Annotated in this window: 47 protein-coding genes and 1 pseudogene; 34 read left to right on the plus strand and 14 right to left on the minus strand. The window is 68.0% G+C overall.

All coding sequences use genetic code 11. From position 1 onward, the window contains the following. A pseudogene (locus ACFE87_RS01195) lies at nt 1-1,042 on the minus strand (hypothetical protein); the annotation flags it as partial. A 328-nt stretch (nt 1,043-1,370) separates the two neighbouring features. On the opposite strand from ACFE87_RS01195, the gene ACFE87_RS01200 reads away from it, so the two are divergent. The 8 genes from ACFE87_RS01200 to ACFE87_RS01235 all read left to right on the plus strand — a co-directional run bounded on the left by ACFE87_RS01200 (nt 1,371) and on the right by ACFE87_RS01235 (nt 8,717). Then, a complete protein-coding gene (locus tag ACFE87_RS01200) occupies nt 1,371-2,375 on the plus strand; it encodes a TRAP transporter substrate-binding protein (RefSeq protein WP_375457759.1) in 1,005 nt (334 codons plus the stop codon). A 77-nt stretch (nt 2,376-2,452) separates the two neighbouring features. Beyond that, nucleotides 2,453-3,061, plus strand: a complete 609-nt coding sequence (locus ACFE87_RS01205; protein WP_375457760.1) for a TRAP transporter small permease — start codon at nt 2,453-2,455, stop codon at nt 3,059-3,061. Between the two features lie 14 nt (nt 3,062-3,075). Then, a complete protein-coding gene (locus ACFE87_RS01210; protein ID WP_375457761.1) occupies nt 3,076-4,350 on the plus strand; it encodes a TRAP transporter large permease in 1,275 nt (424 codons plus the stop codon). Continuing rightward, on the plus strand, nt 4,347-5,087 hold the full coding sequence (locus ACFE87_RS01215; RefSeq protein WP_375457762.1) for a GntR family transcriptional regulator: 741 nt from the start codon (nt 4,347-4,349) through the stop codon (nt 5,085-5,087). Before ACFE87_RS01210 ends, ACFE87_RS01215 begins: the two co-directional genes overlap by 4 nt. Then, the gene (locus ACFE87_RS01220) at nt 5,084-6,100 is read left to right on the plus strand and encodes a TRAP transporter substrate-binding protein (RefSeq protein ID WP_375457763.1); all 1,017 of its coding nucleotides are present in this window, start codon (nt 5,084-5,086) and stop codon (nt 6,098-6,100) included. Before ACFE87_RS01215 ends, ACFE87_RS01220 begins: the two co-directional genes overlap by 4 nt. An 18-nt stretch (nt 6,101-6,118) precedes the next feature. Then, nucleotides 6,119-7,417 carry a TRAP transporter large permease gene (locus tag ACFE87_RS01225; protein WP_375457764.1) on the plus strand — a complete coding sequence of 433 codons (1,299 nt, stop codon included), beginning with the start codon at nt 6,119-6,121 and terminating at the stop codon, nt 7,415-7,417. Beyond that, on the plus strand, nt 7,417-7,923 hold the full coding sequence (locus ACFE87_RS01230; RefSeq protein WP_375457765.1) for a TRAP transporter small permease: 507 nt from the start codon (nt 7,417-7,419) through the stop codon (nt 7,921-7,923). Before ACFE87_RS01225 ends, ACFE87_RS01230 begins: the two co-directional genes overlap by 1 nt. 20 nt (nt 7,924-7,943) lie before the next feature. Then, entirely contained in the window at nt 7,944-8,717 is a 774-nt protein-coding gene (locus ACFE87_RS01235; RefSeq protein ID WP_375457766.1) for an SDR family NAD(P)-dependent oxidoreductase, read from the plus strand. 3 nt (nt 8,718-8,720) lie between these two features. On the opposite strand, the gene ACFE87_RS01240 is transcribed toward ACFE87_RS01235, so the two are convergent. Then, complete coding sequence (locus tag ACFE87_RS01240) at nt 8,721-10,103, minus strand: SAF domain-containing protein (RefSeq protein WP_375457767.1); 1,383 nt, start codon at nt 10,101-10,103, stop codon at nt 8,721-8,723. A gap of 175 nt (nt 10,104-10,278) precedes the next feature. Here ACFE87_RS01240 and ACFE87_RS01245 point away from each other — a divergent pair, with 175 nt between their 5' ends. From ACFE87_RS01245 to ACFE87_RS01260, 4 genes are read left to right on the plus strand one after another with little or no spacing between them, the layout of a single operon-like run. Beyond that, on the plus strand, nt 10,279-11,265 hold the full coding sequence (locus ACFE87_RS01245; RefSeq protein ID WP_375457768.1) for a TRAP transporter substrate-binding protein: 987 nt from the start codon (nt 10,279-10,281) through the stop codon (nt 11,263-11,265). A 5-nt stretch (nt 11,266-11,270) separates the two neighbouring features. Then, nucleotides 11,271-11,942, plus strand: a complete 672-nt coding sequence (locus tag ACFE87_RS01250; protein ID WP_375457824.1) for a cyclase family protein — start codon at nt 11,271-11,273, stop codon at nt 11,940-11,942. Beyond that, entirely contained in the window at nt 11,939-12,454 is a 516-nt protein-coding gene (locus ACFE87_RS01255; RefSeq protein WP_375457769.1) for a TRAP transporter small permease, read from the plus strand. Before ACFE87_RS01250 ends, ACFE87_RS01255 begins: the two co-directional genes overlap by 4 nt. Continuing rightward, nucleotides 12,451-13,728 (plus strand): TRAP transporter large permease, encoded by a 1,278-nt coding sequence (locus ACFE87_RS01260; protein WP_375457770.1) that lies wholly within the window; start codon nt 12,451-12,453, stop codon nt 13,726-13,728. The genes ACFE87_RS01255 and ACFE87_RS01260 overlap by 4 nt, the downstream gene beginning before the upstream one ends. 183 nt (nt 13,729-13,911) lie before the next feature. Here ACFE87_RS01260 and ACFE87_RS01265 read toward each other — a convergent pair whose 3' ends face one another. Genes ACFE87_RS01265 through ACFE87_RS01290 form a run of 6 tightly spaced genes read right to left on the minus strand, consistent with a single transcriptional unit; the run spans nt 13,912 to nt 20,011 of the window. Next, complete coding sequence (locus tag ACFE87_RS01265) at nt 13,912-14,802, minus strand: metallophosphoesterase family protein (protein ID WP_375457771.1); 891 nt, start codon at nt 14,800-14,802, stop codon at nt 13,912-13,914. A gap of 4 nt (nt 14,803-14,806) precedes the next feature. Next, nucleotides 14,807-15,733 (minus strand): metallophosphoesterase family protein, encoded by a 927-nt coding sequence (locus tag ACFE87_RS01270; RefSeq protein WP_375457772.1) that lies wholly within the window; start codon nt 15,731-15,733, stop codon nt 14,807-14,809. Nucleotides 15,734-15,738: 5 nt separating this feature from the next. After that, on the minus strand, nt 15,739-17,031 hold the full coding sequence (locus ACFE87_RS01275) for an extracellular solute-binding protein (protein WP_375457773.1): 1,293 nt from the start codon (nt 17,029-17,031) through the stop codon (nt 15,739-15,741). A gap of 16 nt (nt 17,032-17,047) precedes the next feature. After that, complete coding sequence (locus ACFE87_RS01280) at nt 17,048-17,893, minus strand: carbohydrate ABC transporter permease (protein WP_375457774.1); 846 nt, start codon at nt 17,891-17,893, stop codon at nt 17,048-17,050. Between the two features lie 2 nt (nt 17,894-17,895). Then, nucleotides 17,896-18,834, minus strand: a complete 939-nt coding sequence (locus ACFE87_RS01285) for a carbohydrate ABC transporter permease (RefSeq protein ID WP_375457775.1) — start codon at nt 18,832-18,834, stop codon at nt 17,896-17,898. Further along, the gene (locus ACFE87_RS01290) at nt 18,827-20,011 is read right to left on the minus strand and encodes an ABC transporter ATP-binding protein (protein ID WP_375457776.1); all 1,185 of its coding nucleotides are present in this window, start codon (nt 20,009-20,011) and stop codon (nt 18,827-18,829) included. The genes ACFE87_RS01285 and ACFE87_RS01290 overlap by 8 nt, the downstream gene beginning before the upstream one ends. A gap of 489 nt (nt 20,012-20,500) precedes the next feature. Here ACFE87_RS01290 and ACFE87_RS01295 point away from each other — a divergent pair, with 489 nt between their 5' ends. Continuing rightward, nucleotides 20,501-21,823, plus strand: a complete 1,323-nt coding sequence (locus tag ACFE87_RS01295) for a c-type cytochrome (RefSeq protein WP_375457777.1) — start codon at nt 20,501-20,503, stop codon at nt 21,821-21,823. A gap of 23 nt (nt 21,824-21,846) precedes the next feature. On the opposite strand, the gene ACFE87_RS01300 is transcribed toward ACFE87_RS01295, so the two are convergent. Beyond that, a complete protein-coding gene (locus tag ACFE87_RS01300) occupies nt 21,847-23,832 on the minus strand; it encodes a 4Fe-4S binding protein (RefSeq protein WP_375457778.1) in 1,986 nt (661 codons plus the stop codon). A gap of 160 nt (nt 23,833-23,992) precedes the next feature. Here ACFE87_RS01300 and ACFE87_RS01305 point away from each other — a divergent pair, with 160 nt between their 5' ends. The 12 genes from ACFE87_RS01305 (at nt 23,993) to ACFE87_RS01360 (ending at nt 34,353) form a co-directional block, all read left to right on the plus strand. Beyond that, nucleotides 23,993-24,727 carry a biotin/lipoate--protein ligase family protein gene (locus ACFE87_RS01305; protein ID WP_375457779.1) on the plus strand — a complete coding sequence of 245 codons (735 nt, stop codon included), beginning with the start codon at nt 23,993-23,995 and terminating at the stop codon, nt 24,725-24,727. After that, nucleotides 24,724-25,287 (plus strand): DUF6505 family protein, encoded by a 564-nt coding sequence (locus ACFE87_RS01310; protein WP_375457780.1) that lies wholly within the window; start codon nt 24,724-24,726, stop codon nt 25,285-25,287. The genes ACFE87_RS01305 and ACFE87_RS01310 overlap by 4 nt, the downstream gene beginning before the upstream one ends. Beyond that, nucleotides 25,284-26,297, plus strand: a complete 1,014-nt coding sequence (locus ACFE87_RS01315; protein WP_375457781.1) for a DUF6352 family protein — start codon at nt 25,284-25,286, stop codon at nt 26,295-26,297. The genes ACFE87_RS01310 and ACFE87_RS01315 overlap by 4 nt, the downstream gene beginning before the upstream one ends. Beyond that, on the plus strand, nt 26,294-26,836 hold the full coding sequence (locus ACFE87_RS01320) for a DUF3305 domain-containing protein (RefSeq protein ID WP_375457782.1): 543 nt from the start codon (nt 26,294-26,296) through the stop codon (nt 26,834-26,836). Before ACFE87_RS01315 ends, ACFE87_RS01320 begins: the two co-directional genes overlap by 4 nt. Continuing rightward, the gene (locus ACFE87_RS01325; RefSeq protein ID WP_375457783.1) at nt 26,823-27,572 is read left to right on the plus strand and encodes a DUF3306 domain-containing protein; all 750 of its coding nucleotides are present in this window, start codon (nt 26,823-26,825) and stop codon (nt 27,570-27,572) included. The genes ACFE87_RS01320 and ACFE87_RS01325 overlap by 14 nt, the downstream gene beginning before the upstream one ends. Nucleotides 27,573-27,653: 81 nt before the next feature. Then, on the plus strand, nt 27,654-28,460 hold the full coding sequence (locus tag ACFE87_RS01330; RefSeq protein ID WP_375457784.1) for a molecular chaperone TorD family protein: 807 nt from the start codon (nt 27,654-27,656) through the stop codon (nt 28,458-28,460). 37 nt (nt 28,461-28,497) lie between these two features. After that, nucleotides 28,498-28,716 (plus strand): formate dehydrogenase, encoded by a 219-nt coding sequence (locus tag ACFE87_RS01335; RefSeq protein ID WP_375457825.1) that lies wholly within the window; start codon nt 28,498-28,500, stop codon nt 28,714-28,716. Nucleotides 28,717-28,723: 7 nt separating this feature from the next. Further along, nucleotides 28,724-31,666 (plus strand): formate dehydrogenase subunit alpha, encoded by a 2,943-nt coding sequence (locus tag ACFE87_RS01340; protein ID WP_375457785.1) that lies wholly within the window; start codon nt 28,724-28,726, stop codon nt 31,664-31,666. A gap of 10 nt (nt 31,667-31,676) precedes the next feature. Beyond that, nucleotides 31,677-32,273, plus strand: coding sequence for a formate dehydrogenase FDH3 subunit beta (fdh3B, locus tag ACFE87_RS01345; protein ID WP_375457786.1), 597 nt, complete (start codon nt 31,677-31,679; stop codon nt 32,271-32,273). 40 nt (nt 32,274-32,313) lie between these two features. Further along, nucleotides 32,314-33,318, plus strand: a complete 1,005-nt coding sequence (locus ACFE87_RS01350) for a formate dehydrogenase subunit gamma (protein ID WP_375457787.1) — start codon at nt 32,314-32,316, stop codon at nt 33,316-33,318. 20 nt (nt 33,319-33,338) lie between these two features. Next, the gene (locus ACFE87_RS01355; RefSeq protein ID WP_375457788.1) at nt 33,339-33,509 is read left to right on the plus strand and encodes a hypothetical protein; all 171 of its coding nucleotides are present in this window, start codon (nt 33,339-33,341) and stop codon (nt 33,507-33,509) included. 25 nt (nt 33,510-33,534) lie between these two features. Then, nucleotides 33,535-34,353, plus strand: a complete 819-nt coding sequence (locus ACFE87_RS01360) for a hypothetical protein (protein ID WP_375457789.1) — start codon at nt 33,535-33,537, stop codon at nt 34,351-34,353. Nucleotides 34,354-34,529: 176 nt separating this feature from the next. On the opposite strand, the gene ACFE87_RS01365 is transcribed toward ACFE87_RS01360, so the two are convergent. From ACFE87_RS01365 to ACFE87_RS01375, 3 genes are all read right to left on the minus strand, one after another. Then, the gene (locus ACFE87_RS01365) at nt 34,530-34,814 is read right to left on the minus strand and encodes a GCG_CRPN prefix-to-repeats domain-containing protein (RefSeq protein ID WP_375457790.1); all 285 of its coding nucleotides are present in this window, start codon (nt 34,812-34,814) and stop codon (nt 34,530-34,532) included. Between the two features lie 177 nt (nt 34,815-34,991). Continuing rightward, nucleotides 34,992-35,741, minus strand: coding sequence for a sulfite exporter TauE/SafE family protein (locus ACFE87_RS01370; RefSeq protein ID WP_375457791.1), 750 nt, complete (start codon nt 35,739-35,741; stop codon nt 34,992-34,994). A gap of 260 nt (nt 35,742-36,001) precedes the next feature. Continuing rightward, entirely contained in the window at nt 36,002-37,969 is a 1,968-nt protein-coding gene (locus ACFE87_RS01375) for a PhoX family phosphatase (protein WP_375457792.1), read from the minus strand. 353 nt (nt 37,970-38,322) lie between these two features. Between ACFE87_RS01375 and ACFE87_RS01380 the strand changes: the two genes are divergently transcribed. The 9 genes from ACFE87_RS01380 to ACFE87_RS01420 all read left to right on the plus strand — a co-directional run bounded on the left by ACFE87_RS01380 (nt 38,323) and on the right by ACFE87_RS01420 (nt 50,575). Then, the gene (locus ACFE87_RS01380; protein WP_375457793.1) at nt 38,323-39,072 is read left to right on the plus strand and encodes a metal ABC transporter ATP-binding protein; all 750 of its coding nucleotides are present in this window, start codon (nt 38,323-38,325) and stop codon (nt 39,070-39,072) included. Between the two features lie 12 nt (nt 39,073-39,084). After that, complete coding sequence (locus ACFE87_RS01385) at nt 39,085-39,933, plus strand: metal ABC transporter permease (RefSeq protein WP_375457826.1); 849 nt, start codon at nt 39,085-39,087, stop codon at nt 39,931-39,933. A gap of 164 nt (nt 39,934-40,097) precedes the next feature. Then, the gene (locus tag ACFE87_RS01390) at nt 40,098-40,982 is read left to right on the plus strand and encodes a metal ABC transporter substrate-binding protein (protein WP_375457794.1); all 885 of its coding nucleotides are present in this window, start codon (nt 40,098-40,100) and stop codon (nt 40,980-40,982) included. Between the two features lie 244 nt (nt 40,983-41,226). Beyond that, nucleotides 41,227-43,521: a TonB-dependent receptor domain-containing protein gene (locus ACFE87_RS01395; protein ID WP_375457795.1), complete on the plus strand. Its 2,295-nt coding sequence runs from the start codon at nt 41,227-41,229 to the stop codon at nt 43,519-43,521. Between the two features lie 315 nt (nt 43,522-43,836). Then, nucleotides 43,837-45,954, plus strand: coding sequence for a hydantoinase/oxoprolinase family protein (locus tag ACFE87_RS01400; protein WP_375457796.1), 2,118 nt, complete (start codon nt 43,837-43,839; stop codon nt 45,952-45,954). Beyond that, nucleotides 45,951-47,606 (plus strand): hydantoinase B/oxoprolinase family protein, encoded by a 1,656-nt coding sequence (locus ACFE87_RS01405; RefSeq protein WP_375457797.1) that lies wholly within the window; start codon nt 45,951-45,953, stop codon nt 47,604-47,606. The genes ACFE87_RS01400 and ACFE87_RS01405 overlap by 4 nt, the downstream gene beginning before the upstream one ends. A gap of 102 nt (nt 47,607-47,708) precedes the next feature. Beyond that, entirely contained in the window at nt 47,709-48,254 is a 546-nt protein-coding gene (locus ACFE87_RS01410) for a TRAP transporter small permease (protein WP_375457798.1), read from the plus strand. Nucleotides 48,255-48,257: 3 nt separating this feature from the next. Beyond that, on the plus strand, nt 48,258-49,565 hold the full coding sequence (locus tag ACFE87_RS01415) for a TRAP transporter large permease (RefSeq protein ID WP_375457799.1): 1,308 nt from the start codon (nt 48,258-48,260) through the stop codon (nt 49,563-49,565). Between the two features lie 32 nt (nt 49,566-49,597). Next, nucleotides 49,598-50,575, plus strand: coding sequence for a TRAP transporter substrate-binding protein (locus ACFE87_RS01420; protein ID WP_375457800.1), 978 nt, complete (start codon nt 49,598-49,600; stop codon nt 50,573-50,575). A 36-nt stretch (nt 50,576-50,611) separates the two neighbouring features. On the opposite strand, the gene ACFE87_RS01425 is transcribed toward ACFE87_RS01420, so the two are convergent. Beyond that, nucleotides 50,612-51,820, minus strand: a complete 1,209-nt coding sequence (locus tag ACFE87_RS01425; protein ID WP_375457801.1) for a D-alanyl-D-alanine carboxypeptidase/D-alanyl-D-alanine-endopeptidase — start codon at nt 51,818-51,820, stop codon at nt 50,612-50,614. A gap of 285 nt (nt 51,821-52,105) precedes the next feature. Further along, nucleotides 52,106-52,833 (minus strand): TRAP transporter large permease (locus ACFE87_RS01430; protein ID WP_375457802.1); only part of this gene is annotated, 728 nt, incomplete at its 5' end.

The following is a 52,833-nucleotide window of genomic DNA, read 5'->3' on the forward strand; positions in this document are numbered from 1 at the left end:
GGGCCAGGCGGGCCTGCTCGATCCGAGCAGCCTCAGCCCTCGCCTGCTCGATGCGCCCTTGCTCGGCCTTGGCCTGCTCAACTTTGGCCTGGGCCAGCCGGGCCTGCTCAATCCGAGCGGCTTCAGCCTTCGCCTGTTCGATTCGCCCCTGCTCAGCCTTCACTTGCTCGGCTTCGGCCTGGGCCAGGCGAACTTGCTCGATCCGAGCGGCTTCAGCCTTCGCCTGTTCGATGCGCCCTTGCTCCGCCCTGGCCTGCTCGGCAAGGCGGGCCTGCTCGACCCGAGCGGCCTCAGCCTTCCCCTGCTCGATGCGGCCCTGCTCGATGCGGCCCTGCTCGGCCTTCGCTTGCTCGGCTTTGGCCTGGGCCAAGCGGGCCTGCTCGACCCGAGCAGCCTCGGCTTTCGCCTGCTCGACGCGGCCCTGCTCGGCCCTAGCCTGCTCGGCTTCGGCCTGGGCCAAGCGGGCCTGCTCGACCCGAGCAGCCTCCGCTTTCGCCTGCTCGATGCGCCCCTTCTCGGCCCTGGCCTGCTCGGCTTTAGCCTGGGTCAGGCGGACTTGCTCGACCCGAGCGGCTTCGGCTTTCGCTTGTTCGACACGCCTCTGCTGGGATCTGGCTTGCTCGGCTTTGGCTTGGTCGGGGCGGGCCTGCTCGGCCGGAACGACCTCCGCTTGAGCCGAAACAGACGAGTTCTGGCTGTCGACGGGAAGCCGGTCGATGGGCACGATTCTCACATTGGGCCGCGCACCTTCGACGTTAGTCGTTCCGACAGCACATCCGGGGCGCCGGTACGGGTATGCGTCCCAGCAGGTTGCAGCTGCCTCGCCGCGCAAAGCCTGCTCCGATCCAGGTGTCTCGCTCGCCTCCCGGTTCTGGGCATCGGCGACTTCGATCTGATCGCGCGGCGGTCGCGCTTCCGCCGTAACGGCCTGAGATGACGTCGCGCCGTTCTCCCCGGCGGGAATGATGAGCGCGATACCAACGCCGATGCCGCAGGCGAACGTGACACCCGCAGCGAAAAGGGTTGCAGATGCGGAGGCCATGTTAACGTTCTCTCCAGAATATCGAAAACTTGATTGTGCCAGCTTGGTTCCCCTTGTCGGTCGCTGCCGGGGTCGGAGTCCAGCGTCAAGCTTCGCCGCATGTCGCGTCCGCGCCCTCGATATCTGTTCGGGCGGGAGTTCGCCGGGTTGACGGCGCTTCGTCGCCCGTCTGGGCTTGCTACGCCGGCTCCGAGTGACCGCGCCTCCAACAAGCATGCTCCTGGAGACGGTCCGCCCACTTCACAACCATCGTCTTGCATGCAAGCTTAGTCGCATCTCGCTCGCCGGCCGCATGCCGCGCGGAAAAGACGAGCTCCGGAGGACGTCCATGTCTCGTGCTTTCGTCGGCGCCGCTCTGGCGCTCGCCCTCGGCGTCGGCCTGCTGGCCTCGCCCGCAGAGGCCCAGACCCGCATCCGCTACGCCCATGTCGGCTCGGAAGGCGACATCCAGCACTGGTTCGCGGAGGAACTCGCGAAGCGCATCAATGCCGAGACGCAGGGCCGCGTCGTGGTTCAGGTCTTCCCCAACTCCCAGCTCGGGGGCGTTCAGGAGACGATCGACGGGGTCCGTTCGGGTGCCATCCCGATGGCCCACCATGAATTCGCCTCGCTGGCCCGGCTGGTGCCCGAGACCGCGATCTTCGCCGCTCCCTTCAACTACCGCGACGGCCGCCACGCCATGGCGGCGACCGATCCGCAAGGATCGGAGGTGATGAAGGAGGTGTCGGGCAAGCTCGTCGCGTCCGCGAACATCCGCATCATCGGCCGGCTCTATCGCGGCGCGCGGCAGATGACGGCCAAGATGGCCGTCTATTCGCCGGCCGACCTCAAGGACAAGCGCTTCCGTGGCGTGCCCCTCGCTCTCTGGACGTCCATGATCAGGGGCATGGGCGCGATCCCGACTCCGGTCGAGGTCGGCGAATTGCCGACGGCCCTGATGACCGGCCTCGTCATCGGCCAGGAAAACCCGCTGACCATGATCAACGCGAACAAGCTGTACGAGGTGCAGTCGCACGCGATGCTGACGAGCCACATGCAAAACGTGCTGCCGCTCTTCATCAACGAGCGTACCTGGCAATCCATCCCGGCGCAGGACCGGGCCATCATCGAGAAGGTCGCGGCCGAGGTCGGAGCCGAGACGCTCAAGCTCGGAGAGGAAGCCGAGACGAGGCTGATCGAGGAGCTGAAGAAGAAGGGCATGACCTTCATCACGGAGAAGGAGGGGCTGAAGGTCGACGAGTTCCGCAAGGCGGTCGGCGCGCAGATCAAGACCGACTTCCCGACCTGGGGCCCCTACATCGAGCGGATCGCGGCCGTGAAGGCCGGAAGCTGACCGGCACCCGCGCCCCTGCTCGGACGCGCTTCCGTCGTCGTTCCGGTGTTCCGCCCTCAGCGCACGCGAGTTCCATCGTGACAACGCTTGCCGTCGATGCCGACGCCGCGCACGTCCTGCCGATCACCGTCGACAGCCGGCACTACGCGGCCGACCGTGCGCTGGAGCCGCTGCGCTGGGTCTTTCGGTGGGGCAGCCTCGTCATGCTGGTTGCCATGGTGTCGCTGCCCTTCATCCAGGTCGTGGCGCGCGAGGTGTTGGGAAGCCCGATCGTCGGCGCCGAGGAACTCGCGCGCTTCATGCTCATCTGCACCGTCTTCGTGGCCCTGCCCTATGTCGTCTCGGCCGGCGCGAATATCCGCATGGAGGAGTTTCTGGGATTCCTGCCCGCGCGGCTCGTGCGCGGCGTGCAGCTCGTCATCGCGGCGACGGCCGTGTCGGCTTTCGCGACGGCCGCCGTATCCAGCGTCGTCGCGATCCGCTCCAATCTCGACAACGCGACCCCGACGCTCGGCATCCCGTACTGGATCTTTCTCGGGGCGGCCTTCGTCGGGCTGACCATGACGACGGTCGAATGCGGCCTGCAATTCGTGAAGGCGCTGCGGCGTCAGCCGCTCTACGTCACGTTCCCGCAGGAGCACGAGCCGGAAGAGGAGCTCGATCTGCCGGACGAGCTCCGGCACTAGGCGAGGCGCGGATCGTGGCTCTGACCGTCATCGCGGCTTTCGCGCTTCTGTTCCTGTTCGGCTTTCCGGTGGTGGTCGCCATCGCGGTGCCGGCCGTCATCTACATCGTGGCCGCCGATATTCCGCTGGAGCTCGTCGCGCAGCGGATGACCTATGCGCTCGACAGCTTCCCGCTCGTCGCCGTGCCGGTCTTCATCTTCGTCGGCAGCCTGATGAACCAGTCCGGCATCACGAGCGACATCTACCGCTTCGCTCACACCGTCGCCGGCCGGGTGCCGGGCGGCCTCGCCCAGGTGAACGTGATCGGATCGCTGATCTTCTCCGGCGTTTCCGGGGCGGCTTTGGCCGATATCGGCGGGCTCGGCCGCATCGAGGTGCGGGCCATGGTCCGGGCCGGCTTCACCCGCGCCTATGCCGGGGCCATCACCTGCGCCTCGGCGATCGTCGGGCCGATCTTTCCGCCCTCGATCCCGATCATCATCTACGGCTCGGTCACCTCCGTCTCGATCGTGCAGCTGCTGGTCGCCGGCATCGTGCCCGCACTCCTCTACGTGGCGCTCCTGATGATCACGGTGGCGATCCTGGCCAAGCGCTACGGTCACCCCCGCTCGTCGCGCTGGCCGACCATCGGCGAAGTCTGGCGCTCCTTCGTGCCTGCGGCTCCTGCCTTGTTCGCGCCCGTCCTGCTCGTCGGCGGCATGCTGCTCGGCCTGTTCACGCCGACGGAGGCCGCCTCCGTCACGGTCGCCTACGTGGTCGCCGTCGCAATGGTGTTCTACGGCGGCATGACCTGGCCGCGGCTGCGCTTTGCCCTCTTCGACACCGTGAAGAGCACGGCCGCGATCCTGATCATCGTCTCGGCCGCCGCCCTGTTCGGCTGGATCCTGACGATCGAGCAGCTGCCGCAGATCTTCACGCGCACCATCCTGTCGATCTCCACCGAACCGATGGTGCTGCTCCTCATCGTCAACCTGATGCTGCTCGTCGTCGGCATGTTCATCGACTCCACGACCGCGACCCTTCTCGTCGTGCCCCTGATCGCGGCGCCACTGACGCTGGCCGGGGTCGACCCGGTGCATCTCGGGATCGTCGTCATCTTCAACCTGATGATCGGCATCCTGACGCCGCCGATGGGGCTTGCCCTGTTCCTGATCGCGGACATCGCCAAGGCTCCGATGCCGGCAATCCTGCGGGCGCTCCTGCCCTTCTACATTCCGCTCTTCGTCGCCCTCGCCATCATCACGTATTTCCCGGCGCTGACCCTTTGGTTGCCGAAGATGCTGCGATGACCGCCGTCGGCAGCCCTGAGCCGGACGCGAACCGGTTGGCCCCGCCGCACGGGCGCCGGAAGGGCGAGTTGCACGCGAACGCCGTGACGGCGTTGCGCGAGATGATCGTCTCCGGCGCGCTCGCGCCCGGCGCGCGCCTGAAGGAGGTCGAGCTCGGTGCCGCCCTCGGCGTGTCTCGCACGCCTTTGCGGGAGGCCCTGAAGGTACTTGCGTCCGAAGGCCTCGTTGCCCTCCTGCCGAACCGCAGCGCCGTCGTGTCCGGCCTCGACCTCGCAGACAGCGAGGCCTTGTTCGAGGTCGTTGCGGCCCTGGAGGCGCTGGCCGGCCGGCTTGCCTGCGGCCGAATGACGGCCGAGGAGATCGAGCGCGTGGAGACGCTGAACGGCACGCTCTCGGCCCACCATGCGAGGGGCGATCTCGGGGCCTATTTCGAGGCGAACCAGGAGATCCACTGGGCGATCGTCCGGGCCTCGCGCAACGCGGTCCTGATCGAGACGTGGGAGCGGCTGCGGCACCGCGTTCGCCGGGCCCGGTTCCTGTCGAACGTCGTTCGCAGGACGCGCTGGCCGGAAGCGGTGCGCGAGCATGCCACGATCCTGAACGTGCTCAAGGCGCGCGACGGCGACCGGCTGGCGGAGCTGATGCACACGCACATCTTGGCCGGGCTCGAGGCCATCCGGTCCGGCAAGGGCACGCCGTCCGTCGAGACGAACGACAAGCAGGGAGGGGAACCATGACGATCACTCCACGACCAAGCCGGCGCAGCCTGCTCGCGGCCGGCATCGCCGCGCCGCTTGCCATGCCGGCGCTCGGGGGACGCGCCCGCGCCGCCGCCGACCTTCGCCTCACTCACCCGGCCGACACGTCGCACCCCGTCCACGTCGAGGCGGAGGCGATGGCCAAGCGCATCGAGGAACGGACAAAGGGAGAGGTGAAGATCCGCATCTTCCCGAACAACGCGCTCGGCTCTCCCGTCGAGACGGCCCAGCAGACACGGCTTGGGGCAATCGACCTGATCCTCGGCAATCCGGCCAATCTCGAGGCGCTCTCGAAGACGATCGGGGTCATCAACATCCCCTACCAGTTCGACAGCTACGAACACGCCCACAAAGTCCTCGACACGACCGCGCGCGACTGGATCGCCCAGCAGCTCAAGACGGCCGGCTTCACCTGGATCGCGAATTTCGAATGGGGCTTCCGGGCCCTCTCCAACAGCCGTCGGCCGGTGAACGTGCCAGCCGATGTCGCCGGCCTCAAGGTGCGGGTGCCGCCTGAACTCGCCATCAAGGCCGCCTTCGAGGCGCTCGGCGCCTCTATCCAGACGGTCGCGTTCCAGGAGGTCTATCTCGCGCTCTCCAACAAGACCGTCGACGCACAGGACAACCCGGTCGGCACGACCTTCGCGGCGAAGTTCTTCGAGGTGCAGAGCCACGTCGCGCTGACCAAGCACATCTACGCCTCGATCATGTTCCTGGCGAACCCGCGCTCCTTCGGACGGCTCACGGAGGAGCAGCGGCAGATCGTGACGGAGGAAGGAACCAAGGCCGGCCAGGCCGCCCGGACCGGCGTACGCGAGAAGGAGGAATTCTACCTCGCCGAGATGCAGAAAGCCGGCGTCGCGGTCACCCGCCCGGGGGTGGCGCCCTTCCGCGAGAAGATGGGCCCCGCCTACGACCAGCTCCGGAGGGCGCTGGGCGAGGAGGTCTGGGGCACCTGGACGAAGCTCGTCGCCGCGGGCCGCGTCGCCTGATCCGGACGGCGCCGGACCATGCTCATCGCGGTTGTCCTGATTGCGCTCTGCGGGCTGCTCGTGCTCGGCACGCCGATCGCCGTCGGGATGGCGATCGTGGCCATCGCGATCATGTGGTGGGCCTCCGGGCCCGACCTCCTGATCATCTTCATCCAGCGGCTCTACGCGGGGACGACATCCTTCCCGCTCCTCGCCATCCCGTTCTTCATCCTGGCCGGCAACCTGATGAATGTCGGCGGGATGACCAACCGCATCTTCGACGTCGCCCACGTCATGGTCGGGCGCATCCGGGGCGGCCTGGGCCACGTCAACGTGCTGGCGAGCGTGCTGTTCTCGGGCATGTCCGGCTCGGCGGTCGCCGACGCGGCCGGGCTCGGCGTGGTCGAGATCAAGGCCATGAAGGAGGCGGGTTACACGGCCCGCTTCGCGGCGACGCTCACGGCGGTCTCCTCCACCATCGGCCCCATCATCCCGCCGAGCATTCCCTTCGTCATCTATGGCAGCCTCGCGAATGTCTCGGTCGGGGCGCTGTTCCTGGCCGGGATCGTGCCGGGACTGCTGATGGCGATCGGGCTGATGCTGGTCGTGGCCATCGTCGCCAAGCGCCAGAACCTGCCGGTCGGCGATCCGCGCCCGCCCTGGCCCCAGACGCTCGAGATCGTTGGCCGGGCGCTCCCGGCGCTGATCATGCCGCCGCTCATCCTAACGGCCATATTCACCGGCGTCGCCACCCCGACCGAAGCGTCAGTTGTTGCCGCCCTCTACGCGCTGCTGCTCGGAACTCTCTGGTACCGCGAGCTTTCCCTCGCGCAGGTGCCGGACATCCTCTGGGAGACCGGCCGGCAGACCGCGCAGGTCATGTTCATCATCGCGGTCGCCGAGCCCTTCGGCTGGGTGCTGATCCAGCAGCAGATCCCGAATGCCGCTCTCGAGGCGATGTTCTCGATCGCCCAGCAGCCGTGGCTCGTCCTCCTCATCATCAACGTCGTGCTGCTGGTGCTCGGCACGGCGCTCGAAGGCGTGGCCATCCTGATCATCGCCTTTCCGATCCTGGCCCCGATCATCAAGACCATCGGCGTCGACCCCGTCCATTTCGGGGTCATCATCGTGCTGAACCTGATGATCGGCCTCGTCACGCCGCCGGTCGGCCTCTGCCTCTACGTGGTGTCCTCCATCGCGCGGGTGCCGCTCGCCGAGATCAGCCGGGAGCTCTGGCCTTACCTCGTCGCCCTGATCGCGGTGCTCGGGATCATCACCTACGTCCCGGAGCTTTCGCTCTGGCTTCCCAGGACCTTGGGTTACGGGGTGGTCAACTGATGCCGGCTCTCCTCCTCCGTCTCGACCGGGGCGTCGCCGCCTTCTGCAAATGGGGCGTGGTGGCGTGCCTGATCGCGCTCTCGGTCCTGCTCCTCCTCGCCGTCCTCGTGCGCTTCCTGCCCTGGAACGTCCTGTCGGGATATGACGAGGCGATCGAGTGGCTGTTCGCCTGGATGAGCTTCCTCGGCGCACTCGCGCTCTGGCGCGAGGGCACGCTGTACCGGGTGGGCTTTCTCGACGCCATGGTCTCCGAGGGCTGGAAGAGGGCGCTCGGGGTATTCAACCAGGCGCTGATGCTCGCGGTCGCACTCGTCCTGACGCTGAAGGGCGGAGAGTTCATGGCCGTGGCGGGCGAGACCATGCCATTTCTCGGTCTGGACAAGGGCTGGTGGTATCTCGCGATCCCGGCGACCGGGGCGGTCATGACACTCTATAGCATAGCGGGCATGTGGCGGGCGGCGCGCGGCGAGGAGACCTTCGTCGAGATCGGCGCGAGCTTCAGCTGACGATCGGGAGGAGAGCTGTCGTGGGACAACGTTTGGCCGGCAAGGCTGCGATCGTGACCGGAGGCGCCGGCGGCATCGGCTCGGCCGTCGGCCAGGTCTTCTGCGAGGAGGGCGCCAGGATCGTCCTCGTCGACCGGGACGCCGAGGCCATGGAGAGCGTGGTCGGGCGCATCCGGGAAAGCGTGCCGGGCGCGGAGGTGGTTCCGTTCCTGGCCGATCTCGGCCAGGAGGAGAGCGCGGCCGAGATCGTGGCCGAAGCCCAGCGCGCCTTCGGCCGTCTCGACATCCTCGTGAACAATGCCGGCATCCGGTCCTACGAGCGCCTGGCGGAGGCGAAGAGCGAGACCTGGCGGCAGATCCTCGCCGTGAACCTCCTCAGCTACGCTTACCTGGCTCGCGAGGCGCTCCCCTATCTCCGCGCAGCTCGCGGCGCGATCGTGAACGTCTCCTCCACCCACGCCTTCAACCCTCGGGCCGGGATGGGTCAGTACGATGTGACGAAGGCCGGGATCGTGTCCATGACCCGCACCCTGGCCTTCGAGGAGACGCGAAACGGCGTGCGCGTGAACGCCGTCTGCCCCGGCCTCACCTTCACGCCCTTTCACGACCGCAGGGCGAAGGCGGCCGGCCGGAGCCATGCCGATCTCGACGCGGAGGCCGAGGCGACCTGCCTGATGGGCAGGTGGGCCGACACGCGCGAGATCGCGATCCCGATCGTCTGGCTCGCCTCGGACGAGGCGTCCTACATCACCGGCGAAAGCCTTATGGTCGACGGCGGCCGGCTCGTCGTCTGACCGTCAGGCCAGAAAGAAGGCGGCATCCTGCTCCGCCCGGAGCCGCCACAGAACCGACCCGACCGGCTGGTCGACGTCGTCGGCCCTGATCCAGGCGCCACGCCGGACCGGCCGAACGAGGGTGCGGCCGACGGCCATGTAATAGGGAAGAGGCGCGCTCCCGCGGGCCGGGGCGGCATCGACCAGAAGCGGTTGCAGGTCGGGCACCGCGTGGCGTAGCCCGACGATATCGAGGCAGCGGCCAGCCGGCAGATCGCGCTCGGCCCGGGCGACGAGGTCGCAGACGGGCCGGTACGCCTCGTCGAGCATGTCGTGACCGAGTCTCGCCGCTGCGACGATCGAGATCGGCGCCTCCACGCCGAGCAGGTGCGACGGGTTGTAGACCAGGCCGTAGCGGCGGTTGCAGGAGGTCGGGATGCCCTTGCCGGCAAAGAGGTGGCCGGTCTTCTCGTCCGCAAGCTCGACGACCACGAAGACACCGCCCGCGAAGCTCGCATCCTCCGCCTGCCGGAGGCAATTGAACACGTCGAGCACGCCGGACCGCTCGAGCACGCCGCCTTCAGCACGCGGGCAATACACGTCGGGCAGCTCCGTCGTCCGCGTGAGCGGCGCGTGGAAATCGGGCCGGTCGGGCCGGAGCCCGGTCGCGTTCGCGACCAGGCACATCTCGCAGTAATCGGGAACGGTCCGAAGCGGCAGGGCCGAGACTTGCGCGGCGCGCGCATCCAGCACCGTTGCGATGTCTCGTCCCTCGAGATGCCAGACCTCATCGAGGCGCGGCGCCTCGGCCTGCAAGTCCGTCCAGGTGACAGTTCCGGCGTCCGGATCGAAGACGTAGTCGTATTCGCTGCTCTTTCCCGCCGCGATCACCGGCAGGCCGAGCACCCGGGCCCAGGAGACGAGCCCGATCAGGAGGCTCGGCTGGTCGCCATCGACGAGCGTGTAGGGAACCTGTCTCGCACGCGCCTTGCGGGCGAGGATCGGCCCCACCACGCATTCGGCCTCCTTGGACACCATGGCGACGCCGCGGCCCGCCTCGATCGCCGCCTCCGCGAAGCGCGCACCCGCCTCGGGGTCGCCGGTCGCCTCCACCATGATCTCGATCGGCAGCGCGAGCAGAAGCTCCACCGAGGCGCAGATCGCGACCGCCCCCACTTCAAGCGCAGCCCGCGCGGCGTCGAGATCTCCGCACAGGCGCGCATCGACATCCATCTCGGCCAGCGACGCCCTGGCGCGCTCGGGATCGCGATCCACGACAGCCGCGACGGTGAGCCCTTCCATGCGCCGAGACTGAGCGATCAGCGAAAGCCCGAACTCGCCGCAGCCGACGAGGCCCGCCGTGACAGAGCGCGAGCGGGCCGGCGCGAACAGGGTGGCGAACTGCATCGGTGCTGAACTCCCAATTCGTCCGTCGAGTAACTTGCATACAAGTCGATTGACAAGCGCCCGGTGCGAGGCTCACCCTCCCCACGGTCGAAGGAGCGGATCACACGCTCCGGCCGTCGGGGCAGGAGAGGATCTCTCCATGCTCGATCGGCGGTGTGCACATTTGGGAGGACCGATGGCTCTCACCCGTAGGACCGTTCTCGCGGGCGCGGCGCTTGCAGCAGTCGCGAGCGGCGTTCGCGCGCAAACGCCGATGCGCTGGCGCTTCGCCCACCCCCACCCCGAAAGCGACAGCTGGCACAAGGCGGCGCTCCGCTTCGCCGAGCTGATGAAGGAACGCAGCAAGGGCAGGGTCGAGATCCAGGTCTTCGGCGGCGGGGTGCTGGGCAACGATCCCACCATGGTCAATGCCGTGCGCGGCGGCTCCCTGGATATCGGGCTCACCGGCAACCCGTATTTCACCGGGATGGCCCCGAAGCTGAACGTGCTCGACCTGCCCTTCCTGTTCCGCGACCGGAAACACGTCGCGGCCGTTCTCGACGGCCCGGTCGGCGACGAGCTCCGCCGGGAGCTGGAAGGGTCGAGCCTCAAGGCGCTCGCCACCTGGGACATCGGCTGGCGCAACCTCACCAACAACCGTCGCCCGATCCGTGGGCCCGACGACCTCAAGGGCCTGAAGATCCGGACGACGCCCAATCCGGCGCATATCAAGGCTTTCCAGCTTCTCGGCGCGGTGCCGACGCCGATGGCGTTCACCGAGCTGTTCACGGCGCTCGAAATGGGTTCCGTCGACGGCCAGGAGAACCCGGTCACGCTGATCCTCAACGCCAAGTTCTTCGAGGTGCAGAAGCACCTGACCATGAGCCAACACGCTTTCACGACCGGCCCGCTCATCATGAACAAGGCCAAGTACGACGCGCTTCCGCCCGACCTGCAGAAGATCCTGGTCGACACGGCCCGCGAGACAGCCCGGCTGCAATGGGCGATGAACGCCGACGCCGAGGCGACAAGCCTGGCGGAGCTGAAGAGCAAGGGCATGCAAGTGGTCGAGAGCATCGACCGCGAGGCCTTCCGGAAGATCGTGGCGGACGCGGTCCGCAAGGATTTCGTCGAGAAATTCGGGCCGGAACTCGCCGCCCGGATCGATGCCACGTCGGCGTGAGCGCGATGCGGATCGTCGACCTCAGCATGCCGATCGGACCGCATTTCCGCTGGAACCCGGACGTGCAGGTCAAAGGCGACATCGCGGCGGGCGACCAGTTCCGGGTCACGCGGCTGTCGACCACCTGCCACGGCTTCACCCATGTCGACGCGCCGGCCCATTTCGTCGCGCACGCGCCGACGATCGAGGCGACGCCGCTGGACAAGGTCGTCGGCCCCTGTCGCGTGCTCGACCTCCGCGACGTGCCCGACAACGCCGAGATCGGACCCGACCAGCTCGAGGCCGGCGATCCTGGCGGACCGGACGGCGAGATCCTGCTCCTCTCGGCCGGTTGGGACCGCCGGCGCGACTCGGCCACCGCCGCGTTCTGGCGCGAGGCACCCTGGCTGTCGCGCGACGCCGCCGAATGGCTCGCGCGCAAGCGCCCCAAGGCCGTGGCCTTCGACTTTCCCCAGGATTACCCGATCCGCCTGCTCCTCGACGGCCGGAGCGTTCCGAACGACCAGCACGTCACCCACGACGTGCTGCTGAAGACTGGCGTGACGCTGATCGAATACGTCGTGAACACGAGCGAGCTCGCAGCGCCTCGCGTCCTGCTCTGCGCCGCTCCCCTCTTGATCCCTGGTGCCGACGGCGCTCCGGCCCGGGTTTTCGCGATCGAGGGCGTGCTGGCGTGAACCGCGGCCAAGGGAGGCGGCTCGTCGATCTCGGCTTTCGAGGAATCGAGGCCCTGCTCGTCGCGATCCTGGCCGCCATGCTGGTCCTCGTCTTCGGCAACGTGGTCCTCCGCTACGGCTTCAACTCCGGCATCATCGTCAGCGAGGAGGCGTCGCGGGTCCTCTTCGTCTGGCTTACCTTCCTGGGCGCGGTGCCGGTCATGCGGCAGCACGGGCATCTCGGAGTCGAGATGGTGGTCGGGACCCTGCGGGCCGCCGGGCGGCGCGTCTGCCGGGCGGTCTGCGACCTCATGATCGTCGGCTGCTGCGTGGTGTTCGGCTGGGGCGCCTGGGAGCAGACGATCCTCAACGCCACGAACTACGCCCCGGTCTCCGGCATCCCGACGGGCTGGACCTATGCGGCCGGGATGGTCTCTGCGATCGGCATCGGTGCCCTCGCACTGGCCGACCTCGCGGTGACGGCGCTCGGCGACCCCGGGGAAAGTCTCGTGGCGCACGGCCTGGAGCCGTGACCGTCCTCCTTTTCACCGGAGCGCTGCTCGGCACCATGGCCCTCGGCCTGCCGATCGCCTTCGCGCTCCTGGTCACCTCCGGAGCGCTGATGTGGCAGCTCGGCGCCTTCGACTGGCAGCTCATCGCGCTGCAGATGATCAACGGCGCCGACAGCTTCCCGTTGCTGGCCGTTCCCTTCTTTCTCCTGGCCGGCGAGGCGATGAACGCGGGAGGTCTCTCGCAGCGCCTCGTCAGCTTTTGTATGGCGCTCGTCGGGCATCGGCGCGGGGGGCTCGGCTACGTGGCGGTGATCGCCGCGATCCTGCTGGCGAGCCTCTCCGGATCGGCCGTGGCCGACACGGCGGCGCTCGCCGCGATGCTGATTCCGGTGATGCGCAAGGCGGGCTACGACCTGCCGCGCTCCGCCGGCCTGATCGCGGCAGGCGGCATCATCGCGCCCGTGATCCCGCCATCGATCGGCTACATCGTCTTCGGGGTGGCCGGCGGGGTGTCGATCTCGCGGCTGTTCATGGCCGGGATCGTTCCGGGCGTCATGATGGGTCTCGCGCTCGCCGCGACCTGGTGGCTCGTGAGCCGCAACTCGGACGCCGCGGTGCTGCCTCGCCGAAGCTGGCGCGAGGCGGGCCGCAGCATGATCGACGCGACGCTCGCCCTCGTTCTGCCGGTCATCATCGTGGGAGGACTGAAGGCCGGCGTGTTCACGCCGACCGAGGCGGCCGTGGTGGCGGCCGTCTACGCGATCTGCATCGGGATGTTCGTCTACCGCGAGCTGACGCCGGCCGCGCTGTACGGGTGCTTCCTGTCCGCCATTCGGACGAGCGCGGCCGTCATGTTCCTCGTCGCGGCCGCCTCGGCATCCGCCTATCTGATCGCGATCGCGAGCATCCCCCAGGATATCGCCGCCATGCTGGCCCCGCTTCGGGACGACAAGATCCTGCTGATGGCCGCGATGATGCTGCTGGTGGTGATCGTCGGCACAGCGCTCGACTTCATCCCGACCATCCTGATCCTGACGCCGGTGCTGATGCCGCTCGTGAAAAGCGCCGGTATCGACCCGGTCTATTTCGGCGTCCTGTTCATCATGAACAACGCCATCGGCCTGATCACCCCACCGGTCGGAACGGTGCTGAACGTCGTCTCCGCGGTCGGCAGGATCGAGCTCGGCGCCGTGATCCGCGGCGTGACTCCCTTCCTCATCGCCCAGTTGCTCGTGCTCGCGCTGCTCGTGATCTGGCCCGCGCTGGTCCTCGTGCCGGCGCGGTGGTTCTACTAGGGATCGCCCCGAAAGCGTCAGAAAGCCGATAGGAGGGTCGCGGAGCATCCCGAGGCAGAGCGGCGCGCCGCCGCCTTGCTCGGAGCGGCCGCTCTCACGGGCGCTCCGGCGACCTCGGCCGAAGGTTGCGAGCGGTTCTCGGCAGCGGGCCAGCGAAGTAGCCCGGACAGTGAGCCCGCCGCATCAGCCGGCGGCCGTCCTGATATCCGACGCCTGATTGCCCCCAGCGGGCATGTCGCGCCCGAACCGTGGGAGTGCCCCGTGCCACACGGGTTTCGTCGGTGACCACGGCAGCCCCACCGAGAGCGGGTCGAGGCCGGTGACCGACCAGGCGAGGCGATCGCTCTCGATCGTGAGCATGGCCCGGCAGCCGCTCGGCTCGCCGGCGGTCGTGAAGGTCTCGGTCAGGGATTGAAGCGTGAGATGCGGCGTCCCGTCGACCGTGGTGACGCTGTTCCAGTGGACGTGGCCGGAGAAGGCCGCGATCCGGCACGGCGCCGCCGCGATCGTGGCCCGGATCGCCGCGATGTCCGAGCGGTACGTTGCGTGATCCGGATTGTTCTCGAACCAGGCGTTGCCGAGATTCGACTGGCCGGACAGGGGCACGTGGCTGAACAGGAGGGTCGGCCGGTCGTCGGCGGCGAGCAGCCCGGACAGGGCGTCGAGATCGCCCGGCGCGAGCCGGAGCGGCCGGTCGTGCGTCAGCACCACGTCCGGCTGCCAGAAGGCGAGCCGCACCGGCCCGAGATCGACGCTTCGCGTTCCTCCGCGCTGCCCGAGCGAGCGCTCGTTCTCGGGACCGGTGAGGTGGGCGCGGTCGTGGTTGCCGTCCACATGATGGCGCGGCATGGCGAGCCGCCCGAACAGCGCCGCCACCTCGCCCTGGAGCGCGCGGTCGCGCTCGGGATCCTCGTCCGAGATGCGGTCGCCGAGATCGACCACCGCGTCGACGCCTGCCGCGTTCGCGTCCTCGACGAAGCGCCCGAGGAACGGGAGAGCTGCCGTGCCGCGCTTCGAGAGCGTGTCCTCCCCGTGATGGATGTCGGTGACGATCGCGATGCGGGTCGGAGCCATGACCTCAGGCCGCCTCAGCTGGATCGAGAGCCCGATCCGGCTCTCCGGCGACGCGCGGGCCGAGGAAAGGCCGCTCGCCCGCGAAGACCGCGTAATGGCCGATGCCGTCCACGAGCCAGCTGCCGATATCGATATTCATCATCGCGCGCGGCTCCCGGAACGCGACCTCGATCGCGCCGTCCGGGCCGAGCGTCAGCAGACCGAAGCCGACGCGCTTCCTCCCGCCCCAGCCGATGCGCCATTCGCCCGCGATGTCGGTGACGAAGGCGACTCCCGGCGCCCAGACATGGCGCACCGGGCCGATGGTTCGGTCGCGGCTCTCGTGGAGGTGGCCCGACAGCACGAGCGCGATCCGGCCCTCGTCGAAGGGCCGTTGCAGCAGGGCCCTGTTGCCAGGATGCCAGAAGGCGCCGGACAGGGTCGGGTCGGCCGGATCGGCGTCGCAGAACGGCACGTGGTAGAGGAGCGCCACACGACGGCCCTCGGCCCCGTCCAACGTGTCCGAGAGGAAGCCGGCCTGCTCGCTCTCCTCGGGAAAGCCCGAGCCGCCGAGCAGGCTGTTCAATCCGATGAGGCGCCAGCCCGGGACGCGGTCGTCGACCCAATGGTCGGGGCCGATCGCCTCCCGGTAGGCGGCGAGGCGCTCGCGGGTGATGACGGCCTCGCCGCGGAGGTCCGGCACGTTGTTGCCGACGTCATGATTGCCCGGCACGGCGAGCCAGGGGCAGGGAAGCCGGGCGAGTTCGGACCGTGCGAAGGCGAGATCGTCGGAGCGATGGGCCCCGTCGATCGCGAGGTCGCCCGTCACCAGGACGAGATCCGGCCGCTCCGCCGCGAGGCATTCGAGCAGGATCTCCCAGTTGAAGTGGAAATAGGGCCTCTGTCGCGACAGGTGGATGTCGGAGACGAGCGCGATGCGGGTCGACGACATCGCGTTCAGCCTGCCCGGCGGGGCAGGAGTGCCCCGACGGCCTTGGCCATGGATTCGAGGGTCGGCTCGGCCTCGCCACGCTTGGCCACGACCGTCTGGATATGGTCGTTGACGACGTCGGTGATCTTCAGGGCGTTCTGGCCGGGGAAGGCGTACCAGCTCCGGATCACGTCCTGCTGGCCGATCGAGACGAGATGGTTCGGATTATCGCGATAGAATTTCGCGAGCAGATCCTCACGCTGGGCCGGGATCGTGGTTCCGGGCATGTAGCCGGTCGCGTTCACCATCATCGTCGCCCCGACGGGGCCGCAGGAGAATTTCAGGAACTCCCAGGCGGCCTTCTGCTTCGCCTCGTCCCGCGTGAAGATCATGCCGACATTGCCGCCGGCCGGAAGCCGCGCCGCCGGCGAGGAGAGCGGGAAACGGCCGCAGACGAGCCGGTAGCGGCCCGCGATCTCGCGGTTGAAGCGCCCGAGCTGGGCGGTCGAGTTCATGAAGATGCCGAGGCGGCCGGCGAACATGTCCTGGAAGGCGGTCTCGGACTTGAAGTCCGGCATGCGGCCCTCGTCGACCATCCGGCGGAGGACCCGGATCGATTGCCGGCCGGGCTCCTCCGTGAACGCGACCTTGGTCTCGGTCGGATCCAGCAGCGCGCCGCCATGCGAGAAGACGAGCGACTGCCACGACCAGTTCCCGGTGACGGTCCAGTCGAAGAACATCCCGGTCCGGTTCGCGGCCGGGTTGTGGATCGCGGCGGCGAGGCGGATCACCTCGTCCCAGCTCTTCGGCAGCGCGTCCGGATCGGCTCCGGCGGCCTTCAGGAGGTCGGCGTTGTAATAGAGGATCGGCGTCGAGAGCGCGAAACCGATCCCGGTCTGCTTGCCGCCCGTGTCGCCGAGGGAAAGCAGCGTGGGCGAGAAGCCGAGGTCCTTCGTCTCCGGATCGGCGTCGATGAGCGGCCGGAGATCGACCGGGATGCCCCGCTCCTCGAGCGTGCGCTGGCGATTGAGACCGTGGAACGCGACATCCGGCAGGTTCCGGGTCACGGAATCGCGGAGGTTGCGCTGCAGGATGGCTTCGTAGTCCTGCTCCGGCGCCCGCAGCGTGACCGTGATGCCCGGATGCTTGGCCATGAAGGCCTTGGCGACATTCTCCATCAGCTCCTTGAACAGGACGGGGTTCGAGTACTGGACGGAGATCTCGGTCGGCGCGCTCTGGGCTCGCAGATAGGTCGGCATCGCGAGGGTGCCCCCGAGAGCTGCGCCAGATGCGAGCAGGTGTCGGCGTGTGGTCTTCATCGCGGGTCTCCGGTGGTCATTTCACGGCGCTCATCGTGACGCCCTCGACGAACAGGCGCTGGGCGGCCAGGAAGGCGACGACGAGCGGGGCGTTGATCGCGACGGCCGCGGCCATCAGCACCCCGTAATTCGTGCCGGCCTCCGCATTGGCGAAGAACAGGACGCCGAGCGGCGGCGTCGCGAGATGCTCGGACTGCACCACGACGAGCGGCCAGAAGAACTCGTTCCAGTTCCAGACGAGCGACAGGATGCCGAACGAGACCAGCGCCGGGATCGCGGTCGGCACCATGATGCGCCAGACGATCGCGAGTTCGGACAGCCCGTCGAGCCGAGCGGCGTGGATCAGGTCGTCCGGGACGGTCAGGAAGAACTGTCGCATCAGGAAGATGCCGAAGACCGAGATGGTCGAGGGCAGGATGATGGCCGTGTAGGTGTCGAGCAGGCCGAGCTTCCAGAGCCCGATGTAGAGCGGGATCGCGGTCACCTGATGCGGGATCAGGAGGCCGAGCAGCACGAAGCCGAAGACGGTGTCGCGCCCGCGCCAGCGGAGCTTCGCCAGCGCATAGGCGCAGGGCACGGCGACGAGCGCCTGGGCGACGAAGATCGCGGCTCCGATTCCGACCCCGTTGAGGAGGTAGCGGAGGAGCGGCTGCTTCGAGAAGGCCGCGCCGTAATTCTCGGCCGCGGCCCAGGTCTCTGGGAGGAGCCGGAAGCCCGGGGCGAAGATCTCGCCCGACCCTTTCAGGCTGATCGACACCATGAGGACGAAGGGCGCCAGCATCACGACGGCCCCTGCCCCGAGGACGAGATGGCGGAAGCCCGCGGCGGCGAGGCCGATCGGCGTGAGGGAACGGGCGGCCATCATCAGCCGTAATGGGCGCGGCGATCCAGGAACGTGACCTGGAGGAGCGTGATGAGGAGGACGAAAGCGAGAAAGACGCAGGTGATCGCGGCCGCGTAGGCTGAGCGCAGGAAGCTGAACCCCTCCTGGTACATCTGGAAGAGCAGCACGCTCGTCGACTTGTTCGGGCCGCCGCCCGTGAGGACCTCGACCGTGTCGAAGACCTGAAAGGACCGGATCGCCGTGATCGTGACCACGAAGACGAGCGCCGGCCCGAGCATCGGCCAGGTCACGCGCCGGAACCGCTCGAAGGCGCCATCCGCCCCGTCGATCGCGGCCGCTTCGTAGAGGTCGCGCGGGATCGCCTTCAGCCCTGCCAGGAACAGGACCATGTTGAGGCCGACCGCCTGCCAGATGCCGATGATGCCGAGCGCGTAGAGCGCGGTTGCAGGGTTCTTCAGCCAGTCGTCGGTCGGCAGGCCGAGCGCGCCCAGCACCTGGTTCACGATCCCGGCCGTGGGATGGAAGGCGAACTGGAAGACGAGCGCCATCGCCAGCAAGGTGGAAGTGACGGGCAGGAAGTAGACCGCCCGATAGAAGCCGCGGCCGGAGGTCCCCGATTCGATCAGGAGCGCGACCCCGAGCCCGAGCGCGACGGAGACCGGGACCACGAAGGCGACGTAAGCGACCGTGTTGCGGAGCGAGGCCCAGAAAGCCTCGTCGGCCGCCAGGTCGCGGTAGTTCTGGAGCCCGGCAAACGCGATCGTGGGCGCCCCGAACGTCCAGTCCGTCAGGGACAGGAGCGCGACCATGAGCGCCGGGCCGATCAGCATCAGCCACATGAGGAGAATGCCGGGGCCGGCCAGCACGAAGGCGGCGGCCGCCTCTGCCCAGGCGCCGGGCCGGGCGCGCTTTCCTTGCGCCGAAGCGGGCGCGGCCATCGTCAGCGCCGCCTCAGCCACCGGCGAGTTCCAGACTCCGCACCGCCGACGCGCTCGTCGCAGCACGGATGGCGATACGCCGACCGTCGCTGCCGAAGGCGAGGATCCGGTTCGACGGGGGCGCGAGCGCCACCAAGTCGTCCGCGACGCCCTCGAAGCTCGGCGGGACGCGCGCGACGACGGGAGCCTCGATGCCGGGCACCCCGACATGGAGCAGCGTGTCGGAGCCGAGATGCTCGAGACGCCGGATCCGCCCCGCGAGCGCCGGACCGCGCCGCCCGGGATCGCCCTGCTCGAAGACCCGCCAGGCTTCCGGCCTGATCCCGATCTCAAGGGCCGCGCCGCGCGGAGCGTCGACGGACACCGGCAGGACGGCGCCGGCACATTCCACCATGCCGTTCGCGGAGACCGTCGCCGGGAGCAGGTTCATCTCCGGCGTCCCGATGAACCGCGCGACCTCCACATTCTCCGGGTCGTCGTAGACCGTCTGGGGCGCGGCGAGTTGCAGGATGCGGCCGTTCGCCATGACGGCCACCCTGTCGGACAGGGTCATGGCCTCGGACTGGTCATGCGTGACGTAGATGAAGGTCACCCCGAGCCGCCGGTGCAGCTCGGCGATCTCCGCCCGGGCCTGGACACGCAGCTTCGCGTCGAGGTTCGAGAGCGGCTCGTCCATCAGGAACACCTGGGGATGCCGCACCATGGCGCGGGCGAGCGCCACGCGCTGGCGCTGGCCGCCGGACAGCTGCGCGGGACGGCGGTCGAGGAGCCCGCCGAGGCCGAGCGACGCCGCGGTCTCGGAGGTCTCGCTCGCGATCGCCTGCCGGGCCGCGCGCGCCCCCGGCCAGAACCGCCCGACGAGGGGCAGGCGCTGCGCGGCGCTGAGCCGCCTCATCTCGAGCGGCAGCGCGATGTTCTGGGCCACCGTCATGTAGGGGTAGAGAGCGTAGCTCTGGAACACCATGGCGACGTCGCGGCGCTTCGGCGCGAGGTCGTCGACCGGGCGTCCCCCGATCGAGACGCGGCCGCTATCGGCGAAATCCAGGCCGGCCAGGATCCGGAGCAGCGTGCTCTTCCCGCAGCCGGACGGGCCGACCAGCGTCAGGAATTCGCCGTCGGCGACCTCGAGCGAGACATCGCGCAGCACGGGGGTCGACCCGAAACTCTTGCTCACGCCCGAGATCGATATTCCGGTCATCCGCGCTCTCACGTGCAGGAGGCGGGGCATAACCGGGGCTCGTGACAGCTGAATGAAGTGGGCTGGGCGAGACGACACCTTGCCCTTCTGCCCAAATTTTCAGCCACCTTGGGGTTGAGCTCCGGTCGAGCCAACACCATCGCCGGGTTTTGATCAGGCCCTTCTCTCAGCAAACCTGCGAATGACTAGATCCCGTGTCCCACAATACGTGAAGCGCCGCCTACCTGCACGCAGCGAGTGCATCATTGACCATGAGTCCGCGCGTTAATGAGGTCGCCGAACGCGATGACCGGCCTCACTCGGCGATTGACGCGCATGCTCGACGCGAGCTCGCCGTCTCACGAAGGAAGTCGAGCAGCAGGGCTTTGTGCCCTGCGGCTGGCGCGGTAGGCTCCTCGGATGCGCCGCTCGCCGTTTCCATGGCCATCGTTCCCCGCCCGGGGTCACCCGGCACGCGATCCGGCTCCATCTTACCCCGGCGGCGGATCGATGATGGCGGGCTCTCGACGCGCCGGGCGTGGACCGATCCGCGGTATCCGGATCGCGGTCGGCGCAGCCCTCCTGCTTGGAACCCTGGCCGGACAGGCGACCGCGCAGCTGCGCGGCCATGGCGGCCCGGTCCGGGCGCTTGCGGTGTCGCCCGATGGGCTCCGTGCGGTGTCAGGCAGCTTCGATCAGTCGTCGATCCTCTGGTCGGTGGACGACGGCGTCGCCCTCGGCGTGCTTCGCTTCCACGACGGCGCGGTCAGTGCGGTCGCGTTCCTGCCGGACGGTGACTTCCTCAGCGGCGGCGAAGACGGCCGCATCGCGCTCTGGCGCGCGGGCGAAGCAGCGCCCATCCGGCAATTCGCGGAGCATTCCGGCCCGGTGGCCGCGATCGCGGTCTCGCCGGATGGCCGCGACTTGGCCTCCGCCTCTTGGGACGGCACCGCGCGCATTCGCTCGCTGGCCGGGGGCGGACAGCGCGTGCTGGAGGGGCATGGAGGCAACGTCAATGCCGTCGCATTCCTGCCGGACGGGCGGCCAGTGACGGCCGGCTCCGACCTCACGCTGCGGATCTGGCCGAAAGAGGCGGGTGGCGCCCCCGTCATCGTGACGCTGCCCTCAACGCTGAACGCGGTTGCGACGGCGCCGGACGGGGAGATCGCGACGGCGGGCGCGGACGGTATCGTTCGCCTCCTCAAGGCTGACGGCACGCTCCGGGCCGCAATCGAGCTGCCGCGCGGTCCCGTGATCGCGCTCGCCTCCTCGCCGGACGGCAGCCGCATCGCGGCCGCGACGGTCGTGGGCACGGTGGCCGTGATCGACCGTGCCGAGGCCCGGATCCTGTTCCACCTCGTCGGACCGGGGCTGCCGGTCTGGTCGCTCGCCTACCGGCCCGATGGCCGCGAGATCTTGACGGGCGGCAGCGACCGGCTGGTCCGCCGCTGGAACGCAATGAGCGGCGAGCCCATCGGCCCGGTCTCGCTCGAGCGGCCGAAGGACATGTTGGCCGGGTTCACGGGAAGTCGCGGCGCCGAGGTGTTCCAGGCCTGCGCCGCCTGCCACACGCTGACGCCGGACGACGGCAACCGCGCCGGGCCGACGCTGCACGGCGTCTTCGGCCGCCGCATCGCGACCGCGCCCGGCTACCCGTTCACCGAGGCGCTGAAGAAGCTCGACATCGTGTGGAGCAGCGACACCATCAGCAAGCTCTTCGAAATCGGCCCGGCCCGCTACACGCCTGGTACGAAGATGCCCGAGCAGATCGTCTCGAACGAACGGGACCGCGCGGCGCTGGTCGAGTTTCTCCGAGGGGCCACGCGTCCTTGACTTGGGGGCGCCCGGGCCGCCGGTCAGCCGACCTCGCCGTTGCGAACCGTGCGCTCCCGCAGATCATCCGCGCCGGTCCGTGGAAGTGGACGTCCCGGAGAATGCGGGTCGAAACTCTCGCCGACGACGACCTCGACCCGACAATCCTCGCACATCTGCAGGATGCGGGTGCGGTCCTGGCCGGCCTGGCCAGAAAACATCCAGTGTCGGTCGCGGAGCTTCGCGATCACGCCCTCGATGGTGCTGCGCGTCCCAAAGGGCTTGGCGCAGTTGATGCAGTGAAACGGCTCCTCCTCCTTCACGGTCCGGCGGCCCTGGCGCCAGGCCCCGAAGTCGATCTGCGGCTGGAGCGTGATCACGTCCTCCGGGCAGGTCTTGGCGCAAAGCCCGCATTGCACGCAGAGGCTCTCGTTGAAGGCGAGGAGCGGCCGGTCGGGGTCGTCCGACAGGGCGTTGGTCGGGCAGGCGCCCACGCAGGCATGGCAGAGGGTGCAGGATTCGGTGTCGAAGAGCAGCCCGCCGAAGGGAGCACCTGCTGCGAGAGGCACGACGTCGACCGGTTCCGGCGCGGCGAGATGGAGCTCCCGGAAGCTGAGCTCCAGGAGGCCCCGCTTCTGGCTCGACACCAGGAAGGATGCCGGCCTCTCGGTCGGCCGCCCGAGAGAAAGGGCGTCGAGGGCCGCCCCCAGGCCATCCGGATCGTCCGTCTCGATGGCCCGGACCGGGTCCGACCCGTAGCCGAGGGCGCCCAGGACGGTGTTGGAGAGATCGATCACGCGGCGGATCGGGGCGGTGTCGTGCTTCGGCCGCGCGCGCAGGAGCAGGACTGCCCCCGCCGCCCCGTAGGCGAAAACGGAGGCCAGCGCCTCCGGGCCGACCTGGCCCGTCTCGTTGACGAGGACCGGCAGGACATGAGCGGGCAGCCCATCCCCGAACCGGGCCAGCGCCTCGATCAGCGGCGCGCCGTGGTCGCCGTCGTGGAACAGCACCACGGCGTCTCGCCCGCCCGCCTCGCGATAGGTCCGGACCAGGGCGCGCAGGCGCCGCACGAGAACATCCGCGGGCGGCAACGCATAGGCGGCGGCACCGGTCGGACAGACCGCCGCGCAGCTGCCGCAGCCGGCGCAGATGTAGGGGTCGATGCGGACATGATCGCCGGCGGGTGTGATGGCGCCCGTCGGGCAGACGTCCAGGCAACGGGTGCAGCCGGTGATGCGCGAGCGGGAATGGGCGCACAGGTTCTCGCGCATCTGCACGAAGCGCGGCTTGTCGAACTCCCCGACTAGGTGCGACGCCGCGAAGAGCACGCGCTCCACCGCGGCCGGATCGCGCGGGTCCGCCCGGAGGTAGCCTGACCGGACCTCGTGCGCCGGAAACAGCGGAAGGCCGCCGGACAGGTCGATGACCAGGTCGCAGGTGGAGGTCGCGCCGTCCCGCGCCGGCCCGAAGGCCAGCGATCGCCGCGAGGACGGCAGCGGCAAGGCGTAATCGTCGATCCGGATCTCGAAGGCGCCGAGATGCCCCGTCGCGCCGGTGATCGTGCCGCGCAGCACCGGGAACTCGGTCGCCCGTGGCGGCGCGATGCCGTCGGGGCGGGTCAGCAGGACAGTGACGTCGAGATGCTCGGCCAGCCGCCACGCCGCCTCGATCGCGACCTCGTCGCAGCCATAGACCAGCGCCACGCCGGCACTCTCCATGGACACCGAACCCACCGGCGGCGGCAGCTCGGCCGCGCTCGCGAGGAGCGCCGCCATCTTCGGGCCGGCCGCGCTCGCGTCCCGCGACCAGCCCGCATTCTCACGGATGTTGGCGAAGACGATACGGTCGGCCGCGCCGAGCTCCTCGGCCACCTCGGTGAAGACCGGCGCCTCCTGGGTGCAGCCGACCGTGACGGAGGCGCCTGTTCCGAGCACCCGCTTCAGGCGGTCGAGCTCGCGCCGGCAGAGTTGATCTGCCACGTGCAGCTCGCCGGTGCAGCCGATCCGGAGCGCGTCCGGGTCGAGCGGCATGGTGCCTTCGCAAGAGCAAGCCAGGAGATCGCGGCGTGGGTTGGGCAACATCAGGTCTCGTGCGTGCGGCGGTCGCGCGTTCGGCGGCGTGCCTGCGCTGTTGTAAGACTGGAATCGTTCGAACGTAAGCTGTTAGGGCTGGAAAGGAGGACGCACCGTCATGACCGACCGAACGGCTGCGCGCGAAACGCGCCGGCCCGAGCTTCCACCCGCCTTCTCGCTCGTCCGGATAGCCGGCGGCACGGGCGCGTTCGAGCAGGCCTGCCGCCTCGCCGGGCAGGAGGGTGCCGGCACGTTCGTGTGGAGCCCGGGCGAGGAGGTGCTGGACCTGGCCGTCATCCTGGAACCCGATGAGCCGCTCCGGACGGCCCGGCGCGCCTTCTTCATCGGCATGACGGCGATCCTGGATGCCCTCGGCTCGGTTGCGCCGCCGGAGAAACCCCTGTCGGTCGACTGGCCAGGAACCATCCGGTTCGACGGCGCCCGGCTCGGCGGCGGACGGCTCGCCTGGCCCGATGCCTGCGCCGAGGACCACATTCCCGACTGGCTCGTCTTCTCGGCCGCCCTGATCGCCTCGAAGGACCGCGCCGGGGAACCGGGCCTGACCCCTGGATCGACCTCGCTGGACGAGGAAGGCTTCGGGCCGGAGGAGAGGGACAGACTGGCGGAGGCTTTCGCGCGCCACCTGTTGCGAGGCTTCGTCCTCTGGCGTGAGGACGGGTTCGAGGCCGCGGCCGCGAGCTACCTCGCCCGGCTGTCGGGCGATGGACGCACAATGATCGACAGATCCGGCCATGTCCGTTCGGCCGGAGACTCGCCGTCGGGGCTCGCGTTCGTGCCGGCCCTACGCGAGCCGGCCTGGCTCGACCCGGGCACCGGGAGGCCCCGGCTGTGAGCACGCTGCGGCTCCCGCGCACCATCCGGCTCGACCCGTCCGACACCTTCGTGTTCGAGAGGGCGGCGGAGCCAGGCGAATGGGCGGTGACCGGCTCGTTCCTGTTCACCGACACCGACCCGGCCGGCCTGTCCGGCAAGACCATGGCGGCCTTCCGGTCCGGCTTCGTCGGCGTGAGGTCGTTCGGCTTCTCGACGCTGGTCGTCGTGAGCGAGGCGACTGAGCGCGAGATGAAGGAGGCCGTGGATGACCTGGCACGGCATATCCGGCGCGATCTCGGGGCGCCGAGCGACGAGCTCGCCCGGGAGGCGGCCCGGGAAGAGCTCGCTGTTGCGGCCTCCCTCTGCGGCCCGGCGGTGAACAGCGTCCTGGCGATGCATCGAACCCTGGTCGACGGGGAACTCAGGGAGCAGTTCCGACTGCTGGCGCCACGCCCGGGTGTCGCCGGGGCGGACCGCCTCCACCTTCACGCCCGAGCCTTTGCGTTGGTGGAAGTCGACGAGGAGGAACCGGTGGAGCGGGTCGATCTCGTCGGCCTGGCTGGCAGGGGAATGGCGTGAGGGAATTCTGGGTCTCGAGCGCCCACCACCTGGCCGTACGAACGGAGGGCGGCGGCCTGCTCGTCACGGACGAGCTGCTGCTCGCCTATCTGGCCCGGCCCGAGCTGATGCCGCCGCCGGAGGCATGCCGGGCCGAGCGGGAGCTGCACGCGGCCTTGTCGGCGGCCCCCCGCCGGCCTGTGGCGCAGGCCGAGGTCGCAGCGATCGAGGATGCGGATGCGCGCGAGAACTGGACGTTGATGCTCGCCTTTCGTGGCCGCCTCCTGACGGCCGCGACGGTGGAAGCCGCCTATCTGGGCCTTGTCCGGTCGCCGCTTCCGCAGATGCCCCCCCTGTTCCTGAACCAGCTCGTGCACCTGATCCTGCGCAACGCCTTGGACGAATGCCACGACCCTTACGTTCTTCGCGCCGCGGAACTCTTCTTCCGCCCTCAGCGCGTCACCCTCCTCGACGGCGCCGCCATCCTGGCCGATGCCGAAATCATCGAGGCGGAGGAGCAGGGCCGGGCGCCGTCGCCGCTGGCCGACATGCTGGGCCGGCTGCCTCGCGCGGAGCTCGACGTCCTCGACGACGCGAATGCCTGGACCTATTGGAGCCGGTCGGACGCCTTCACGATGGCGCTTAACATCTCCGCGAGCCCGAAATCCCGGGCCGGCCTGGCCCGGGCCATCGAGAGCTGGATCCGCCACCTGCTGCATCTCGAGGTCGAGGTCGAAGCCGTGGCCCAGGTGGTGGACAGCGACTGGCGCTGGTTCGTGGGCCTCGACCAGGAGGGAACGAGGATTGGGAACGCCGTCTGGAACGGCGAGCCCGTGCCGAGCGAGACCCTGGCGCGCCTCCTGGCGCTGTTTCGGCTCCGTTTCCGGCCGGGTGAGGCCCGGTTGCGGCCCGACATGGCCGGCCACCCGGCCTATCTTCTTCTCGCCATGACGCCGGATCGCCGTGTGCTGATGAAGCCGCAGAACATCGTAGCCGGCCTGCCGCTGCTCGACCCAGGGAGGCCGGGATGAGCGGCGAGGAGACCGGTCCGGTGAAGCCGGACGGTCGCATGCAGGTGGGAGTCGTGGTCGGCAAGCGCCGGCTCTCAGGACCCTGGGCCAGCCATGCCTGGCTGCCGGTCGCGATCTTGCCGGGTCCTGCAGACGTCGCTCCGTGGACCCGGCTCTCGGCCGACGAGCGGGAGGAGCTGTTCTACGGCGGCTCGTTCGAACTCGTCCTCCATCCTGGCGAGACGTCGCATTATCGCGACAACCTCCGGTCCGGCCGACCCTCCCTCTGGGTCGCTCTGCGGCCGATCGGGCCGGACGAGCATGAGATCGCGACGGTGTCGGCTGACCCCTACGAGGGAGAGTCGATGGCCGAAGGGATCGGCGAAATCGTCGAAGCCGTACCCATGCCCGAACGGGTCCAGGCGGAGATCGCGGCCTTCGTCGACGCGTTTCACGTCGAGCAGACCTTCTTCAAGCGCAAGCGCGACCGGCAGGACAAGGAAGCCCTGGCCAGAGGCGAGCACGGCCGCAAACGGGAAAGCTTCCGTGAGCCGGAATGACGGTTTTCTGGCGCGCTGGTCGCGACGCAAGCTCGATGCGAGCGCCGCCACGGCCGAGACGCCCGCCAGACCCGGCCCCGACGGCACCGAGACGCTGCCCTCGGGCCCTGCGGGGGCGCCGCAAGCCCTGGAGGTCGAACTCTCGGAGGAGGAGCTCTCGGCCCTGCCCCGGCTCGAAGACCTGACTGCCGAGACGGATCTCGCGCCCTTCCTGCGGGCCGGGGTCCCGGCGCTCCTCCGCAAGGCGGCGCTCCGGCGCATGTGGTCGATCGATCCGGCGATCCGGGATTTCGTCGGCGAGGCGCGCGACTACAGCTACGACTGGAACGTCGCGGGAGGCGTCCCGGTCTCAGGGCCACTGCTGCCGGGGTATGACGTGCAGGCAACTCTTGGACGCATGTTCAGCCGAATCAGGGACGACGCCGGGTCGGAGGGCGTCCCGGATGAAGATGCCGGGCCGACATCGACGGCTGACGCGGCTCCCATCCCGGACCCGGCGGAAAGGCCCTCAACCCTGGACCGGACGACTGACGGGGATGTGCCGGCCGTGCCAGCCGGAGACGGCCGTCCGGAATCGCCCAACCTCCTTGCGCGGGATTTCGCTGCCGCCGCCGCGGTCGGCTCGGCCGAGGCTGGCGGCCCGCCAGAGCCGGCAGGCACAATGGTCGCGGGGGTCACGTCCCAATTCCCGCCCCGACGGCGCCGGCACGGGGCGGCCAGACCAAAGTTGGACTAATTCCAACTGTTGTCTCGCCCTGTAAGCTCGTATTATGAGCAGGTGCCGGGCCGGAGAAGCCGAGCGGCACATGGAACGGGGATGCGCGGAGAGGCATTGGTGGAGGCGGTTCGGGCGGCCGGGGGGTTCGGCGTCCTCGCGCGTTCGCTCGGCATTTCACAGCTCGCGGTGTCGAGCTGGCGCCGCGTCCCGTCCGACCGGGTCCTCGCGGTCGGGGCCCTGACCAAGGTTCCGCGCTCCCGGCTTCGGCCCGATCTTTATCCAGGCGAGGAGCCGAGTTTGTCAGAGGACGCTGGGACGGCCGACGGCCCGGTCGCCGACGATCTCGACCTGTTCCGTTCGCAGCATTACGGACTGCTGTCGGTCCTGCTCGGCCGCGCCCCGAACGCTGATCTTTTGGGACCACTGGCCGCGCTTCGAGGCGATCAGAGCCAGCTCGGGCGCGCCCATCAGGCTCTTGCGGCTGCAGCCCGCCAATGTGATCCGGCCGCCGTCAGCCAGGAGTATTTCGATCTTTTCGTCGGGGTCGGGCGCGGGGAGCTTCTCCCCTACGCGTCCTATTACCTGACCGGCTTCCTGAACGAGCGGCCGCTGGCGCGCGTGCGCGAGGACATGGCAGCGCTCGGCATCGAGCGCGCGGACCAAGTCGGTGAGCCCGAGGATCACATCGCGATCTTGCTCGACACCATGGCGAGCCTCGCCTCGGGCCGCGTTGCGGCCGAGGTCGGAGCGGAGAGTCGATTCTTCGCGCGCCACATCGAGCCCTGGGCCGGCAAGCTCTTCGCCGATCTGGAAACCGCGAAGGCGGCGCGCTTCTACAGTCATGTCGGGGCGCTCGGTCGGCTGTTCATGGACATCGAGACTGAGGCATTCGCGATCGAGGCCTGACCGCACGGTCGGGCTACGGTCGAAATGGAGACGGATGATGGCACGGGACGACGCCAAGGCGATGGATCGCCGCAAGTTCTTCGGGGCCGTCGGCGGAGCCTCGAGCGTCGCGGTGGCAGCAGCCGTGTCGCCGCTCACCGCGACCGTGGCGCAAGCCTACGATCCCGGAGCCGAGGAATCCAAGGCGCGCTATCGCGAGACCGAGCACGTCAAGGCCTTCTACAGAACCAACGCCTACGAGACGGTCAAAAAGTGAGATCGCCATGCTGACCAAGCGCAAGAGCGGCGATGCGGGCCGCGCCAAGCTTCAGGGTCTTGCTGCCAGCCTCGCGTCTGGCACGATGGACCGCCGTTCCTTCCTCGGGAAATCCGGCCTCGCGGCCGGCGGCCTTGCGGCCCTGGGCTCGATCCAGCTCGGGGCCGTCCGCAAGGCTGAGGCCGCCGGCTCCGCTGTCAGCGGCCAGCAGGTGCAGATCAAGACGAATATCTGCACCCATTGCTCGGTCGGCTGCACGGTCAAGGCCGAGGTCGTGAACGGTGTCTGGGTCGGGCAGGAGCCTGGCTGGGAGAGCCCGATCAATCGCGGCACCCACTGCGCGAAGGGTGCGGCCATCCGCGAGCTGGTGCATGGCGAGCGCCGCCTCAAATACCCGCTGAAGCTCGTCAACGGCCAGTGGACCAAGATCAGCTGGGACGTCGCGATCGACGAGATCGGCGACAAGATGAAGGCCATCCGGGCCAAGTCCGGTGCAGATTCAGTGTACTGGCTCGGCTCGGCCAAGTTCACCAACGAGGGCGCCTACCTGTTCCGGAAGTTCGGCGCCTTTTGGGGCACGAACTCGGTCGACCATCAGGCCCGGATCTGCCACTCGACGACGGTTGCCGGGGTGGCCAATACCTGGGGATACGGCGCTCAGACCAATTCCTACAATGACATCCGCAATGCCAAGACCATGATCATCTTGGGCGGCAATCCGGCTGAAGCACACCCTGTCGCCATGCAGCACGTGCTGGCCGGCAAGGAACTGAACCGCGCCAACATGATCGTCATCGATCCGCGCTTCACCCGAACCGCCGCGCACGCGACCGAATACGTCCGCATCCGCTCGGGCACCGACATCCCGCTCGTCTGGGGCATCCTGTGGCACGTCTTCCAGAACGGCTGGGAGGACAAGGACTTCATCGCCAAGCGGGTCTACGGGATGGACGACGTCCGCAAGGAGGTCGCCAAGTGGACGCCCGACGAGGTCGAGCGCGTCACGGGCGTGCCCGGCGAGCAGCTTCGTCGCGTGGCCGACCAGTTCGCGAACCAGAAGCCCGCGACGCTGATCTGGTGCATGGGGGCGACCCAGCACACGGTCGGCACCGCGAATGTTCGCGCGCTCTGCATCCTGTGCCTTGCCACCGGGAATATCGGGAAGCCCGGAACCGGCGCGAACATCTTCCGCGGCCACACCAACGTGCAGGGCGCGACCGACCTCGGACTCGATATCACGACGCTGCCGCTCTATTACGGCCTCGTCGAGGGCGCCTGGAAGCATTGGGCCCGCGTCTGGGACGTCGAATACGACTGGCTCCAAGGCCAGTTCGACGATGTCCCCGCGAAAGCCGGCCGCCCCGCCCGCACCCGCAAGCAGAATATGGAAACGCCCGGCATCACCTCGACCCGGTGGTTCGACGCCGTGACGCTGCCCGAGGATCAGGTGGACCAGCGCACCGCCCTCAAGGCGATGATGGTGTTCGGGCATGGCGGCAACACCGTCACCCGCATCCCCGAGATGATCAAGGGGATGAACGCGCTCGAGCTCCTGGTCGTGGCCGACCCGCATCCGACCACGTTCTCGGCGCTCGAGGGACGCAAGGACGGCACCTACCTCCTCCCGATCTGCACCTCGCTCGAGATGGACGGCTCGCGCACGGCCTCCAACCGCTCGCTGCAATGGGGCGAGCAGATCGTGAAGCCGGCCTTCGAATCGAAGAACGACTACGAGGTGATGTATCTCCTGGCCAAGAAGCTCGGCTACGCCGAGGCGATGTTCAAGAACATCAAGGTCGAGAACAACGTGCCGATGGCGGAGGATCTTCTGCGTGAGATCAACCGCGGCGGATGGTCGACCGGCTATTGCGGGCAGAGCCCCGAGCGCCTGAAGGCGCATATGAAGAACCAGTCCAAGTTCGACCTCGTGACGTTGCGGGCACCCAAGGACGATCCGGAGGTCGGCGGCGACTTCTACGGCCTGCCCTGGCCGTGCTGGGGCAAGCCGGAGATTCGCCACCCTGGCACCCACATCCTCTACAATACGAATATTCACGTGAAGGAAGGCGGCTCGACGTTCCGGGCGCGGTTCGGGATCGAGCGCAACGGCGAGACGCTGCTGGCCGAGGATTCCTACACACTCGGCTCCGACCTCACCGATGGCTATCCCGAATTCACCTTCGGCATGCTGAAGAAGCTCGGCTGGGACAAGGACCTGACTGCCGAGGAAACCGCCACGATCACCCGCATCGGCGGGGCCAGCCCCGATACGGTCAGCTGGGCGATCGACCTGTCCGGCGGGATCCAGCGTGTCTGCCTCGAGCACGGCGTGAGCCATTACGGGAACGGCAAGGCCCGGGCGAATGCCTGGAACCTGCCCGATCCCGTGCCGGTCCACCGCGAGCCGATCTATTCGCCGCGGCCCGATCTCGTGGCGAAATACCCGACGCGACCCGACGCCCGCGAGTTCCGGCTGCCCAATATCGGCTTCTCCGTCCAGAAGGCGGTCGTCGAGAAGGGCATCGCGAAGCAGTTCCCGATCATCCTCTCCTCCGGCCGGCTGGTCGAGTACGAGGGCGGCGGCGAGGAAACGCGCTCGAATCCCTGGCTCGCGGAATTGCAGCAGGACATGTTCGTCGAGGTGAACGTGGCGGATGCGGCCGAGCGCGGCATCAAGGACGGGTCCTGGGTCTGGGTTTCCGGCCCGGAGAACGACGCCAAGACAAAGGTCAAGGCGCTCGTCACCGAACGGGTCGGCAAGGGCGTCGCCTGGATGCCGTTCCACTTCTCGGGCTGGTACCAGGGTGCCGACATGCGGTCGAAATACCCGGCCGGCACGGACCCGATCGTGCTCGGCGAGAGCGTCAACACCATCACCACCTACGGCTATGACCCCGTGACCGGCATGCAGGAGACGAAAGTCACCCTCTGCCAGATCCGCGCGGCTTGAGGATCCGACCATGGCCCGCATGAAATTCCTCTGCGACGCGGACCGCTGCATCGAGTGCAACGCCTGCGTCACCGCCTGCAAGAACGAGCACGAGGTGCCGTGGGGCATCAACCGGCGCCGGGTGGTCACGTTGAACGACGGCAAGCCGGGCGAGCGCTCGATCTCCATGGCCTGCATGCATTGCACCGACGCGCCCTGCGCGGCGGTCTGCCCGGTGAACTGCTTCTACACGACGGCGGATGCCGTGGTGCTGCACTCGAAGGACCTCTGCATCGGCTGCGGCTATTGCTTCTACGCCTGCCCGTTCGGCGCGCCGCAATATCCGCGCGTCGGCAATTTCGGCTCGCGCGGCAAGATGGATAAGTGCACCTATTGCGCGGGGGGCCCCGAGGCTGATCTCGGCACGGCGGAATACGAGAAATACGGCTCGAACCGCCTCGCCGAAGGCAAGCTGCCGCTCTGTGCCGAGATGTGCTCGACCAAGGCTCTGCTCGCCGGAGACGGCGACGTCATCGCGCAGATCTACAAGGAGCGCGTGGTGCGCCGCGGCTATGGCTCGGGCGCCTGGGGCTGGAAGACCGCCTATCGGGAGACGGTCGCCATCTAGGCGGCCGCCCAACGTGTCACAGCATGCTCGGGGAGCACACGTGAGCCATACGATCCGGATCGCCCTTGCCGCGCTCGTCCTGAGCGCCGGCGCAGCCCTGGCGCAGCCGCAGCCCGGCTCGCCGAGCGGCCAGAACCCGACCACTCGCGCCGTGAACGAGGAGCAGCTCCTGCGGGAGATGGGCCGGCTCGACGGCCGCGTCACCATTCCCGACACGAAGTCCGGCACGCTCGAACAGCCGCAGGGCCGGGAGTGGCGCGCCTTTCGCGAAGGCTGGCTGCCCTGGATCGGCGGCATTGCGGTGCTCGGCATGCTGCTGGCACTGGGGCTCTTCTATTTCTCGAAGGGCCGCATGAGGCTCGATCAGAGCGAAGAATCGGGCATCAAGATCCTCCGCTTCAACGCCTTCGAGCGGTTCACGCACTGGCTGACGGCGAGCACCTTCATCGTGCTAGCCCTGACCGGGCTCAACTACATCTTCGGCAAGCGGATCCTGATGCCGCTGATCGGGCCGGAAGCGTTCTCGACCCTGGCTCAATGGGGCAAGTACGCGCACAATTACTTGGCCTGGCCGTTCATGCTCGGCATCCTGTTCATGATGCTGGTCTGGCTGAAGGACAACATTCCGGGCCGGATCGACTGGATCTGGCTCAAGGCCGGCGGCGGCTTCCTCGGAGACGCCCATCCCAGCGCCGGTCGCTTCAACGCCGGGCAGAAGCTCATCTTCTGGATCGTCATGATCGGCGGGATCGCGATGTCCGCCACCGGCATCATCCTCATGTTCCCGATTTCCGCCGTGGACGTGAACGGTATCCAGATCAACCAGGCGATCCATGCGGTGATCGGCGTGCTCTTCATCGCCGCCATCCTGGGCCACATCTATATCGGCTCGCTCGGCATGGAGGGCGCCTACGACGCCATGGGGTCCGGCGAGGTGGATCTGGCCTGGGCCCGTCGCCACCACGACCTCTGGGTCGAGGAGCAGCAGGCGAAGACGGCGAGCGGCCCGCAATTGGGTCGTTCCAGGCCGGTTCCGGCCGAGTAGACACCGAAAGGAGCGCTTCCATGAAGACGATCGCCCTCGCCGTGGTGGCCGCCATTCTGCTCGGGGCCGGCGCAGCCGCCCTGCTCTCGACCACCCAGAAGACTGCCTACGTAGCCTACACCACCTCCGGCGCGCGCGTGTCGGTGCCCGGCCACAACCTGGTCGGCCCGGCCTGGTCGGGGCGGATCTGAGGGTGGCGCGAGAGGGACGAAACCGATGAGAGCCGTACTCCTCCTGAGCCTGCTCGCCTCCGTGGCGGCCCTCTCCGGCGCGACGGCGCAGATGCCTGCGCAGCCCGCCGAAGCCGCGGCTCCGCCTCTCGCCGCTCCGCCCGTTGCCGCCCCGGCTACTCCCGCTCCTCCGGCGGCAACGCCCGCCGCGGCGCGTGGGCCAGCCAACCTGTGCCAGGAACTGCTCAACTTCGCGAAGGGGCCCGCCCCGGCGGTCGCAGCCGCCGCCCCACCGCCCCAGACGGCGACCGCCGTCCAGGCTCCGGCACAGGCGGCACCCTCGCCGCAGCCGCCGGCAGGCGGGGTGCCGCAGCAGACGTCCGGCATGAGCGGTCCCGTCCCGGCGGCCGGGCCCGGCGCTCCCGGTCCGCAGGGCACGGCGCAGAATTCGCCGAACGCTCCGCAGGCCGGCCAGGGCGCACCGGCCGCGGCGGCACCCGGCAGCACGCCAGCTCCCGCCGGCGGTACGCCCGCCTCCGGCAGCGGGAGCGGCACGCCCGGCGCAGGCTCGGGGACGCCGTCCGCGGCCGGCACCCCGGCAGCAGCGGCCTCCCCCGCCGCCCCTGCCCCGGCGCCTCAGGGGCAGCAATCGGCTGCGGCTGCGACCGCCCCTGCCCCGGCCGGGCCGCCGAAGCCCAGTCCCGAGCAGATCGAGAAGGTCGAGGCACTCACCCGGGACAACGACGTCCGGGGATGCCGCGAGACGGCGCAGACCATGCGCCGGGCCGGGATGAACATGCCTGCGCCGTTACTGGCGCTCGCCGCACTCGACCTCAAGTTTTTCGACGCGGCCCCTCCACGCTGAGCGAGCGAGACTGCGAGGACGACCACGAGCGGCGAGGCGCGAGGCTTAACCTCGCGACGATCTTCGCGGCGACGCCCGACCCTGAAGAGGCTCTCGACCTCGGGTGACCGGCCGACGATCGGGCATTTTCGCGGAAGCAGCCGGCCCATGCCGGAACGGCTGCTCCCGTGTAACCCTCAGAACCGGTAAGGCCGGCACCGTCCGCTGCGATGGCTGTAGCGAAAGCCGCGCGGGCATTCGAAATGCAGGGTCCGTCCCCCGCCGATCTCGTAGTCCCGGCTGCGATAGCGCTGCGGACGGCAGTCTCCAAAGCGGCCCATCCGATATCCCGGACCGCATCCGTCGCGAACGAGCTCGACCGCAGCGAAAGACTCCGCCGGGGCGACCGGCAAGGCTTCGCTCGGCGAGCCGAGAAGTGGGACGATGGACACCGCCATCGCCAAGGCTAACAATCTGTTCATCTTTGTCCTCCCATTGACGAGGACAGAATAGTTCTTACGACGCGCAAATCAACTTGCTGCTGCCGGACCGTCTACGCTTGGGGCATTCCATGATCATGCTACCGATCCCAAGCAGCGCCGATCTCGGCTCCGGACGAGGGTTCTTGACCCGCCTGGCCGGTTCGGTCGAGCCGGGTCCTACCTCATGAAATCCAGGTTCGCGCTTGTGCTGAGATAAACGCCGAGGATCATCATCGCCACGAGGAACCAGCGGCGAAACTGCTCCGGCTGCATGCGGTGACGCACCATCTGGCCGGCGAACATGCCGGCGAAAGCCATGGCCATCGCGACGAGACCCGGCAGCGCGGTCGAGGAATTCAGAAGTCCGGCGCTGGTCAGGTTGAATGCCTGGGCGACTGTCGCCACCGTGAAGAAGAGGCCCAATGCCTGGACGAGTTCGTCCTTTTCCATGCCGATGGACTGCATGAAGGGCATCGACGGGATGACCTGCACGCCCGTTGCGGCCGCGACCACCCCCGTCAGCATACCGACGATCCCGCCCACCCATTTCTCCCGGCCGGGCGGGGTCTCGAGCCGGACACTCGTCAGGCTCAGCAGCGCATAAAGGACCAACAACAATCCGAGCGCGATCGTGCCATGCTGGGCGTAAGGCCCCGTCATCAGGCTCCCGCAGCCCCAGATCGCGACCGCGGTCCCGAGAAGCAGCGGCCAGAGCCGACGGACGATGTCCCCGAGGTAGGGACCGGCGAAGGTCTGCCAGATGTTGGTCACGATGGCGGGGGCGATGACGATGGTCAGCGCCTGGACAGGTGTCATCGTCACGGCGAGCAGGCCTATCGAGACCGTCGGCAAGCCAAGACCGATCACGCCTTTGACGAAGCCGGCGAGCGCAAACACGAGCGCGATCAGGATGAGAAGCGAATCCATCACGGTCGCGGGTCGGTCAGCATTCGTCTCGCCTGGGCGCGGGGCCTACGGCTGCCATAGTCGATAACCGAGGCGGTGTCCGCCGCGCGCCTCCTACAGGGTTCGCGGGCGATGCTGCGCGGGAAAACGGCACCAACCGAGCGGCCTCGAACGCGTCATCGCCCGCCGGCGCCGGGACGTCGCTGGAGCGAATTTCTCGACGTCGGACGTTCAGACCAACTTACTCGGCATAGCCTTGGGACGCCGTGTAGGGCGCACGCTTACGCGATCCGGCCGCCGCCCTGCCTGGTGATCACGACCACCGATGGGCGCGGAGGCACCGCGTCCTTGAAGTCGGGCCAGCGCGTGTTCGGGCTTTCGTAGGTCGCCGGCTGGCCTTCCTCCGACTCGCCCGGATGCTGGACGGCGAGGAAGAGCGTCTCGTCGTTCGGGGTGAAGAAGGGCCCGCACATCTCCGCGCCCGCAGGCACGCGGAAGAAGTGCTTGGACGTCCCCCGCAACTCGCCTTCGGTCTCGAGGGCCCAGAGCCCGTCCGTGCGGCCCGTTGCCTTCTGATTGTTGCCGTCCGTCGCGATCCAGAGGCGCCCTCGGGAATCGACGGCGCAGTTGTCCGGCATTCCGAACCAGCCGTTCTTCGTCGTCTCGGACGAGAAGGTCGCGCCGATCTCCTTGATCGCGGGATCGCCGCAGCGGACCAGAACTTCCCAGCGGAACGTCGTGCCGGCATGGTCGTCGCCATCCGGGACCATCTCGACGATGTGCCCGAACGCGTTGTTGGACCGCGGGTTCGCGGCATCGACCTGCTGCGCCGTACGCCGCGTGTTGTTGGTGAGCATGACGTAGACGCGGTTCGTGAGCGGGTTCGCGTCGATATCCTCCGGACGATCCATCTTGGTCGCGCCGAGGACGTCCCCGGCGCGGCGCGTCTCGATCAGCACATCGGCCTGGGAGCGGAAGCCGTTCTGCTCGGTCAGCGCGCCCTGGCCGTGCACCAGCGGCAACCAGGTGCCGGTGCCGTCCGGGTTGTACTTCGCGACATAGAGCGTACCGGCATCGAGCAGGCCGAAATTGGCCGCGCGGTTCTGCCGGTCGACCCGACCCGCGGTGACGAACTTGTAGACATAGTCGAAACGCTCGTCGTCGCCGAGATAGACCACGTAGCGGCCGTCGGCATTGATGATCCCGGCCGCGCCTTCGTGCTTCGTGCGGCCGAGCGCGGTCCGCTTCTTCGGCACGAAGGTCGGGTCGAAGGGATCGACCTCCACGACCCAACCGAACCGGTTCGCCTCGTTCGGCTCCTTCGACAGGTCGAAGCGGTCGTGGAACTTGCCCCAGGCATAGCCCGGTGCGCCGATGCCGTAGCGCTTGTAATTGGCTGTTTCCGCGTGCCCCTCGGGCAGCTTCGCCCAGAAATAGCCGTTGAAATTCTCCTCGCAGGTGAGCCAGGTGCCCCAGGGCGTGACGCCCCCGGCGCAATTGTTGACGGTGCCCCGCACCTGCCGGCCGCTCCCGTCCTCGCTCGTCTTCAACCGGTCGTGGCCGGCCGCTGGCCCGGTGATCTCGATCGGCGTCTCGGCGGTGATGCGGCGATTGTACTTGGAATCGCGCACCAGCGCCCAGCGTCCGCCCTCGCGCCGGATCTCGACAACCGCCCCGCCGTGAGCCGCCATCTCGATGCCGACGAGGTCCTTCGTCATCTTCGCGAAGCCGGCGTCCTTGGCGTCCTGGAGGCCGACGCCCGGGAACATCAGCTCCTCGTTCGTGTATTCGTGATTGACGACGAGCAGTCCGTGGTCGCTCGACCCGTCGATCGGGAGATAGCCCACGAAGTCCGAGTTGTAGCCGAATTGGCGGGCCTGCTTGGCCGCGCTCTGTGAAAGGGGGTCGAACTCGGGCGCGTCCGGGAAGAGGGGATCGCCCCAGCGGATCAGGACGTGAGCGTCGTAGCCCTCCGCCACGTGATGGTTTTGATCGACGCCGGCCTCGATTTCCTTGAAGTCGAACGAGGTTCGCGCCCCCGTCGTGGCTGGCTGCTGGTTCGCGGCCAGTGCCTTGCTCCCTACCGTCGCCGAAATCGCCGTGATCGCCATCGCGCCGCGAAGAAGATCACGACGGTTGAACCGCTCCGCGATCATGTCGCCCATGGTCGGGTTGGTGCTGGGATTGATGCCGACCTCTCCAGCGTCCTCGAGATCCGCGGCTCGGGTGCGAGTCGTGTTGTCGCTCATGATCGTCGGCCTTCCCTGCTCGACCAGTCTGGACCGCTCTATATCAGCGACATACGGCAGCGCGGTGAAAAGGAGACCTCGGCCCTTCACTTCGAGGCCCCGTGACGCCGATGCCGCAGGACTGTATGATATAACCTGACGACGGCGCCCGCCTTGTAGCGAGTAGCAGCCGGCCTGGGGGTATTCGTGTTGGGTGAAAAGGCGGGGCGCGGTGAACGGCCTCGATCAGGCGCTGCAAGGGGTTCGGCACCATCGCCGGCCTCCTTGATGCAGACAGGCATCGGCGCCCGGCTCGCCTGGGCGGCTGCCCTTGCCACGTTCCTGTGGGCCACGATCGCGTGGGCGGTGAGCTGATGCCCGCCGAGACAGCGGTCGTGGACTGTCGCGACCTGTCCCTTGGCTATGCGGGGCGACCGGCGCTTCAGGGTTTGGACGGCATTGTCGCTCGGGGTGAGCGTCTCGCGGTCGTTGGTCCGAACGGCGCCGGGAAAACGACCTTCCTGCGGGCGCTTGCAGGTGAAATCGGCGTCCTATCGGGTCAGCTGCGTTTGAGAATTCCGGGCGAGGGCACGATCGGATATCTCCCCCAGGCTGCGGATCTGGATCGAAGCTTTCCGATCACCGCGGCGGAGTTTGCCGGAACGGGTCTCTGGAAGCGGCTCGGACCCTTTGCCCGCCTGCATCGCGAGGAGCGCCGCGCTCTGGCCGAGGCGCTGGCACGCACCGGGCTGGAGCCGCTCTCACACTGCCTCTTGTCGGAACTGTCGGGAGGTCAGCTGCAGCGGTTGCTGTTCGCCAGGACCTTGCTCCAGGACCCCTGCCTCATCCTGTTGGACGAGCCTTTCGCGTCGGTCGACGCCGAGACCACTTCGGACCTGCTCGAGATCCTGAAAGCCTGGCATGTCGACGGGCGCACCATCATCGCTTCGCTGCACGACCTCGGTCAGGTCCGGGATCACTTTCCCCGGACCCTTCTGTTGGCAGGTCGGCCCATCGCATGGGGCAGCACGACAAACGTGCTGACACCGACCAACCTGCGTCTGGCGAGCGGTCGGGCCAGTCCTTTCCCGTCGCACGATCTCGCGACCGAGCTGACCCGATAGCCATCCATGTCGATGCTTGACCTCCTCGTCGGCCCGTTCGCGGAATTCGGGTTCATGAGGCGCGCGTTGGCGGGCTGCGTGGCCCTGTCGGTCAGCGCCCCTCCCATCGGGCTCTTCCTCACGCTGCGTCGGATGAGCCTCATGGGCGACGCTATCAGCCATGCGATCCTGCCCGGGGCCGCCGCCGGCTTCCTGGTGAGCGGCCTTTCCCTTCCCGCCATGACCCTGGGAGGACTGGCCGCCGGGCTCACGGTAGCGCTCCTGGCCGGGTTGGTATCCCGCACGACGCTCCTCAAGGAGGACGCCAGCCTCGCCGCCTTCTATCTTGTTTCACTCGCTGGCGGCGTCCTGCTCGTCTCGTTGAGGGGGTCGAATGTCGACCTGCTGCACATCCTGTTCGGGTCGGTTCTTGCCTTGGACGATGCCGCCCTCTTCCTGCTTGGATCGATCTCGACCGTGTCGCTCGCTTGGCTTGCGGTCATGTATCGGGCGCTCGTTCTGGACAGCGTCGACCCGCTCTTCCTCCGCCTGGTGAGCCGAACCAGTTCGGTTACGCACCTCTCCTTCCTGGCGGTCGTCGTACTCAATCTGGTGGGAGGGTTTCAGGCGCTCGGGACGCTGCTGGCGGTGGGGCTGATGCTGCTGCCTGCGATCACGGCCCGGTTCTGGGCTCGTTCGATCAATGGACTTCTGCCGATCAGTGTCGGCGTCGCGCTCTTCTCCAGCTACGCGGGTCTGCTGGTCTCCTACTATGGTGGGCTTCCCTCCGGTCCGACCATCATCCTGGCCGCAGGCACGCTCTACATCATCTCGCTTCTCGTCGGACCGAAGGGCGGGCTCCTCTGGCGGAAACGCGGCTGACCTCGCCGCATGGTGCCCGCTGCTCAGGGCTCAGGATCGGCTTCGCGCGCCGCGCCGCCGCGCTCGGACCCGACCCAACTTGAGTGTTGATATGTTATAGAGTACCGTATCCCGGTCTACTAGAAAGTCGGACGAGGCAGTCCATGCTCACGCGTCGCACCTTGATGGCCTCCGTGGCCTCGCTATCCGCCTTGCCGTCCGCCTGGAGCCAGGCTTCCTCACCCAAAGTCCGGGTGGTGGTGACGTTCTCGATACTGGCGGATCTCGTGAGGCAGGTTGGCGGTGATCGCGTCGACGTGACCTCGCTTGTCGGGCCGAACGCCGACGCGCACGAGTTTCAGCCCTCGCCGAACACCGCCAAGACGGTCGCGGACGCAAGCCTCGTCGTGATCAACGGTCTGGGTCTCGAAGCCTGGGCTAGCCGCCTCATCACCGCGTCGGGCAGCAAGGCCCCGGTGATCACCGCGTCAAAAGACATCAAGCCGTTGGCGGGTGGAAGCGGCGCCGCTGGCCACCACCATGGTTCGGACCCGCACGCCTGGCAGAACGTGCGCAACGTGAACGTCTATGTGACGAACCTGCGCGACGCGCTCACCAGGGTCGATGCAGCCGGGAAGAGCATCTACGAAACGAATGCGTCGCGCTACATGGCGGAACTCGCGCGGCTCGACGAGGAGGTGAAGGCTGCCATGGCCAGCATCCCGCCGCAGAACCGCAAGATCATCACGTCGCACGACGCCTTCGGCTATTTTGGCAAGGCATACGGGATCCAGTTCGTGGCGCCGCAGGGCGTCTCGACGGAAACCGAGGCCAGCGCAAGGGACGTGGCGCTCATCATTCGTCAGATCAAACAGCAGAAGATCCCGGCCGTGTTCATCGAGAACATCTCTGATCCGCGCCTCATCGAGCAGATAGCGCGGGAGACGGGCGCGAAGATCGGCGGGAAGCTCTATTCCGACGCCTTGTCGGAGGTGGGAGGCCCAGCGTCCACCTATCTCGATATGATCCGCAACAACGTCGCGGCTTTCCAGAACGCCCTTCGCGGTTAGTCGCCGCGCTCTGACCTAGTCGCGGCATAGCCTAATCGTTCGCCGCTGCGCAGGGAGGGCTGTTCCGGCGCGCCCACAGAGTTCGGGGCTGTCAGCGGCACATTGCAGGCTATTCGAGAATACGGCCGTCGCTCGTTTGCAACAGCGTGGAATTCTGCGTGGCGCGACCTCGCAAGGCGCTTGCGAGCCTTTTCAGGAGCCGTCACAGGTTATGTTGTAACATAGCTTACTTAGGTGCAGGGTCATGGTCCTGGTTTCGAAAACACAGCTGCTGACCGGAACGGCGCTGGCTCTCACAGCGGCGGGGGCCTTCCGGGCGGCCGAGGCGCAAACAGCCTTGCCCCAGATCGTCGTCACGTCCCCGAGCCCGATTCTCACCCGGCGCACGACCCCGCAGCCGGCACCGCCGCGTGTGAATGCACCGTTAGCTCCCGTCCGAAATGCGCGCAGCGCGCGACCCGTGCAGACGGTCACACCGGCGCCGCCGGCCGCGTCGGACCCACTCCGAGCCGACACCTCATCATTTCCGGTCGGCATCCTGCCTGTCGTTGCGGATACCTTCGCGCCCGTGACGGTCGTGCCGCGCAGCGAGATCATCCGCGAGCAGCCGAAGACGCTTGGGGACGCCCTGTTCGACAAGCCCGGCATCTCCGGGACAAGCTACGCGCCAGGAGCGGCTAATCGACCGATCATCCGTGGCCTCGACAATTATCGCGTCCGCATTCAGGAGAACGGGATCGGAGTGCATGACGTTTCGCCGCTCGGCGAGGACCATGCCGTTCCCATCAACCCGCTCGTGAATGACCGGATCGAGGTCATTCGCGGGCCGGCGACCCTGCGCTATGGAAGCCAGGCCATCGGCGGGGTCGTGAGCGCCGAGAACAACCGCATTCCCAGCTTCATCCCCCAGGGCGGTTATGCGGCGCAGGTCCTGAGTGGCTACTCGTCCGTCGACAATGGCGGGGTCGGCGCAGCGACCGTGGATGCCGGCGACGGAAACGTCGCGTTCCACGCCGACGGGTTCAAATCCAGGACGGATGACTATCAGACTCCGCGGGGTCGGCAATTCAACTCCGCGAGCCAGACTCAGGGTGGCGCTGTCGGCTATTCCTTCATCGGTCCGAACGGCTTCCTGGGAGCCTCCTTCAGCCACTATGACGCGCGGTATCAGATCCCGGGTGGCGAAGCGGCAGCATCGCGAACTCAGCTCGATCCGACGCAGCAGAAGGTGCAAATCCGTGGCGAGTACCGCTTCGACAGCGGTCCCTTCGACGCCTTTCGGTTCTGGGTCGGCGGCTCCAGCTACAAGCACAACGAGCGCGGCCTCGACGAGGACGGTCATTTCGGCGTCCGGGCAACCTTCAAGAACCGGGAGGTCGAGGCCCGGTTCGAATTGCAGCACGTTCCGGTCCCGACGAATGTCGGCACTCTGACCGGGGCGGTCGGTTTGCAAACGGATCGCACGAAGCTCGGCACATCTGGCGAGGCAGGCGGTCTGCTCGCGCCGACCGACAGCCGGTTCGTCGCCGGCTACCTCTTCGAGCAGTTCGACTTCGGGAACGGGTTCAAGATCCAGGCTGCGGGCCGAAGCGAGTCTTCGCGGGCGGTCGGGACCCCGCTGCTCTTCCCTCGGAACTTCCTGCCGACCCTATCGCCGACGGGCGAGGTCGACGGCAATGGTGATCCGATCCTCGCGCCCGACGATCCGGCATCGGCATCCCGCCGGCGCAAGTTCATGCCCGTGAGCGCCGCCATCGGTGCTCTGCAGGCCCTTCCCTACGGTTTCGAAGCAAGCCTCACCGGACAATATGTCGAGCGCGCGCCGGCTGCTCCCGAGCTTTATTCCCGCGGGGCGCACGACGCTACGGCGACCTTCGAAATCGGCGACCCCAACCTGAAGCTCGAGCGCGCAAGGACGATCGAGCTCGGGCTTCGCCGCGCCGAAGGTCCTTTCCGGCTCGATGCGACCGGCTATTACACGCGCTATACGGGGTTCATCTACAAGCGGCTGACCGGCACGCTATGCGGCGATGAGTTCACCACGTGCGGCGCGGATACCGAGCTGCAGCAGATCGTCTACTCCCAGCAGAACGCGACGTTCTACGGTGCGGAGATCGGCACTCAGCTCGACGTCATCCCGATCCGGTCAGGCTTCATCGGCGTCGAAGCACAATACGACTTCGTGCGGGCGAAGTTCGACGATGGCACCAACGTTCCCCGTATTCCGCCGCATCGGGTCGGAGGAGGTGTGTTCTGGCGCGAGGGCGGCTGGTTCGCCAGGCTGAACCTCCTGCACGCCTTCGATCATCGGGAGACGGCCCCCTACGAAACCTTCACGAAAGGCTACGACAATCTTCGAGCCGAGGTGAGCTACACGCGTCCGATGGACCGCAGGGTCTACGGTATCAGCGAACTCACGATCGGTTTGCGCGGGGACAATCTGCTCGACGACGACATTCGAAATTCGGCGTCGTTCAAGAAGGACGAGATCCTGCTTCCGGGGCGCAGTGCGCGCTTGTTCCTGAACGCGAGGTTCTGATGGGCTCGGGCGATCGCCTGGGCTGGCGTGAGACTGAAGGGCGTCAGACGGCGCGATATCACGACGCTTCTGCCGATGCCCACGACTTCGGTCCGACCTGGGCGGACTTTCTAGGCGCCCGGCTTCCGTTCCGCGCTGAGGCGGGTCCCGCACTATCGTCCGGGATCCGGCCCGCCGCGTGCGCGAGAATTGCTGAGCCCTCGAGGCGTGGCGACGGAGCGCGACGCTTTTCGCTGCCGCTGCCCTTGCGACTTGGCACGACATCGGCTTTCCGCTGGTCGGCCGCAGCATGGAATTCGGAGGCGTCGAGCAAGAGTGGCCGAGGCGAATATCATCGGACCCGGTCTCCGCCTGGGCATCGACATCGGCGGTACCTTCACGGATTTCGCGCTGGTCGACCGGACCGGCCGGCGGATCGGCGTCCACAAGCAGCTGACGACCCCGCTCGACCCCTCCTCGGCGGTGCTGGAGGGGACGGCCGCGATCTGCGCGGCGGCCGGATGCGCACCCGCCGACCTCGTCGAGGTCGTGCACGGCACGACGCTGGTCACGAATGCGCTTATCGAGCGACGGGGCGACCGCACCGGCATGCTGGTGACCGCCGGCTTCCGAGACCTCCTCGATATCGGGCGCGAGCAGCGCTACGACCTGTTCGACCTCCGGATCCGCTTCGCCGAGCCGCTCGTCGAGCGCGCGCTGCGGGCCGAGGTGCCCGAACGCCTGAAGCATGACGGCTCCGTCCTCGTCCCGCTCGACGAGGCGGCCGTCGCGGCGGGGATCACCCGCCTCGTCGAGGAGGAGCGGATCGAGGCGCTGGCGATCTGCTTCCTGCACGCCCATGCCGACGACCGGCACGAGCGGCGCGCCCGCGCCATCGCCCTCGACCTCTATCCCGGTCTCTACGTCTCCCATTCCGCCGATGTCTTCCCATATCCGCGCGAATTCGAGCGCTGGACGACCACGACCGCGAATGCCTATTCGCAGCCCCTCGTCGACCGCTACCTGTCCCGGCTCGAAGGCGGGCTCGCCGAGGCGGGCTTCCGGGGCCGCCTCTGGATCATGGCCTCGAGCGGCGGCCTGATGAGCCTCGCCATGGCGCGGCGCCATCCCGTTCGGCTCCTCGAATCCGGGCCGGCCGCGGGCGTGATGATCGCGGCCCGGATCGGGCGCGAGCGGACCGGGACCAACCTCCTGTCCTTCGATCTCGGCGGCACGACGGCCAAGGGCGCGCTCGTCCGCGACGGCCGGCCCTTCCGGACCTACAGCTTCGAGGCGGCCCACGCATACGAATACCGGAGCGGCTCCGGGCTCCAGCTCCAGATTCCCGTCCTCGACATGACCGAGATCGGCACCGGCGGCGGCAGCCTCGTCGGCCTCGACGAACTCGGCCGCTTGAGGGTCGGCCCGCGCAGCGCCGGCGCCGAGCCCGGCCCGGTCTGCTACGGGCGCGGCGGGCGCGTCCCGACCCTGACGGACGCCAATCTCGTCCTCGGCTATCTCCACCCGGACAGCTTCCTCGGCGGATCGATGAGGCTCGACATTGAAGGGGCGCGCGCAGCCTTCGAGGCGGAGATCGGCGCGGCGCTCGGAGTCGATGCGCTCCGGGCGGCCTGGGGCGTCCACGACGTCGCGAACGAGGACATCGCCCGCGCTTTCCGCATGCATGCGACCGAACGCGGCTTCGACTATCGGGGCAGCGCGATGGTCGCCTTCGGCGGGGGCGGGCCGCTTCACGCGGCCCGGATCGCCCGCAAGCTGCGGGTGCCGCGCGTGATCTTCCCGATGGGTGCGGGCGTCATGTCGGCCTTCGGCATGCTGTCCGGGGCGCAGGCCTTCGAGGCCGTCCGGGCCTTCCCGCGCCGTCTCGACGACGTGTCGGACGAGGAACTCGCGGCGACCCTGGCCGAACTCGAAGCCGAGGCCTCCTCGCCCCTGGTCGGGAGCGGCGTTCCGGCCCCGGCCATCCGCTGGCACCGGCGCGCCGACATGCGCTACAGCGGCCAGCATTACGACATCGAGGTCGAGGTCCCGGAGCGGCGCGGTCCGGCCCCGGACGGCGGCCTGCGCGAGGCGCTCCGCGCGCTCTTCTCCGCGCGCTACCGCGAGATCTTCCACACCAATCTCGACCAGCCGATCGCGATCGTCGGCTGGAAGGTCGAGGCGGGCGGGCCGGCGCCGGGCCATGTCACGACGGGACCGACGCGAGAGGGCACGGGCGGCGACGCCCTGATCGGCCGCCGCCCCGCCTTCTTCCCCCTGGCCGGAGGGCTCGTCGATTGCCCGGTCTACGCACGCGGCAGGCTCGCGCCCGGCACCGTCGTCGCGGGCCCGGCCCTGATCGAGGAGGCGGAATCCACCACCCTCCTCGACGCGGGCGACCGCGCCGAAGTCGGACGGGACCTCACCTTGATGGCGGAGATCGGCGGCGCATGACCTCCCCCCGCCGCCTCGATCCGATCGACCTCGCCATCGCCTGGGACCGCCTCGTCTCGATCACCGACGAAGGTGCGGCGGCCCTCATCCGCACCTCCTTCTCGATGCTGGTGCGCGAGGGCTTCGACCTCTCGGTCATGATCTTCGATACGGCCGGCCGCATGATCGCGCAGAGCCGCAAATGCATCCCGGTCTTCATCGGCACGGCGCCCGTCACGATGGCCGCGATGCTGGCCCGCTTTCCGCCCGACCGGCTCCGGCCGGGGGACATCGTCGCCTCGAACGATCCCGTGATCGGCACGGGCCACATGTTCGACCTCGCCCTGATGCGGCCGATCTTCCGGGAGGGCCGCATCGTCGCCTACGCGATGAGCATCACCCACCTGCCCGATATCGGCGGGATGGGCTTCTCGGCCGCCGCGACCGAGATCTACCACGAGGGCCTGCGGCTCCCGATGTGGAAGCTTTTCGCGGAAGGGCGGCGCGACGAGACGCTGATCGAACTCATCACGCTGAACGTCCGGGTGCCGGACCAGGTGCTGGGCGACATCATGGCAAGCGTCAGTTGCCTCGAGGTGGTCGGGCGGCAATTGCTCGACTTCCTGTCCGAATCCGGGCTGCCCGATCTCGACGAGGTCGCGGCCTCGATCCTGTCGCAGACGGAGAATGCCGTCCGCAGCGCGCTGGCGGAGATCCCGGACGGCACCTACCGGAACGAGGTCGACGTCGAGGCCTTCGGCGACGTGAGGCGGCTCGTCTGCCGGCTCGACAAGACGGGCCGGGACGTCGCGATCGATTTCACGGGCACCGGGCCCTGCGTCACGGCCGGCATCAACGTGCCGATGCCCTATACGCGCTCGATGGCGCTCTACACGCTGAAATGCATCACGGCGCCGCGCCTGCCCAACAACGACGGCGCCACGGCCGCGATCACCATCTCGGCGCCCGTGGGTTGCCTGCTGAACGCCGTCCCGCCCGCACCCTCGGCAGGACGGCACACGATCGGGCATTTCATCCCGCCGCTGATCTTCGGCGCGCTGGCCGAGGTGGTGCCGGACAGGGTCATGGCCGGGAGCGGCCTCATCGATTTCGTCACCCTCCAGGGACGCCTGCCGGACGGCACGGCCACCACCATGACCTTCTGCGCGGCCGGCGGCTTCGGGGCCTTGAGCGACCTCGACGGCCAGCCGACCACGCCCGGCTCCTCCAATATCGGCGGCGTCTCGACGGAGCTCTTCGAGCCGGCCAGCGGCCTGACGGTCGAGCGGAAGACGTTGCGGCCCGATTCCGGAGGAGCCGGCATGTTCCGGGGCGGGCCAGGCCAGGAAATCGTGCTCCGGAACGACAGCGGCTTCCCGATGAGCGTCTTCTCGATGGCGAACCGCACCTCCTTTCCGGCCCTCGGGATCGCGGGCGGGCTGCCCGGCGCCTGCCGGGAGCATCTCGTCGACGATCGCCCGATCCCGCCTCAGGGACGGCACGAACTCGCGCCCGGGGCGCGTCTGACGCTGCGGCAGGCAGGGGGCGCCGGGTTCGGTTCGCCGGCCCTCAGGCCGCGCGCCAAGGTCGAGGACGACATCCGTCGCGGATACGCGACGCGGGAGGGCGTGGCGCGCGATTATGGGTCCGCCCCGGACGAGGTCGGCTCGTGATGGCACGACACTTGTGTCTGTCCATCGTCGGGCGCCTGTGTAACGGTCAGGCCCCACGCCTGATCCTTCCCGCAACATATCTCCGAGACCCTCGACCGATCCATGCTGCGGAGTTCTCTCGACGCCCTGTACCGCCTGTCGGGTTACCTCGCGGGCTTTTTCCTGGTCGTGATCTTCGCCCTGATGATGGCGCTGTCCGTCGGCCGCCAGATCGGGATCAACGTGCCGTCGGGTGACGATTTCGCCTCCTGGTGCATGGCCGCGATGGCCTTCCTCGGCCTCGCCTACACGTTCAAGAGCGGCGACATGATCCGGGTCGGCCTCCTGATCGAGAAGCTGAGCGGTCGGCGACGCCACGTCTTCGAATTGTTGTGCCTGGCGGTCGGCGTCGCCTTCGTCGGCTATTTCAGCTGGTACGCGGTCGTCATGACGATCGACTCCTGGCGCTTCGACGACATGTCGCAAGGCGTCGTCGCGATCCCGCTCTGGTTTCCGCAGATCGGCTATTCGGGCGGACTCGTCATCCTCTTCATCGCGCTCGTGGACGAGTTCGTGCACGTCCTGCGGGGCGGCGTGCCGCGCTACGAAAAGCCGCCGCCGACCTCCGACGACGAGATCATCGAGCGCGCCATGCAGAGCGGGGTCTGAGCCGTGGAACTGCTCGAGATCGGGGCCCTGCTCCTCGTCCTCCTGGCCGTCCTGCTCGTCGGCGGGGTGTGGATCGCGGTTGCACTGCTCGCGGTCGGCTGGGTCGGCATGCAGTTCGCCGGCGGCAGCATCCCGGCGGGCTCGGTGCTGGCGACGACGACCTGGGGCAACAGCGCCTCCTGGTCGCTCGCCGCCCTGCCGCTCTTCATCTGGATGGGGGAGATCCTGTTCCGGACACGGCTGTCGGAAGAAATGTTCCGCGGCCTGTCGCCCTGGCTGAACTGGCTGCCGGGCCGGTTGATGCACGTGAACGTGCTGGCCTGCGGGCTTTTCGGGTCGGTCTCGGGATCCTCCGCCGCGACCTGCGCCACGGTCGCTAAGATCGCGCTGCCGGAGCTGAAGAAGCGCGGCTACGACGACATGGTCAGCCTGGGCTCGCTCGCCGGCGCCGGTACCCTCGGCATCCTGATCCCGCCGTCGATCACGATGGTCGTCTACGCGATCGCGGCCAACGTCTCGATCATCCAGGTCTTCCTGGCGGGCTTCCTGCCGGGCCTCCTCGTGATGGCCCTCTATTCCGGCTACATCGTCGTCTGGGCGCTCCTGAACCCGGACAAGCAGCCGCCGCCCGAGCCCGCGACGACCTTGCGCGAGAAACTCACGCAGTCGCTCGACCTTCTGCCCTGCATGTTCCTCATCGTGCTGGTCTTCGCCGCGCTGATGTTCGGCTGGGCGACGGCCACGGAATGCGCGGCCTGGGGCGTGCTCGGCTCCTTCGCCATCGCCTGGTGGTCGGGCGGCCTGACCTGGACCGCCTTCGAGCAGAGCATCATGGGCACCGTCCGGGTGACCTGCATGATCATGCTGATCCTCGCCGGCGCCTCCTTCATGTCGACGTCGATGGCCTATACGGGCCTGCCCCAGGCGCTCGCCGGTTGGGTCGACAGCCTGCAGCTCTCGCCCTTCGGCCTAATCGCCGCCCTGACCGTCATGTATGTCGTGCTCGGCACCGCGCTCGACGGCATCTCCATGATCGTCCTGACCACGACCGTCGTCCTCCCGATGATCAAGCTGGCCGGGTTCGATCTCGTCTGGTTCGGCATCTTCCTGGTCCTGGTCGTCGAGATGGCGGAGGTGTCGCCCCCGGTCGGCTTCAACCTCTTCGTCCTCCAGGCGATGAGCGGGCGAGACTCGAACACCGTTGCTTTAGCCGCGCTGCCGTTCTTCTTTCTCCTCGTCGCCGCCGTTGCGATCGTCACGATCTTCCCGCAAATCGTGATGTTCCTGCCGCAGCTCGCCTTCCCGCAATGACCGTCCAACCCCACCGCTCGAAGAGGTCAACGATGACACGCTTTTCACGCGCAGCGATCGCGCTCGCCTGCACCCTGACCTTCGCGCTTCCCGCCCTGGCGCAGACGAAATGGAACGTCGCCACGGCCTATCCGGCGGACAATTACCACACCGAGAACATCGCCCAGTTCGCCAAGGACGTATCGGCCGCCACCGGCGGCAAGGTCGGCATGACGATCCACGCCAACGCCTCGCTCTTCAAGGCGCCGGAGATCAAGCGTGCCGTCCAGACCGGACAGGCGCAGATGGGCGAGATCATCCTCTCGCTGCACGAGAACGAGGATCCGATCTACGGGCTCGACGTGGTGCCCTTCCTGGCGGCCTCCTTCCCGGAGGCGAAGAAGCTCTGGGACGTGCAGCGCGCCGCCGTCGAGAAGAAGCTCGCCTCGCAGGGCCTGGTGCTTCTCTTCGCGGTGCCCTGGCCTCCCCAGGGCATCTACACCAAGAAGGATGTGGGCGGGGTCGAAGACCTGAAGGGCCTGAAGTTCCGGGCCTATAGCGTCGGGACCTCGCGCATCGCCGAGCTTGTCGGCGGCCAGCCCGTGACCGTTCAGGCGGCCGAACTTCCGCAGGCGCTGGCGACCGGCGTCGTGAACGCCGTCATCACCTCGGCCTCCACGGGATACGATTCCAAGATCTGGGAATCGCTGACCCACTTCTACGACCTCCAGGCCTGGCTTCCGAAGAACATGATCTTCGTCAACAAGGCCGCGCTCGACGCGCTCGACAAGCCGAGCCAGGACGCCCTGATGAAGGCCGCCGAAGAGGCCGAGACCCGCGGCTGGAAGCTCGCAGAGGAAAAGACGAAATGGTATTCGGACCAGCTCGTCTCCCGCGGCATGAAGGTCGTGCCGCCGACCGCCGCACTGAAGGCCGGACTGGGCAAGATCGGCGAGCAGCTGACGGGCGACTGGCTGAAGCGGGCCGGCCCCAGCGGCCAGGCCGTGGTCGATGCCTTTCGGGCAAAGTGAGCCGACTCGTTCAGCGCCGCTCGCTCGCGCGTGCGGCTAGAGTTCGGACCGGATCGCGTTGAGGAGCCTAAAGCGCATCGCGCCGTCGTTGCTCCTGAGCGCGATCACGAAGCGCACGCGTCCGTGCTTGGAGGTGTTGGCGTAACCCGCCAAGGTGCTGACGCCCGAAAAGGTGCCGGTCTTGAACTGAGCGCCGTCGCACTGGCGCAGCAGGGTGGCCTGGGGTTCGAACAGGCGGAGCAGCTGGGCGAGGCCGCGGGCCGTGAAGCGGTTGCCCCGGCTGATGCCGGAGCCTTCCTCAAGTCGGATGGACCTGTCGAGGCCGTGCTTGGCAAGGATACCGTTCGCGACCTCGAGCGACTTATCGAGGCTGACGGGCCCGCCGAGGCGCTGCGCGCCGATCTCCAGGAAGACCTGGTTGGCGATGTAGTTGTTCGAGTCGTGGAGCAACCCGGCCAGAATGGTCGACAGGGTGCGTGATTGGCGGTGAACGTAGACGGGCGCCAGGCTCTTGGGCACGGGTCCCGTCGAGATCCTGCCTTGGACGCTGCCGCCGGCCCGCTCGATGAATGCGGCCACCAGCTCGCCGGCATATCGGAGGCCCATCGCGGGGTCCTGCGTCAGGCTGATGCGACCTCGACCCTGGGAGCCGCGCGCCAGGAACTGGATGACGGCGAGCGGCGTGATCGGGGTCTGCTGTTCCGCGGACTGGACCGTCCTGCCCTTCCTCACGGCGTGGACGGTGTTGAAGTTCACGGCGAGCGCGGAGTTCCGCGCATCGTAGGCCTGGTCGGTCTGCTCGATGCCCGGGATGCGGATATCCTCGGGGTAGTAGCTGGCGTCGAGCACGATGCCGCTGAGCGGCTCCTTGCCGATGGCGGCGACCAGGGCGGAGGCGAGCTGAGCCAGCTCTTCGGAAATGAGAAAGGGATCCCCGCCGCCGCGAACGTAGAGCACCCGGTTGCCGTCCAGAAAGAAGCGCGTCTCGAAGCGGTAATCGGCGCCAAGGACTTCCAACGCCAGCCAGGAGGTCACCATCTTGGCGACCGAGGCAGGCACGAAGGGCTCGTCAGCATTCTGGGCAACGAGCTCTTTGCCGTTTTCGTCCATCACGAGCACCAGCCCCGAGGGGGCAAGGGCCGCGAGCGTCTCCTTGGCGCCGGCCATGACCTGGGCGGGCAAAAGGAGCAGTGCGCAGGCGAGCGCGAGGAGGTGAGACCACCTGACTCCCCTGCCCCGTGCCATCCGCCTCGTCTTCCTTGGCCTGCTTTCCTGTAGTCGAGTCACGATGGTGGACCCAATGCGACGCCCATGGACGGATGAGGACTCGTCGGCATCATCGTGACGATCGCTCTTCAGGACTGATTCAGGTCTTCACGGAAGATTCTCAATCCACCGGAACCATGGCCACCACGTGGCAGAGGTGGTCCGCGTCGAACAGCACTGTTCCCCCGTGGCCGCGGATACGATGCCGGTACGTGATTTCTGAACCGTCCGAGTAAGTCGCCCCGTTCAGAGCCGCTGGAGCGCTCACTCTTTCCCGAAGAGCAAATTCGGCAGCACGAGCACCACGTCGGGGACGAAGATCAGGAGCAAGGTCACGAGCGAGACGGCGAGCAGGAAGGGCATCGATTCCCGCGTATACTCGCCGATGGGGCAGCGCAGGATCTGGCAGGCCACGAACATCGCGCCGCCGACCGGTGGCGTATAATTGCCGATCGTCGCCGCGATGATGAAGATCAGCCCGAAATGGACAGGGTCGATGCCGTATTGCGTGATCAGCGGCAGGAAGATCGGCGTTAGCATGATGATGAGCACGGAGCCTTCCATGAAGGTCCCGGCCAGGAGGATGAACAGGACGATCATCACCATCACCACGTGCGCATTGTCCGTGAGCTTGAGCATCCAGCTCGAGATCGCCTCCGGCACCTGCTCGTAGACGATGCCGTAGCCAAAGATCGACGAGAGCGCGAGCAGGAACATCACCGCCCCGATATCGACGAGGCTCGCTTCGATCGCCTCCTGGAAAGTCGCGGCGGAGAGCATGCGATAGACGAAGAACCCGATCACCACCGCATAGACGACCGCGAAGGCGCCGATCTCGGAGGGCGTGAAGATGCCGAACCGAAGGCCGAGCAGGAGAATGATCGGAAACAGGATCGCCCAGACGCCGCCCCAGACGGCCTGCCCGAGCTCACGGGCGGTCGGCAGCCTCTCGCGTTCCGGCGCGTAGCCCCGCTGCCGGGCCGTGATCCAGA

It is taken from the genome of uncultured Enterovirga sp., assembly GCF_964242715.1.
Lineage (GTDB): Bacteria > Pseudomonadota > Alphaproteobacteria > Rhizobiales > Beijerinckiaceae > Enterovirga.

Coding starts and splice junctions, on each gene's coding strand:
- ACFE87_RS01200 (WP_375457759.1), top strand. CDS start 1,371: ATGTCTCGTGCTTTCGTCGGCGCCGCTCTGGCGCTCGCCCTCGGCGTC.
- ACFE87_RS01215 (WP_375457762.1), top strand. CDS start 4,347: ATGACCGCCGTCGGCAGCCCTGAGCCGGACGCGAACCGGTTGGCCCCG.
- ACFE87_RS01220 (WP_375457763.1), top strand. CDS start 5,084: ATGACGATCACTCCACGACCAAGCCGGCGCAGCCTGCTCGCGGCCGGC.
- ACFE87_RS01225 (WP_375457764.1), top strand. CDS start 6,119: ATGCTCATCGCGGTTGTCCTGATTGCGCTCTGCGGGCTGCTCGTGCTC.
- ACFE87_RS01230 (WP_375457765.1), top strand. CDS start 7,417: ATGCCGGCTCTCCTCCTCCGTCTCGACCGGGGCGTCGCCGCCTTCTGC.
- ACFE87_RS01240 (WP_375457767.1), bottom strand. CDS start 10,103: ATGCAGTTCGCCACCCTGTTCGCGCCGGCCCGCTCGCGCTCTGTCACG.
- ACFE87_RS01245 (WP_375457768.1), top strand. CDS start 10,279: ATGGCTCTCACCCGTAGGACCGTTCTCGCGGGCGCGGCGCTTGCAGCA.
- ACFE87_RS01250 (WP_375457824.1), top strand. CDS start 11,271: ATGCGGATCGTCGACCTCAGCATGCCGATCGGACCGCATTTCCGCTGG.
- ACFE87_RS01265 (WP_375457771.1), bottom strand. CDS start 14,802: ATGGCTCCGACCCGCATCGCGATCGTCACCGACATCCATCACGGGGAG.
- ACFE87_RS01270 (WP_375457772.1), bottom strand. CDS start 15,733: ATGTCGTCGACCCGCATCGCGCTCGTCTCCGACATCCACCTGTCGCGA.
- ACFE87_RS01275 (WP_375457773.1), bottom strand. CDS start 17,031: ATGAAGACCACACGCCGACACCTGCTCGCATCTGGCGCAGCTCTCGGG.
- ACFE87_RS01280 (WP_375457774.1), bottom strand. CDS start 17,893: ATGGCCGCCCGTTCCCTCACGCCGATCGGCCTCGCCGCCGCGGGCTTC.
- ACFE87_RS01290 (WP_375457776.1), bottom strand. CDS start 20,011: ATGACCGGAATATCGATCTCGGGCGTGAGCAAGAGTTTCGGGTCGACC.
- ACFE87_RS01295 (WP_375457777.1), top strand. CDS start 20,501: ATGATGGCGGGCTCTCGACGCGCCGGGCGTGGACCGATCCGCGGTATC.
- ACFE87_RS01300 (WP_375457778.1), bottom strand. CDS start 23,832: ATGCCGCTCGACCCGGACGCGCTCCGGATCGGCTGCACCGGCGAGCTG.
- ACFE87_RS01305 (WP_375457779.1), top strand. CDS start 23,993: ATGACCGACCGAACGGCTGCGCGCGAAACGCGCCGGCCCGAGCTTCCA.
- ACFE87_RS01320 (WP_375457782.1), top strand. CDS start 26,294: ATGAGCGGCGAGGAGACCGGTCCGGTGAAGCCGGACGGTCGCATGCAG.
- ACFE87_RS01330 (WP_375457784.1), top strand. CDS start 27,654: ATGCGCGGAGAGGCATTGGTGGAGGCGGTTCGGGCGGCCGGGGGGTTC.
- ACFE87_RS01335 (WP_375457825.1), top strand. CDS start 28,498: ATGGCACGGGACGACGCCAAGGCGATGGATCGCCGCAAGTTCTTCGGG.
- ACFE87_RS01340 (WP_375457785.1), top strand. CDS start 28,724: ATGCTGACCAAGCGCAAGAGCGGCGATGCGGGCCGCGCCAAGCTTCAG.
- fdh3B (WP_375457786.1), top strand. CDS start 31,677: ATGGCCCGCATGAAATTCCTCTGCGACGCGGACCGCTGCATCGAGTGC.
- ACFE87_RS01355 (WP_375457788.1), top strand. CDS start 33,339: ATGAAGACGATCGCCCTCGCCGTGGTGGCCGCCATTCTGCTCGGGGCC.
- ACFE87_RS01360 (WP_375457789.1), top strand. CDS start 33,535: ATGAGAGCCGTACTCCTCCTGAGCCTGCTCGCCTCCGTGGCGGCCCTC.
- ACFE87_RS01365 (WP_375457790.1), bottom strand. CDS start 34,814: ATGAACAGATTGTTAGCCTTGGCGATGGCGGTGTCCATCGTCCCACTT.
- ACFE87_RS01370 (WP_375457791.1), bottom strand. CDS start 35,741: ATGGATTCGCTTCTCATCCTGATCGCGCTCGTGTTTGCGCTCGCCGGC.
- ACFE87_RS01375 (WP_375457792.1), bottom strand. CDS start 37,969: ATGAGCGACAACACGACTCGCACCCGAGCCGCGGATCTCGAGGACGCT.
- ACFE87_RS01380 (WP_375457793.1), top strand. CDS start 38,323: ATGCCCGCCGAGACAGCGGTCGTGGACTGTCGCGACCTGTCCCTTGGC.
- ACFE87_RS01385 (WP_375457826.1), top strand. CDS start 39,085: ATGCTTGACCTCCTCGTCGGCCCGTTCGCGGAATTCGGGTTCATGAGG.
- ACFE87_RS01390 (WP_375457794.1), top strand. CDS start 40,098: ATGGCCTCCGTGGCCTCGCTATCCGCCTTGCCGTCCGCCTGGAGCCAG.
- ACFE87_RS01395 (WP_375457795.1), top strand. CDS start 41,227: ATGGTCCTGGTTTCGAAAACACAGCTGCTGACCGGAACGGCGCTGGCT.
- ACFE87_RS01405 (WP_375457797.1), top strand. CDS start 45,951: ATGACCTCCCCCCGCCGCCTCGATCCGATCGACCTCGCCATCGCCTGG.
- ACFE87_RS01410 (WP_375457798.1), top strand. CDS start 47,709: ATGCTGCGGAGTTCTCTCGACGCCCTGTACCGCCTGTCGGGTTACCTC.
- ACFE87_RS01420 (WP_375457800.1), top strand. CDS start 49,598: ATGACACGCTTTTCACGCGCAGCGATCGCGCTCGCCTGCACCCTGACC.
- ACFE87_RS01425 (WP_375457801.1), bottom strand. CDS start 51,820: ATGGCACGGGGCAGGGGAGTCAGGTGGTCTCACCTCCTCGCGCTCGCC.